General features: G+C 62.9%; 53 protein-coding genes and 1 tRNA gene (2 of these 54 cut by a window edge). 29 read left to right on the top strand and 25 right to left on the bottom strand.

What is annotated here, in order from left to right:
- The 13 genes from dacB to CACC_RS10075 all read left to right on the top strand — a co-directional run.
- A protein-coding gene (gene dacB, locus CACC_RS10135) for a D-alanyl-D-alanine carboxypeptidase/D-alanyl-D-alanine endopeptidase (protein ID WP_035108533.1) crosses the window boundary here: on the top strand, window positions 1-960 show its 3' portion. It extends 327 nt beyond the left edge of the window; 960 of the gene's 1,287 nt are visible here — the last part of the coding sequence; its start codon lies off the left edge, out of view; it ends in the stop codon at window positions 958-960.
- Entirely contained in the window at window positions 961-1,941 is a 981-nt protein-coding gene (gene tilS, locus CACC_RS10130; protein WP_035108535.1) for a tRNA lysidine(34) synthetase TilS, read from the top strand. It begins immediately after the preceding gene.
- Between the two features lie 12 nt (window positions 1,942-1,953).
- Entirely contained in the window at window positions 1,954-2,541 is a 588-nt protein-coding gene (gene hpt / locus CACC_RS10125) for a hypoxanthine phosphoribosyltransferase (protein WP_005279498.1), read from the top strand.
- Window positions 2,542-2,553: 12 nt separating this feature from the next.
- Window positions 2,554-4,980 (top strand): ATP-dependent zinc metalloprotease FtsH, encoded by a 2,427-nt coding sequence (ftsH, locus tag CACC_RS10120; RefSeq protein ID WP_005279500.1) that lies wholly within the window; start codon window positions 2,554-2,556, stop codon window positions 4,978-4,980.
- An 11-nt stretch (window positions 4,981-4,991) separates the two neighbouring features.
- Window positions 4,992-5,600, top strand: coding sequence for a GTP cyclohydrolase I FolE (gene folE / locus CACC_RS10115; protein ID WP_005279502.1), 609 nt, complete (start codon window positions 4,992-4,994; stop codon window positions 5,598-5,600).
- A 95-nt stretch (window positions 5,601-5,695) separates the two neighbouring features.
- The gene (folP, locus tag CACC_RS10110; RefSeq protein WP_050755830.1) at window positions 5,696-6,601 is read left to right on the top strand and encodes a dihydropteroate synthase; all 906 of its coding nucleotides are present in this window, start codon (window positions 5,696-5,698) and stop codon (window positions 6,599-6,601) included.
- 2 nt (window positions 6,602-6,603) lie between these two features.
- On the top strand, window positions 6,604-7,002 hold the full coding sequence (folB, locus tag CACC_RS10105) for a dihydroneopterin aldolase (protein WP_005279504.1): 399 nt from the start codon (window positions 6,604-6,606) through the stop codon (window positions 7,000-7,002).
- Window positions 7,002-7,487 (top strand): 2-amino-4-hydroxy-6-hydroxymethyldihydropteridine diphosphokinase, encoded by a 486-nt coding sequence (gene folK, locus CACC_RS10100; protein ID WP_005279505.1) that lies wholly within the window; start codon window positions 7,002-7,004, stop codon window positions 7,485-7,487. The genes folB and folK overlap by 1 nt, the downstream gene beginning before the upstream one ends.
- Window positions 7,484-7,957, top strand: a complete 474-nt coding sequence (locus CACC_RS10095; RefSeq protein ID WP_005279507.1) for a DUF3180 domain-containing protein — start codon at window positions 7,484-7,486, stop codon at window positions 7,955-7,957. Before folK ends, CACC_RS10095 begins: the two co-directional genes overlap by 4 nt.
- A gap of 5 nt (window positions 7,958-7,962) precedes the next feature.
- Window positions 7,963-9,039: a DUF6779 domain-containing protein gene (locus tag CACC_RS10090; protein ID WP_005279509.1), complete on the top strand. Its 1,077-nt coding sequence runs from the start codon at window positions 7,963-7,965 to the stop codon at window positions 9,037-9,039.
- Window positions 9,040-9,714, top strand: coding sequence for a Rossmann-fold NAD(P)-binding domain-containing protein (locus CACC_RS10085; protein WP_023017987.1), 675 nt, complete (start codon window positions 9,040-9,042; stop codon window positions 9,712-9,714).
- The gene (locus CACC_RS10080) at window positions 9,711-10,652 is read left to right on the top strand and encodes a pantoate--beta-alanine ligase (RefSeq protein WP_005279513.1); all 942 of its coding nucleotides are present in this window, start codon (window positions 9,711-9,713) and stop codon (window positions 10,650-10,652) included. Before CACC_RS10085 ends, CACC_RS10080 begins: the two co-directional genes overlap by 4 nt.
- A complete protein-coding gene (locus CACC_RS10075) occupies window positions 10,652-11,263 on the top strand; it encodes a GNAT family N-acetyltransferase (protein WP_005279515.1) in 612 nt (203 codons plus the stop codon). The genes CACC_RS10080 and CACC_RS10075 overlap by 1 nt, the downstream gene beginning before the upstream one ends.
- A 77-nt stretch (window positions 11,264-11,340) precedes the next feature.
- Here CACC_RS10075 and CACC_RS10070 read toward each other — a convergent pair whose 3' ends face one another.
- The 6 genes from CACC_RS10070 to CACC_RS10045 all read right to left on the bottom strand — a co-directional run bounded on the left by CACC_RS10070 (window position 11,341) and on the right by CACC_RS10045 (window position 18,082).
- Window positions 11,341-12,642 (bottom strand): C1 family peptidase, encoded by a 1,302-nt coding sequence (locus CACC_RS10070; RefSeq protein WP_005279516.1) that lies wholly within the window; start codon window positions 12,640-12,642, stop codon window positions 11,341-11,343.
- Window positions 12,643-12,655: 13 nt separating this feature from the next.
- Window positions 12,656-13,975 (bottom strand): C1 family peptidase, encoded by a 1,320-nt coding sequence (locus CACC_RS10065; protein ID WP_005279517.1) that lies wholly within the window; start codon window positions 13,973-13,975, stop codon window positions 12,656-12,658.
- A 77-nt stretch (window positions 13,976-14,052) separates the two neighbouring features.
- Window positions 14,053-14,994, bottom strand: a complete 942-nt coding sequence (locus CACC_RS10060) for an ArsA family ATPase (RefSeq protein WP_005279518.1) — start codon at window positions 14,992-14,994, stop codon at window positions 14,053-14,055.
- The gene (locus tag CACC_RS10055; RefSeq protein ID WP_005279519.1) at window positions 14,985-15,242 is read right to left on the bottom strand and encodes a cory-CC-star protein; all 258 of its coding nucleotides are present in this window, start codon (window positions 15,240-15,242) and stop codon (window positions 14,985-14,987) included. The genes CACC_RS10060 and CACC_RS10055 overlap by 10 nt, the downstream gene beginning before the upstream one ends.
- Entirely contained in the window at window positions 15,226-16,938 is a 1,713-nt protein-coding gene (locus CACC_RS10050; RefSeq protein WP_005279520.1) for a carbon starvation CstA family protein, read from the bottom strand. The genes CACC_RS10055 and CACC_RS10050 overlap by 17 nt, the downstream gene beginning before the upstream one ends.
- Window positions 16,939-17,371: 433 nt before the next feature.
- Complete coding sequence (locus CACC_RS10045; protein WP_005279521.1) at window positions 17,372-18,082, bottom strand: ASCH domain-containing protein; 711 nt, start codon at window positions 18,080-18,082, stop codon at window positions 17,372-17,374.
- Between the two features lie 325 nt (window positions 18,083-18,407).
- Between CACC_RS10045 and lysS the strand changes: the two genes are divergently transcribed.
- Window positions 18,408-19,985, top strand: a complete 1,578-nt coding sequence (gene lysS, locus CACC_RS10040) for a lysine--tRNA ligase (protein WP_005279522.1) — start codon at window positions 18,408-18,410, stop codon at window positions 19,983-19,985.
- 383 nt (window positions 19,986-20,368) lie between these two features.
- Here the strand turns inward: lysS and crtI are convergent, their stop codons facing one another.
- From crtI to CACC_RS10025, 3 genes are all read right to left on the bottom strand, one after another.
- Entirely contained in the window at window positions 20,369-21,970 is a 1,602-nt protein-coding gene (gene crtI / locus CACC_RS10035; protein WP_005279523.1) for a phytoene desaturase family protein, read from the bottom strand.
- Window positions 21,971-22,034: 64 nt separating this feature from the next.
- Window positions 22,035-22,889, bottom strand: coding sequence for a phytoene/squalene synthase family protein (locus CACC_RS10030; RefSeq protein WP_005279524.1), 855 nt, complete (start codon window positions 22,887-22,889; stop codon window positions 22,035-22,037).
- 31 nt (window positions 22,890-22,920) lie between these two features.
- Window positions 22,921-24,357: a GuaB1 family IMP dehydrogenase-related protein gene (locus CACC_RS10025; protein ID WP_005279526.1), complete on the bottom strand. Its 1,437-nt coding sequence runs from the start codon at window positions 24,355-24,357 to the stop codon at window positions 22,921-22,923.
- A 97-nt stretch (window positions 24,358-24,454) separates the two neighbouring features.
- Between CACC_RS10025 and CACC_RS10020 the strand changes: the two genes are divergently transcribed.
- Window positions 24,455-25,876, top strand: a complete 1,422-nt coding sequence (locus tag CACC_RS10020; RefSeq protein ID WP_035108561.1) for an MDR family MFS transporter — start codon at window positions 24,455-24,457, stop codon at window positions 25,874-25,876.
- 82 nt (window positions 25,877-25,958) lie between these two features.
- Here the strand turns inward: CACC_RS10020 and CACC_RS10015 are convergent, their stop codons facing one another.
- Window positions 25,959-27,296, bottom strand: coding sequence for a hypothetical protein (locus tag CACC_RS10015; RefSeq protein WP_005279529.1), 1,338 nt, complete (start codon window positions 27,294-27,296; stop codon window positions 25,959-25,961).
- Between the two features lie 216 nt (window positions 27,297-27,512).
- Between CACC_RS10015 and CACC_RS10010 the strand changes: the two genes are divergently transcribed.
- Both CACC_RS10010 and CACC_RS10005 read left to right on the top strand, forming a co-directional pair.
- Entirely contained in the window at window positions 27,513-30,398 is a 2,886-nt protein-coding gene (locus CACC_RS10010; RefSeq protein ID WP_249852940.1) for an ATP-dependent Clp protease ATP-binding subunit, read from the top strand.
- Window positions 30,399-30,680: 282 nt separating this feature from the next.
- A complete protein-coding gene (locus tag CACC_RS10005; RefSeq protein ID WP_081443674.1) occupies window positions 30,681-30,851 on the top strand; it encodes a DUF4236 domain-containing protein in 171 nt (56 codons plus the stop codon).
- Between the two features lie 56 nt (window positions 30,852-30,907).
- On the opposite strand, the gene CACC_RS10000 is transcribed toward CACC_RS10005, so the two are convergent.
- The gene (locus CACC_RS10000; protein ID WP_005279533.1) at window positions 30,908-31,762 is read right to left on the bottom strand and encodes an HhH-GPD family protein; all 855 of its coding nucleotides are present in this window, start codon (window positions 31,760-31,762) and stop codon (window positions 30,908-30,910) included.
- Between the two features lie 35 nt (window positions 31,763-31,797).
- Here CACC_RS10000 and CACC_RS09995 point away from each other — a divergent pair, with 35 nt between their 5' ends.
- Both CACC_RS09995 and CACC_RS09990 read left to right on the top strand, forming a co-directional pair.
- Window positions 31,798-32,457: a carbonic anhydrase gene (locus tag CACC_RS09995; protein WP_005279535.1), complete on the top strand. Its 660-nt coding sequence runs from the start codon at window positions 31,798-31,800 to the stop codon at window positions 32,455-32,457.
- A gap of 10 nt (window positions 32,458-32,467) precedes the next feature.
- Window positions 32,468-33,184: a hypothetical protein gene (locus tag CACC_RS09990; RefSeq protein WP_005279538.1), complete on the top strand. Its 717-nt coding sequence runs from the start codon at window positions 32,468-32,470 to the stop codon at window positions 33,182-33,184.
- A gap of 132 nt (window positions 33,185-33,316) precedes the next feature.
- Here the strand turns inward: CACC_RS09990 and radA are convergent, their stop codons facing one another.
- Window positions 33,317-34,681: a DNA repair protein RadA gene (gene radA / locus CACC_RS09985; protein WP_035108538.1), complete on the bottom strand. Its 1,365-nt coding sequence runs from the start codon at window positions 34,679-34,681 to the stop codon at window positions 33,317-33,319.
- A gap of 84 nt (window positions 34,682-34,765) precedes the next feature.
- A complete protein-coding gene (locus tag CACC_RS09980; RefSeq protein ID WP_005279542.1) occupies window positions 34,766-35,365 on the bottom strand; it encodes a hypothetical protein in 600 nt (199 codons plus the stop codon).
- 192 nt (window positions 35,366-35,557) lie between these two features.
- On the opposite strand from CACC_RS09980, the gene CACC_RS09975 reads away from it, so the two are divergent.
- Genes CACC_RS09975 through rlmB form a run of 5 tightly spaced genes read left to right on the top strand, consistent with a single transcriptional unit; the run spans window position 35,558 to window position 39,769 of the window.
- On the top strand, window positions 35,558-36,142 hold the full coding sequence (locus CACC_RS09975; RefSeq protein ID WP_005279544.1) for a CarD family transcriptional regulator: 585 nt from the start codon (window positions 35,558-35,560) through the stop codon (window positions 36,140-36,142).
- A complete protein-coding gene (ispD, locus tag CACC_RS09970; protein ID WP_005279546.1) occupies window positions 36,114-36,839 on the top strand; it encodes a 2-C-methyl-D-erythritol 4-phosphate cytidylyltransferase in 726 nt (241 codons plus the stop codon). Before CACC_RS09975 ends, ispD begins: the two co-directional genes overlap by 29 nt.
- Window positions 36,832-37,320, top strand: a complete 489-nt coding sequence (gene ispF / locus CACC_RS09965) for a 2-C-methyl-D-erythritol 2,4-cyclodiphosphate synthase (protein WP_005279548.1) — start codon at window positions 36,832-36,834, stop codon at window positions 37,318-37,320. Before ispD ends, ispF begins: the two co-directional genes overlap by 8 nt.
- Before the next feature lie 31 nt (window positions 37,321-37,351).
- A complete protein-coding gene (cysS, locus tag CACC_RS09960; RefSeq protein WP_005279550.1) occupies window positions 37,352-38,758 on the top strand; it encodes a cysteine--tRNA ligase in 1,407 nt (468 codons plus the stop codon).
- Window positions 38,759-38,818: 60 nt separating this feature from the next.
- Window positions 38,819-39,769, top strand: a complete 951-nt coding sequence (rlmB, locus tag CACC_RS09955; RefSeq protein ID WP_005279551.1) for a 23S rRNA (guanosine(2251)-2'-O)-methyltransferase RlmB — start codon at window positions 38,819-38,821, stop codon at window positions 39,767-39,769.
- Between the two features lie 186 nt (window positions 39,770-39,955).
- Here the strand turns inward: rlmB and CACC_RS09950 are convergent, their stop codons facing one another.
- The 5 genes from CACC_RS09950 to CACC_RS09930 form a co-directional block, all read right to left on the bottom strand.
- Window positions 39,956-41,152: an HNH endonuclease signature motif containing protein gene (locus CACC_RS09950; RefSeq protein WP_005279552.1), complete on the bottom strand. Its 1,197-nt coding sequence runs from the start codon at window positions 41,150-41,152 to the stop codon at window positions 39,956-39,958.
- Window positions 41,153-41,221: 69 nt separating this feature from the next.
- A complete protein-coding gene (locus CACC_RS09945; protein WP_005279553.1) occupies window positions 41,222-42,052 on the bottom strand; it encodes a CE1 family esterase in 831 nt (276 codons plus the stop codon).
- 11 nt (window positions 42,053-42,063) lie between these two features.
- Window positions 42,064-42,963 carry a metal ABC transporter permease gene (locus tag CACC_RS09940; RefSeq protein ID WP_005279554.1) on the bottom strand — a complete coding sequence of 300 codons (900 nt, stop codon included), beginning with the start codon at window positions 42,961-42,963 and terminating at the stop codon, window positions 42,064-42,066.
- Entirely contained in the window at window positions 42,956-43,657 is a 702-nt protein-coding gene (locus tag CACC_RS09935) for a metal ABC transporter ATP-binding protein (protein WP_005279555.1), read from the bottom strand. Before CACC_RS09935 ends, CACC_RS09940 begins: the two co-directional genes overlap by 8 nt.
- A complete protein-coding gene (locus tag CACC_RS09930; RefSeq protein WP_005279556.1) occupies window positions 43,657-44,667 on the bottom strand; it encodes a metal ABC transporter solute-binding protein, Zn/Mn family in 1,011 nt (336 codons plus the stop codon). Before CACC_RS09930 ends, CACC_RS09935 begins: the two co-directional genes overlap by 1 nt.
- 39 nt (window positions 44,668-44,706) lie before the next feature.
- On the opposite strand from CACC_RS09930, the gene CACC_RS09925 reads away from it, so the two are divergent.
- On the top strand, window positions 44,707-45,852 hold the full coding sequence (locus CACC_RS09925) for a LacI family DNA-binding transcriptional regulator (protein WP_005279557.1): 1,146 nt from the start codon (window positions 44,707-44,709) through the stop codon (window positions 45,850-45,852).
- Here CACC_RS09925 and otsB read toward each other — a convergent pair.
- From otsB to thrE, 5 genes are all read right to left on the bottom strand, one after another.
- The gene (otsB, locus tag CACC_RS09920) at window positions 45,824-46,582 is read right to left on the bottom strand and encodes a trehalose-phosphatase (protein ID WP_005279558.1); all 759 of its coding nucleotides are present in this window, start codon (window positions 46,580-46,582) and stop codon (window positions 45,824-45,826) included. The two genes, CACC_RS09925 and otsB, sit on opposite strands and share 29 nt — an antisense overlap.
- 11 nt (window positions 46,583-46,593) lie before the next feature.
- Window positions 46,594-47,112: an META domain-containing protein gene (locus CACC_RS09915; RefSeq protein WP_005279559.1), complete on the bottom strand. Its 519-nt coding sequence runs from the start codon at window positions 47,110-47,112 to the stop codon at window positions 46,594-46,596.
- Window positions 47,112-48,581 (bottom strand): alpha,alpha-trehalose-phosphate synthase (UDP-forming), encoded by a 1,470-nt coding sequence (locus CACC_RS09910; protein WP_005279560.1) that lies wholly within the window; start codon window positions 48,579-48,581, stop codon window positions 47,112-47,114. Before CACC_RS09910 ends, CACC_RS09915 begins: the two co-directional genes overlap by 1 nt.
- A gap of 14 nt (window positions 48,582-48,595) precedes the next feature.
- On the bottom strand, window positions 48,596-48,952 hold the full coding sequence (locus CACC_RS09905) for a hypothetical protein (RefSeq protein ID WP_005279562.1): 357 nt from the start codon (window positions 48,950-48,952) through the stop codon (window positions 48,596-48,598).
- 62 nt (window positions 48,953-49,014) lie between these two features.
- Entirely contained in the window at window positions 49,015-50,745 is a 1,731-nt protein-coding gene (thrE, locus tag CACC_RS09900) for a threonine/serine exporter ThrE (RefSeq protein WP_005279564.1), read from the bottom strand.
- A gap of 152 nt (window positions 50,746-50,897) precedes the next feature.
- Here thrE and CACC_RS09895 point away from each other — a divergent pair.
- Window positions 50,898-50,970: transfer RNA gene (locus CACC_RS09895), tRNA-Thr, on the top strand.
- Between the two features lie 68 nt (window positions 50,971-51,038).
- On the opposite strand, the gene CACC_RS09890 is transcribed toward CACC_RS09895, so the two are convergent.
- Window positions 51,039-52,562, bottom strand: a complete 1,524-nt coding sequence (locus CACC_RS09890) for an MFS transporter (RefSeq protein WP_005279566.1) — start codon at window positions 52,560-52,562, stop codon at window positions 51,039-51,041.
- Between the two features lie 160 nt (window positions 52,563-52,722).
- On the opposite strand from CACC_RS09890, the gene CACC_RS09885 reads away from it, so the two are divergent.
- From CACC_RS09885 to CACC_RS09875, 3 genes are all read left to right on the top strand, one after another.
- Window positions 52,723-54,468, top strand: coding sequence for a pyruvate dehydrogenase (locus CACC_RS09885; protein WP_005279567.1), 1,746 nt, complete (start codon window positions 52,723-52,725; stop codon window positions 54,466-54,468).
- Between the two features lie 211 nt (window positions 54,469-54,679).
- Window positions 54,680-55,384: a response regulator transcription factor gene (locus CACC_RS09880; RefSeq protein ID WP_005279568.1), complete on the top strand. Its 705-nt coding sequence runs from the start codon at window positions 54,680-54,682 to the stop codon at window positions 55,382-55,384.
- A 14-nt stretch (window positions 55,385-55,398) separates the two neighbouring features.
- Window positions 55,399-56,925, top strand: a complete 1,527-nt coding sequence (locus tag CACC_RS09875) for a sensor histidine kinase (RefSeq protein WP_005279569.1) — start codon at window positions 55,399-55,401, stop codon at window positions 56,923-56,925.
- On the opposite strand, the gene CACC_RS09870 is transcribed toward CACC_RS09875, so the two are convergent.
- Window positions 56,922-57,003 carry the 3' portion of an HIT family protein gene (locus CACC_RS09870; RefSeq protein ID WP_005279571.1) on the bottom strand. Its footprint extends 347 nt past the window's final position, so the window shows 82 of its 429 coding nt (coding positions 348-429); its start codon lies off the right edge, out of view; its stop codon occupies window positions 56,922-56,924. The genes CACC_RS09875 and CACC_RS09870 overlap by 4 nt on opposite strands.

The raw sequence follows: 57,003 nt of genomic DNA, 5'->3' as shown, positions 1-57,003 counted from the left end.
GTGCTGACCACCGCCGCGGCAACGCTGGCCCTGGATGAGTCCAAGCGGATTACCACCAAGGTCTACCGCGGCAAGGACCCGAACAACGTGGTGATCAAGGCGGCTGGCGATGTCTGGATGACCAACGAGCAGCTCGATGACCTGGCGAATCAGATTAAAAAGACCGGCACCCAGGTGGCGGGCGTGTACATCGATACCTCCGCGTGGGCGGGCGAGCCCCAGGCGCCGGGCTGGGATCCGGAGAACGTGGATGAGGGCTTCGTCGCGCCCATGGAGCCGGCCATGCTCTACGGCGGGCGGATCGGCGCTACGGAGGGCGATGTCCCGCGCAGCCACACCCCGGCCCTCGACGTCGCGGGCGAGCTGGCCAAGCGCCTGGGCACGGATAAATTCGCCCCCGGCACGGTGACGGAAGGCGCGGAGGAGCTGGCCAGCGTCGAGTCGGCGCCCCTCAGCGAGCGCGCGCTGGAGATGGTGCGGCATTCCGATAACGTCATGGCGGAGGCCATTGCCCGCGAGCTTGCCGATGCCCGCGGCAAACAGCCCAGCTTCCAGGCCGACACCCAAGCCACGCTGGACGTGCTCCGTGAGCACGGGTTCGATGTCAGCGGCGTGGATATCAAGGACAACTCGGGTCTTTCTGTAGATAATCGGTTGAGCGCGAGCGTGCTGGCGGAGATTGTCAACGGCGCGGTCGAAGAACCGCAGCTGCGCCCCTTGGCGGCGTATTTGCCGGTGGCCGGTGGTGACGGCACGCTGCACGAGCGCTACGGGGAGTCCGCGGCGCGCGGGTTTGTCCGGGCGAAGACCGGCACGTTGACCGGCGTCTCCGCACTGGCGGGCACCGCGCAGGGCCAGTCCGGGCGCGTGTATTCCTTTGCGTTCTTGGTCAATGATGGCGAGATTATGGCAGCGCGCGCGGCCCAAGATGACCTCGCCGCGGCGCTGCACGAGTTCTAAATGAGTCCACAGCCTGGAGTAACGCCGTTTTGGCCGCGGGTTTCGCCGCATTTTTTGGCCTGCCGGCGCGCGGTCCGCGCGGCACGGATGGATCGCACCGTGGGAGTGGGGCTATCCGGCGGTGCGGATTCCTTGGCGCTGTGCGCGGCGATGATCGCGGAGGGCCACGACGTGATCGCGCTATGCGTCGACCACGGATTGCAGGATGGTTCGCGTGAGCAGGCTGAGAAGGCCGCTTGGCAAGCAGAGAGCTTGGGCGCGCGGGCACGGGTGCTCGTGGTACGGGTGCCGGAGGAAGCGGGGAATTCGCTGGAAGCGGTGGCTAGGCAAGCGCGCTACCAAGCGATGTCCGCAGCCGCGCGCGAAGACGGAGCTTCGCGCAGAGGAGGAGGGCCGCTGGAGATTGCCGTGGCGCACACGGCCGATGACCAGGCGGAAACGCTCCTTCTTGGCGCCCTGCGCGGCCGGGTGGCCGGCATGCCGGAGCGAGCAGTGGTCGAAGGCGCGCGGGTGGTGCGGCCATTTCTGCAGGTACGCCGTGCCGATACGGAAGGTGCGTGCGCGGAGCTGGGGCTGGACGTGTGGCAGGACCCGCAGAACGCGGATACGGATTTTCGGCGGGTAGCGCTGCGCCGGGAGATCATCCCAGAGTTGTCGCGGGTCATCGGCGGCGATGCGGTGCCGGCGCTGGCGCAGGCGGCGATGGATACCGCGCGCGATGAAGAATACCTCGCCACGGCGGCCACCGCGGACTGTGCGGAATTGGCCGCGCTGCCGGAGCCGCGACGCCGGCGCGCTATTGCGGCCTGGCTCATCGAGCGGGGAGTGAAGGTGACGAGGGAGGGGATCGGGGGCATCGGCAAGCTGTGTACCAACTGGCACGGACAAGGGCCGGTGGCTGTGAGTTCGGCGCGGCAGGCGGGGCAGAGGTTGGAAGTAGCACGTATAGGTGGCAAACTGGCACTATTGTCTGGTCATTAAAGGAGCGCACACGTGCACGACAAGAAAGACTTCGCCGTCCCCGCAAACCGCTACGGAGACGATGTAGAAGCAATCCTCATCACGGAAGAGGAAATTAAAGACCGCGTCCAGCAGCTGGCGGATGCGGTATCTGAGAAATATGCCGACGCCGAGCAGGACCTGCTTTTGGTCTGCGTATTAAAGGGTGCGGCCTTTTTCCTGACGGACTTCGCGCGCAAGCTATCCATCCCCTCGGAGCTGGAGTTTATGGCCGTCTCCTCGTACGGCGCCTCCACGTCTTCTTCTGGGGTGGTGCGCATCTTGAAGGACTTGGACCGGGATATCGCCGGGCGCGATGTGGTCATTGTGGAAGACATCATCGACTCGGGCCTGACGCTATCCTGGCTCATTCGCAACCTGCGGGGGCGCAACCCGAAGTCGCTCAACGTGGTGACCTTGTTGCGCAAGCCGGAAGTGGTCAAGGCGCAGATCGATCTGCTCGATGTGGGCTTTGATATCCCCAATGAATTCGTCATTGGCTATGGCCTTGACTACGCGGAACGCTACCGCGACCTGCCCTTTGTGGGCACCCTTCACCCTGATGTCTATACCACCAACTAAAATCGCGCAGTAATGAAAAACAATAAACTCCTTCGCTACGGCGGCATTGCGGCGCTGATCCTCGTAGCGCTGTACGCCTTTACGTTCTTTAGCAACGAGACCCGCGGATACGTGGACGCGGATACCTCCGTGGCCTTAAAACAGCTGCAGGATAAAAACGTTGACGAGGTAGAAATTGATGACCGCGAGCAGCGCCTGCGCATCAAGCTCAAGGACGAAATCACGGTAGAAGAGCGCGAGGGCGTACAAGAGATCGTGTCTCAGTACCCCGCGCGCGCCTCCGAGCAGGTCTTTGATGCGGTCAAGGATTCGGGTGCGGAGAAGTACGAGACCAACGTCACCCAGGAATCCTTCTTGGGCTCCATGCTCAGCTTCCTGCTGCCGATGATCATCCTCTTCGGCCTGCTGTTCTGGCTCATGTCCCGCATGCAGCAGGGTGCCGGCGGCATGTTCGGCATCGGCGGCTCCAAGGCCAAGGAGCTGACCAAGGATATGCCGACCAATACCTTCGAGGATGTTGCCGGCGCCGATGAGGCCGTGGATGAGCTGCAGGAAATCAAGGACTTCCTGGAGGATCCGACGCGCTACCACGACCTGGGCGCGAAGATTCCGCGCGGTGTGCTGCTCTATGGCCCTCCGGGTACCGGTAAGACCCTGTTGGCTCGCGCCGTTGCGGGCGAGGCCGGCGTGCCGTTTTATTCCATCTCCGGTTCGGACTTCGTGGAGATGTTCGTCGGTGTGGGTGCCTCCCGCGTGCGCGACCTGTTCAAGCAGGCCAAGGAGCACAGCCCGTGCATCATCTTCGTGGACGAGATCGACGCCGTGGGCCGCCAGCGCGGTTCCGGTACCGGCGGCGGGCACGATGAGCGCGAGCAGACCCTGAACCAGTTGCTGGTGGAGATGGACGGCTTCGGCGACCGTGAGGGCGTTATCCTCATCGCGGCCACCAACCGCCCCGATATCTTGGACCCAGCGCTGCTGCGCCCAGGTCGTTTCGACCGCCAGATTCCGGTCACCAACCCGGACCTGGCCGGCCGCGAGCAGATCCTGCGCGTGCACGCCAAGGACAAGCCTTTGGCAGAAGAGGTCGATGTGGCGCAGCTGGCCAAGCGCACCGCCGGCATGTCCGGTGCAGACCTTGCCAATGTGCTTAACGAGGCCGCCCTGCTCACCGCCCGCATCGGCGGCAACGTCATTACCTACGACGCGCTGGAAGAAGCCACCGACCGCGTGGTGGGCGGGCCACGGCGCCAGGGCAAGATCATCTCCGAGCACGAGAAGAAGGTCACCGCTTACCACGAGGGCGGCCACACCCTGTCCGCGTGGGCGCTCAAGGATATCGAGCGCGTGTACAAGGTCACCATCCTGGCCCGCGGCCGCACCGGTGGCCACGCCATGACCTCGCAGGAAGACGACAAGGGCATGTACACCCGCGATGAGCTGTTTTCCCGCTTGGTCTTTGCCATGGGCGGCCGCGCCGCCGAGGAATTGGTCTTCGGTGCGCCCACCACGGGCGCGTCCTCCGATATCGAGAACGCCACCAAGATCGCCCGCGCGATGCTGACGGAATACGGCTTTTCGCCCGACCTGGGCACCGTCAAGTACGGCCAGGAGCAGGGCGATCCATTCAGCCAGATGGGCGGGGGCGGCGGCTCCATCGATTACTCGGATGACGTTGCCGCCAAGATCGACGAGCAGATGCGCTACCTCCTCGAGCGCGCGCACGAACAGGCCTACGACATCTTGCGCACCAACCGCGAGTTCCTGGACAAGCTGGCCGAGGCCCTCCTTGAGAAGGAGACCCTGCGCCGGCCGGACCTGGAGAGCATCTTTGACGGCATCGTGCCGCGCGATGCTTATGATGTCTTCCCCGGCGAAGACGATCGTTTCCCGCGCCAGATTGGTTATGCGCCGGTCAAGACGCCGGTCGAGCTGGCCAAGGAGCGCGGCGAGGAGCTTCCTAAACGCATGACGCTTCTCGATGCCTCCCGGGCCGCCCGCGAGCGCCGCCTCGCCGGCGAAGAGCTCAAGGGCGAAGTTGGCTTTAACTTTGGCCAGCACGCCGGCGATTACGTGAACCCCGAAACCGTGCGCGAGCTGCACGGCGGCGGCAGCGATTCCGAGAACCGCAGCGGCCACGGCACCGGTAGCGATGGCCGCGGCGCGGACCGCGAGAATCGGAGCGACCACGCCGACCGGAACGACCGCGAGAACCACGGCGACCACGACCGCGCGGACCACAGCAACCACGGCAACAACGACCGCGGGGACCGCGACGGTGGGGAAGGGCGAGCGGATTCGGCATCGGAAAGCAGGGGCAAGCACCACAAGCCAGAGGGAGAAACCAGCCAATGGTTCACCCCAGGCTGGAATGAGTCTTCCCGCCGCGATAACCCCTACGCGCGCGATGCGGAAAAGCCGCGGGATGATAAAGAGTAAGAAGTACGTGCATGTCTGAAAATCACATTGATTCCCAGCAGGTGCCCGCCCGAGCGCCGTATGACCATGAGCGGGCGGAGGCGGCCGTTCGCGAGCTGCTCCTTGCCGTGGGCGAGGACCCTGACCGCGAAGGCCTGCGCGAAACCCCGGCACGTGTGGCCCGCGCCTACCGCGAGGTATTCGCCGGCCTGCACGAGGATCCGACGGAGGTGCTGCACAAGACCTTCGCGGAGGACCACCAGGAACTGGTCTTGGTGCGCGATATTCCTATCTATTCCACCTGCGAGCACCACCTCGTGCCGTTTTATGGGGTGGCGCATATTGGCTATATCCCCGGCAAGGACGGGCACGTGACCGGGCTGAGCAAGCTGGCGCGCCTGGCGGATATGTACGCCAAGCGCCCGCAGGTTCAAGAGCGCCTGACCCAGCAGATTGCCGATGCCCTCGTTAATGTCCTCGAGGCCCAATCCGTCATCGTGGTCATCGAGTGCGAGCACCTGTGCATGGCCATGCGGGGCATCCGCAAGCCGGGCGCGACCACAACGACCTCCGCGGTGCGCGGCGGGTTCAAAAATAACGCTGCCTCGCGCGCGGAAGTGCTCAGCTTCATTCGTACGTAGCGCGTACGCAGTCGAGTTTGTCGAGCGAAAAGGAGAACGCAGTGCACCCGGCTTCCTCAGTTGGAGAATTGACCATCGCGAAGCGCACGCTCGTCATGGGCATCGTGAATGTTACGAAGGATTCCTTTTCCGATGGCGGGCGGTGGCTCGACTTCGACGCTGCCACCACTCATGCCCGTGAACTGGTGGAACAGGGCGCGGATATGATCGATGTGGGCGGCGAATCCACCCGCCCGGGTGCGGTGCGCGTGGAGGCGCAGGAAGAGGCCGACCGCGTGGTCCCGGTCATCCAGGCGCTGCACGAGCAGGGCATTCGTACCTCGGTGGATACGATGCGCGCCTCGGTCGCCACCGCGGCTGCCGAGGCCGGGGTGGACATGATTAATGATGTCTCCGGCGGCCTTGCCGATCCTGAAATGTATGCCGCTATGGCCGATGCCGGCGTGCCCGTCTGCCTCATGCACTGGCGTACGCTGCAGGAAGGCGCGTTTGGCTCCGCGGCGGGCACGGCGGATCACGGCGGCGATGTGGTCCGCGACGTGCACGAGACCCTCACCCGCCTGAGCAATAATGCCCTGGATGCGGGCGTGAAAAAGGACAATATTGTGCTGGACCCGGGCCTCGGCTTTGCCAAGAGCCCGCAGGATAACTGGGCGCTGCTTAAGGCCCTGCCCGAGTTCCTGGACGGCGAGTTCCCCATCCTGGTGGGGGCCTCGCGCAAGCGCTTCCTCGCCGCCATCCGGGAAGACCGCGGGGTAGAGACAAGCCCGCTGCTTGCTGATCCCGCCACCGCCGCCGTGACCGCCATCTCCGCCCAGATGGGCGCGTGGGGCGTGCGCGTGCACGAGGTGGGCGTATCCCGCGATGCCGTCGACGTGGCCGCCGCGTGGAACGCCGGCAAGTCCTATGTAGGCGGCGCCAATGCCACCGGTAGCTACCGCAATGCCGCCACCGGCGCTGGCACAGTGACCTCCACCGCGATGGGTACGGAAAGGAATTAACCATGGCAGATCGCATCGAATTAACCGGCCTGGAATGCTTTGGCTACCACGGCGTCTTTGAGGAGGAAAAGCGCACCGGCCAGCCCTTTATCGTCGATATCACCTGCTGGTCCGAGTTTGCCGAGGCCGCAGCTCACGATGATCTGACCAAGACCATCAATTACGCCGAGCTTGCCGATGTCGCCGCCAATATCGTCGAAGGCCCCTCCCGCGACCTCATCGAGACCGTCGCCAGCGAGGTGGCCGATACCATCATGGCTTCCTTCGCAGACCTGCACGCGGTGGAAGTGACCGTGCACAAACCCAAGGCGCCCATCCCGCGCACTTTTGCCGATGTCGCCGTCGTCGCCCGCCGCTCCCGCAAACACGCGCGCCTTGGCACGAACCCCGGGAGTAAGTAATGCGCGCGGTACTATCCATCGGCTCCAATATGGATGACCGCGTGGAGCTTTTGCGGACGGTATTTACGGAGTTCCGCGAGGACATCGTGGCGGCCTCGCCCGTTTATTCAACCCCGCCATGGGGAGTAACGGACCAGGATGAATTCTTGAATGCGGTGCTTATCGTGGATGTCCAGGAAAGCCCGTTGGAGCTCTTGCGCCGCGGTCAGAAGCTGGAAGAAGCGGCAGAGCGCGTGCGCGTGCGCCACTGGGGTCCGCGCACCCTGGACGTGGACATCGTCGATATTGAAGGATATAGCTCCGCCGATGCGGAACTTACCGTCCCACACCCCTATGCCCACGAGCGCGCATTCGTGCTTATCCCCTGGTTAGCCGCCGATGCGGCTGCTAAATTGAAGGGACAGGATGTCTCCGCGCTGGTTGCCGCGTTGGACCCGCAGGAAACCGCCGATATCCACCGCTTGGGTCTGATGGAGGAGCTATGAAACGAACCTCGCTCGGTGCGCTTATCGGCGTTGGGGTATTCATGGCCGCCGCGGCCGCCATCCTCACCACGCGCTTTTATGGCTCGATGATGGCCATCCCGGTTACGGTCTCTGCCACGCTATGGCTCATGGTGGTGGTGTGCCTGGGGCTTACCTGGAAGGTGGATAAGGCCACCGATGAGGATCATGGCATCGGGTTGGATAATTCGCAGCTTAATCCCATGACCATCGCGCAGTTCATGCTGGTGGGCAAGGCCTCGGCGTGGACGGGTGCGATTGTCGGCGGGCTCTATGCCGGCGTGGCTGTGTATGTCATCCCGAATGCGGGCACCCTTGTCGCGGCTTCCGATGATCTGGCGGGCGTGCTGGCTTCTGCTATCGGCGGCGTCGCCATGTCCGCGGCTGGCCTGCGATTGGAGCGACACTGCGAGACCCCGCCGCCACCAGACGGGCTTCAAGCGGTACATTAGGGAGCATGACTCAGCCGCGCTCTTCTTCCAAAAACTCGTTGTCCTCGCCGGATTTGGGACAAATTGGGATTATCGCCCTCGTCATCTTGGCCGTCATCGCCAGCATCGTCATGCTCATTTCCGGCTCGGCAGCGGCGCTCAAGATTGCGCTGATTGCCGCCCTGTGGGCCGCGGTGGTGGGCTTTTTCTTGGTGATGCGCTACCGCCGCCAGGCCGAGGAATCCGTGACCAAGCTGGAGCTGCAGGAGCGCGCCCACCGCGCGGAGCTCAAGCAGGCCCGCGCGGCCGAAGGCAAGGAGCTGCCGGATCAGCAGATCCTCGATGAGATTCGCACCGAGCTGGCCTCTATCCGCAAGCAAATCGAGGATTTGTCCGGCCACGAGTTCACCTACGAGCCCGCCGCCCTGCACGCTGAGGCGCGCCGCATCATGGAGCTGGAGGCACAGACCGCCGCGGCGTCCCACCACCGGGAAGAAGAGATCGATTTCGAGCAGGCCTCTACCGGTGCGCCGTCGGCCGATGCCATCGCCGGCCGCCTGGGCAATCAGCCAACTGGTGCGCACGCGGACTCCAACCCGCTCAATGACATCATCAGTGAAAACACCCGCGCCCAGCGCAGCACCGGCCGGACCGCCGAGCCGCTTGCCGATACCCCCAAGCCCGTCGCGTCCAGCGAGGCCGCGGGTGCGAAGGAACCGAAGGACGTTTCCTTCGATACTGGCAGCTTCCAGGCCGTGCGCTGGGATTCAGGCGGAGACTCCGATATCAAGCGCCACGGCTCCCAGCACGCGGGTACCGATAGCGCGGCACACTCTGGTTCCCGCGGCAGCCACCGCAAGCCGGAAGATGACACCGCAGCTGAGCCCGCTTCCGATGCGGTGACCCAGAATATCCCGCAGCAGGCAACCGGCAAGGACGCGCGCGAGGAATACAAGGGCTCGGGCCACCACGTGGCGGCCGAGCAGAAGCAAACGGCATCGCGCCGCCAGCAGCAGACCCGTGGCCGCCGCCGCAGCGACGAGCAGCGCGATGGTTCCGTGTCCGTTTCGGAGCTTTTGGCACAGATGAAGAAGGATAAATAAATGCGTCCACCGCGCATGCGTGTTGCCCTTTTCGGACGCAGCCTCGCCGGGATCTCCCTGGCCAATGCCATGGAGCGTGCCGGCCACACCGTGGAGATGCTCAATGATCCGGCCGAACTTGGCTCCTTCCAGGCGCTGATTCTGGCCGTGGGTGAGGCACGGCTGGACGCTGCCGTCGAGCTAGTCCAGGACCACGTGCACAAGGGGCTCATCGCTTTCCACACCTGCCTATCGCGGGGCGTGCAAGGCCTCGATCCGCTGGAGACACACGGTTGCATCGTGGCGGCCATAGCACCCATGGCGGGCGGGCGCTGGGCCGTATCCACGCTGGATGAGCTGGGCGAAAACATCGCTGACTTCGTAGTGACCGAATTCCGGGGGCAGGCAGTGCCGCTTTCCGATGCCGAACGTCCCGCCTTTGCCGCCCGCTCCTACTACATAGAAATGCTCAGCCGCTTGCACCTAGCAGCGGCCGTAGAAGCCAATTTCTTTGCCGAGTTTGATGAGATCCCACCGTCTGAATTCGACATCGATACAGAGGACATCATCGCGGCCTATCGCGGCGCCACGGATCCCGGAATGCGCCGCCACTATTTAGAAACCGCTCGGCGATTGGGTGAAGTAGAAGATCGCACCGAATTAGAAATGTGGGCCCTGCAGGAGGAATCGCGATGAGCTTGAAGATGGGACAAGCCACCATCATCAGCGAGGTCGACCGCATCCGCATGGTGGGAAGCGCCCTGCGCAAGACCGGTCGTCCCGTAGCCTTCGTGCCGCTGACCACCGGCGTGCATGCCGGGCACATCGCCCTGGTGCGCGCGGCCCGCCGCATCCGCGGCGCGGTGACCGTCGTGGCCCTCCAAGAACCCCGCGCCGAAGATGTAGAACTCCTGCGCGCCGAGGGCGTGGACGTCATCTGGGATTACACTCCCGAAAAACTTTGGCCCCATGGCCGCCGGATTAATATCGCGGCTCGCAGCGTCGCGGTTGAACGCGACGTCCCAGGGTTCCCAGCAGATCAAGACGCTCCCGCGACTACACCTGAGCCCACAAGCTTAGAACCAGACTTATCCGGCGAGCTCACCCTCTACCTCACGCTGATGATGGCGCTGTCGCCCACCGATGTCCTCATCGGGGAGAAGGACTACGAGCTGCTCTTGGCCATTCACCACGCGGTGCAGGACTTGCACCTTGGGGTTCGCGTGCAGGGCGTTCCCGCCGTGCGCATGCCCGATGGCGTGGTGATGAGCCTGCGCAATACGCGCGTGCCCGAGGACAAGCGCGAGGATGTAGCCGCCCTCTCCGCCGCGCTTACCGCTGGTGCACACGCCGCAGAGGCAGGCGCGGATAAGGTCCGCGAGGTTGCCGCAGGTGTCCTAGAAGCCGCCGGTGTTGAACCGGAATACCTAGAAGTGCGCGGCCGCGACCTGGGCGAGCCGCCTGCCGAGGGCGATGCCCGCTTGCTAGTCGCTGCCACCATTGGCGGAGTTCGATTAATTGACAACGTTGGCCTGCCGTTAGGGATTGGGTTCACTAATATTGAAGAGCACGAGGCTAAGGCCGAGCTCGAGCGCGAAAAGCAGCGCGAACAAAACCCATCCCCGGAGGACTAATGACCGAAATTCACATCCGCGACCTTGACCCGCGCGATGAAACCAAGGCGATTGAGTTTGCCATCGAAGGCATGCACCTGCACTGGTTTGTGAAGAATCCGCGTTTTGAGCGTGCCTATGGCCGCTACTTTTGGGATTTAGAGCGCGCCCAGGCCACCGACATCTTGGCCGCCTACGGCGACGACGGGCGTTTCCTCGGCGTGATTCTGGCATCGATTAAAGGCGATCCAGCGCTGCCGTACCCGTGGTGGCGCAAGGCCTATGTCAAGGCCGTGGATCTCTTCAATAGCCTGCGCCCTGGCGGCCACCGCGAGGACTACGATGCCGCGAACGAGGATATGTTGGTCAGCTACCTGGCCGAGAACACCGTGGACGGTGAAATCGGCTTCCTCGTCGCCGACCCAAACTCGGGTGTGAAGGGCGTGGGCACCGCGCTCCTCGAGGCCTTTGAGGAGCGCCACCCCGGCAAGGATATTTACCTCTACACCGACGATGGCTGCACCTATCAGTTCTACGATTCCCGCGGTTTTGAGCGGGTGGGGGAGAAGGAAATCTCCATCGATAAGGACCGCGACCTTACCTGCATGCTGTACGTCCGCCACGTAGCGTGAGGCTACCGCGTCACGCCACGCAAACGAACACACTTCGGCGCGATTTTTCGTGGCGCGGGTCTCCCCGCGCCACCGCGTTAGTTCGCTAGCGCGCCCATCGGATCCCACGCCGGCAGGGTGGTGATCTCGGTGGACTTCAGCGCCTCTTGGTACTGCTCAGGCAGGCGGGACGGGTGGACGGCGATTTCGAAGACGTACTCGTCAAACCAGTCATCGGCCATGGTCCAAAAGCCCTTATTGCCCTTCTCGGTGCCCCAGGAATTTTCCACGCGCCAGCGGGTGACCTCGCCGGACTCGGCAATATCTGCGCCGGTAAAGACCATCGCGTGCGTCATCAGGGACTCGTGGAGGCGGAGGCGATCTGGCTTCTCAATGCCCATTTCCACCCCATACAGCCCCTCATAATCGTGCAGGCGCTTGGCCCAGACGCCGCTATCGGCATCGGATTGCTGGCTGGTATCGCACCCGAACCAGACGGGCCGGCCATCCTCGATGGCAGAGCGGGTGGCATCGCGCAATACCTCGACCGGGGCGTTGAGGTAGGTGACCTTTTCACCGGCGACGTTGCCTAGGTAGTCCACGGTGTAGAGCTCGCCGTAATTATTGCGCGGGTCATTGACCACGCAGACGTACTCGCCCAGGTCCTTCGGGAGGTATTCGCGGGCGAAGTCCTGCGGGGTAAAAGTGCCCTCGCGGTGGAAGTTATCGTCCTTATCGCGGTACTGCCACTGGAAATCTGTGGGCGGGAGGCCGAGGTTGGCGGTGAGGATGCGGTAGACATCGGCAAGCGCGTGCTCCTGTGCCCCAGACTTACCCGCGCGAATCTGGTGGGCGGCGCGGCGCAGGACGGTCTGCAGGTTGCGGTTGAGCATGGCGCTGGCCTCGGAGGACGCGGTCTCCGGCATGGCGTACTTGGGCACCACACCGTACTTTTCCACCAGCGAGACGAACATGGACCACTGGCCGCCATCGCCAATGGGGTCATCCATGAGCTTGGTCAAGGTGCGGTCCGTCATATCGCGGTCCTTGAGCTCATCTACCGCGGTGAGGAACCAATTGGCCTTTTCCAGCTTGTCGTAGAAGTACAGGTAGGTCTGCGAAAGCTCGAAATCCTTGATGTTGGTGCGATCCATGATGCCACCGCGCAGGGAATTCAGGCCCGCAAAAATCCAGCAGCGGCCAGAAGCCTTCTGGTTGGCCGCGCCCCACTTATCGAGCTTGTGGCTGGTCGCCGTGGTGAGTTCGCGCACGAGATCGCGGTCGACGCTCAGCTTATCGATGCCCTCCTGCGCCACCGCATTCCGCGCCGCCCTGATGGCCGGCTCGCTGGTAAGCGTGGCGTTGGTGGTGTGAACTTCCTGTGGATTGATCTCATTCATTTCTCGATGCTCCTTAGTTCATCCGGTCCCAGAAGGGAAGCTCAATGGGCTCGGTCTCTAGCGCTTGCTGCTGCTCAGTGGTGAGGAATTCCTTGCGCACGGCGATGTGGAAGACGTTTTCGCCGAACCATTCGTCCGACATCGTGGCAAAGCCCTTGCCTGGTACTTCGTCGGCGTCGTCCTTGCGCGGCGGCTTGGTGCCCCAGGAGTTCTCCACGCGCCATGCACGGGGTGCACCATCGATGCCGGTCAGCACCATCGCGTGGGTGGGCGCAGATTCGCCGGAGGTAAACCGTTCCTCCTTGCTCATGGTGGAATCGATGCCGTAGAGGCCATCGGTATCAACGAGGCCCTCGTCCCACACGGCGTTCTGGAAGGAGAACTGGCGGTCGACATCGCAGCTAAACCACACAGGTTCGCCGGCCTCGATGCTGGCGCGCGCGGCGGAGCGCAGCTCGTCCACATCGACGTTGAGGTAGCCGGCAGCCTGTCCACCAGCGACGTTGTTCACGCCGGCGCTGGTGTAGAGGCGGTGCTTATCGTTGGTGGTACGGGGGTCATCGGCAAGCACGACGTACTCGTCCAACTTTGGCAGGTACTTATCCGCAAACTCGCGCGGGGTGGAGTGCACGCGGAAGAATTGATCGTCCTTGGTGCGGTAGCTCCACGTAAACTCCTCGGGCGGGGTGCCCAGGTGAATGGCGAGCACGCGTTGGATATCGGTGCGGGCTTGCTTGATAATGCCCCCGCGATCCCCCTCACCTTCCACCGCACGGTGCGCGGCGCGGCGGATGATGGTGGCGATATCGCGATTCATCTGGTCGGTGTGGCCAGACGAGTGCACCTCCGGCATGACCTCGGCCGGGACTGCGCCGTACTTGTCCACGAGGTTGGTGAAAAATGACCACCAACCGCCGTCGTCGCCTGTGAGCTCGAGGGAAGTAGCCACCTCGCGGTCATCCCAGTCGGTGCCGTCTTCGGTGAGATCCAGCAGCTGGTTGAGCGCGAAGTTGGCGCGCTCTAGTTTGTCGAAGTACTGCAGGTAGGTAAAGGAAAACTCAAAGTCATCGATATTGAGCTCCTTGGCCGCGCGGTGGCGGAACACGTTGAGCGCGGCAAACATCCAGCAGCGCCCGGAGCGCATCTGGTCGGTGACCCCGAGGCTATCGAGTTTTACCTCGGTGGTGGGGTAGAGGGCGGTAATGCGGTCGCGGTCGAGCGCCGCCTTGGCCACCCCTACGCTGGTAATGGCATTGCGCGCGACGCGCAGCTGGGAGTCCGCTGCGGCCTCCTCGCGCAATTGGGACAGGAAGTCATTGGTGAGCAAAGTCATATTCTCTGTTTTAGCAGATTGCGATCTCACTCGGGGCCGCTGGGTACTGGATGGTCGTTAGAGATCGCTACAAACCGCTATAGATGCTCCGCCAGCCGCGCCACGGCTTCGGGGCTTCCCACCTCTTCTGGGAGCCAGGGGATCTCGTGGACTGGGGTATCAGGAAGCTTGTCGTGCAAGAGCGCTAGGGCCTCGTCCTCGACGGCGCGCCGGGAGGCCAAGAACTCGCCTTGGTCCGCCGGGGTGCGGCGGTTGACCAGCATGGAACCCACCCGCACGCCATTGCCGGTGAGATCCGCGTGGAACTCGGAGGACTCTAAGACGGGCAGGCGCTCGGCGGTGAGCACGATGTGGAATACGGTGCGCTTAGAAGTCAGCGCAGCGCGCAGCTGCTCGAAGCGTTCGCGGCGCTGGAAGAGCGTGGCGCGGATTTCCTGATTGCGCCGGTCCACCGGGTCATTATCGGCGCCGGATTCCGCGGACATTCCGCGCACCAGCGAGCCGAATTTATCGGACTTCTCGCGCCGAGCAAGCAGCCCATCGGTATAGGCCGCCATGATTTCCGGCAGGGCCATCAGCCGGGAGGTGTGACCGGACGGGGCAGTATCGAAGATGAGGTAGTCATACTCGTTAGCATTTGCGACCAAGGTGGCCATGCGCTCTAAGAGCGCTGCCTCCTGCGTGCCGGGGGATTGCCGGGCCAAATCTAGGTGCTTTTTTACCTCGCCGTGCAGGTGCTCCGGCATGAAGCGGCGCATCGAGGCACCCACGGTCGCGAGGTGTTCCTCGGTGGCCCGTGCCGGATCGAGCTCGATGGCGGAGAGGGAGGGGGTGAGGTGAGAGGGGGCATCGGAAAGCGTGGCATCAAAGATATGCCCCAGATTGTGCGCCGGATCCGTGGAGACCAACAACACGTTGTGGTCCTGGGAAAGCGACAGGGCTGTGGCGGTGGCGAGGGTGGTCTTGCCCACGCCGCCCTTGCCGCCAAAGAACATGACGGGCGCGGTTTCTAGCAGCATTGAATATTCTCCAGGGGTGATTTATCCATGCCCATGCGCGTGTGCCAGGCGTGGAAATCTTCGTAGACCAGCGGCAATAGCTCCAGCGTGTAGTAGCTGGCGGGGTTGGGGATGCCGAGCGCCTCCGAGGCCACCAGCATCATAAATAGGTCATCTTCTTGCTGCTTGGCCTTGGCAAACACGGCGCGGTACGGGGCTTGGTAGAACTCGTTGAGCCCCGCGCCGAAGGCCTTAAGCTTGTCGAGCATGCTGGGGAAGGGGAGCGTCGGTATCATCATCGGTCCACTCCAGCGGTGGTTGCTTGCGCGCGTTGGAGATAGCGCCGATCGACTCCACGATGACCCAGATGGAGGCGATGACGATGATGACGTCCATGCCGAAGAGCAGCCAGTTCTGATCTGCAAACAGGGATTTCAGCTGTAGCAGCGCTGCCCACAGCGACATGATGGTGACGAAGATGAGCGGGATGATAACCGGCAGGGTGGGCCGGCGCAGGTGGGTGAGGATGACCACGACGATGGCCAAGGACAGGCTGGCCATGAGCTGGTTGGTGGTGCCGAAGAGCGGCCAGATGGTCATGCCGCCGGAGCCGTCCGCACCGGCCGAGAAGGTCAGGCCGAAGGCCAGGCCTACCGCGATGATGGTGGAAACCAGCGCCGTGATGCGGATGCCCATGATCTGGCCGATTTCTTGGACCACGATGCGCTGCAGGCGCACGCCGGAGTCCATGGTGGTGGCGGCGAAGAGTACGGCCATGGTCGCCAGGATGGTGGCAGACAGCGAGGTGGGAATGCCCAGGCCCTCGTTCATCAGCGCGCCGCCGCCCTGCACGAAGGCGTTGACACCGCCGGCGTTCCACTCGGCGTAGATTTCCTCCCAATTCGCCAGGGTCTTAAAGCCAGCGGTCGTGGCGATGATGGTGCCGAGCGCCAGCAGACCCTCGCCCACCGCGCCGAAGTAACCCACGAAGCGAACGTCGGTTTCCTCATCAATCTGCTTCGACGAGGTACCCGAGGCCACGATGCCGTGGAAACCAGAGATGGCACCGCAGGCGATGGTGACAAAAAGCAGCGGGAAAATGCCTGGGGTCCCGTCAGGAACGTTCTCGCGCACGGCAGGGGCGGCGAGCTCCGGACGGGTGATAAGGAAGGAGCCGTACAAGATGATAAGACCGACGAAAAGCTGCAGGCCATTGATGTAATCGCGCGGCTGGAGCAGCACCCACACCGGCAGCAGCGAAGCGATGAAGGCGTAGATAAATAGCAAGATGATCCACACGCCGTTGGCCGGGATACCCAAGACCGTCTCTGGCAGCACGACCGGGAAGCGGTCACCCAGGACCATTAGCGAATACAGTGCCACCACGCCCACGAGGGAGACCAGCGGCAGGTTCCAGTTCAGGCGGTAGATGGCCTGGCCAATCAGCAGCGCGACGGCGATGGCACCCCACGTAGGAATGACCGCCGAAGGCGTGGAGATAAGCAGGTTCGAAATCACCACGGCGAACGCGGCATTGACCATGAGCAGCAGCAAGAAGATCACAATGAGGAAGAGGTTGCGCCCGCGCTTGCCGATGTAGCGCCCCGACAACGTACCAATCGACTGGCCCTTGTGCCTTTGCGAGGCCCACAGCGCACCCAGGTCATGCATGCCGGCGATGAAGACGGTGCCGAACGTGACCCACAGGAATGCCGGGAGCCATCCCCAAATGACGGCTACTGCCGGGCCGATAATCGGTGCCGCACCCGCCACTGAGGTGAAGTGGTGGCCCCACAGCACGTATTTATTGGTGGGAACATAATCCACGCCGTCTTTGAGGCGGTGCGCCGGGGTGGTGTAGTTCTCTGATAGTCGGGAGATGCTCTTGCCCAGGAATTTGGAATAGAGCAGGTAGCCGGCCAGCATCATCGCCACGCCGATGATGACAAGGATGAGAGAGTTCATGGCTGTGTCTCCTTGCGCGTCGAAGGTGGGGTGTTGTGTATCACAGGTCTGAACAGTATGTCACGGTTCACACAAAATCTTGCGGTGCGGGTGAATTAAGGGGGTGGTGTTCCACTATGTGGACGCGGTGGGGTGGATCGCAGGGGCTTATGCGCGATCGGCGCGGCCTGGCGGACATGGCTAGGCCAAATCGCAGGTAGCGGCGGGGATTAAAAGACCCTGCTGACGCGGCATGGAGCCAGTCGTGCCGAAGTACCGTGGTAAACGGCGAAGGCTCAATCGACTGGACTTATGGAGGAGTGGTTATCTCGCTTCCTCCAGTTGGGAGCCCTTTGGTGGCGGCACTTGTAAATCTTGACGAAGTATCTCAAAAATTTCCGAACAGCGGCTTTTTGGCGAGGTAGCGAATGATTCGATCTTCGGTCTGGCTAGTCTACTGGAGCTCGAATTCTACAACGTCAACTTCGTCTGTATCCGCTAATCCGGGGTAGTGAGTATCTAGAGCTTCGTGAAGCTCGGATAGAGAATTGAACCCGTCATTTTTAGCTTGCTTTTCCGACAGCAGCCCGCGCTGGGTGGATACAACGGCTGTGACCTGTGCGGGTAGCGTGACGACTTCTCCGGTTTCCTTCTCAAAGACTATTTGGGCTTTTCCTTCATTGAAGGGATCATCTACTCGGATTGTTTGTTGCTTTTCTCCGCTCCGAATGGAATCCTCGTAGCCTTCCCACATGTAGATGCGCTGCTCTTTTTCCAAGTCTTGCAAGTTAAACGCGAATGGAAGAAGTTCTTCCACAGTGGGCGCAACGAGGCCGTTGCTTCCGCGCACAATACACTGGATAGATGGATCGACATCAAAGAGTACCTGGCGGCATTTACCACAAGGTGAAATAACTTGACCGGTAGGTCCATATATGGCGACTACTGCTTGGATGGGATCCCCTGGATAACTAGCGGCATGGTTTGCTAAAGCAGAGACTTCACCGCAGGGGCCGCCAAGGAAATGGTGTGCGTTTAAACCGAGAACGTGTTTTCCTGATTTGGTCAGGAGGGCTGCGGCTACGGTGTGGTCACCTCCGTCTTGGAAACGCTGCGCATGGGCGGTTGCTTTGGCTGTTAATTCCCGAAGTTCGTTAGTAATCACGCTCTAATGGTAGTAACTACTAGCAGCTTCGATCTGAAGTGTCCCAGATCTTCCCATCTACTCAAACGGAACAAAACCTGGGACACTTCACCCGCAGCTACAGAATACCGGCGTTGAGTAAGTATCTCAGGGCCGGATTCTTTTTATAGGTGGGGAAGCGCAGGCTTAAACGAGGGTTAAACGATATTTTGTAGGAATCGTTAATGTTCTCAGTCGATACAACGTCATGGTGTGTGCTTGCGGTCTGTGCGCCCTTTCGTTGCTTTGGTAGACATAGCTGGGCCAAATCGCGGGTAGCGGCTGGGATCGACTACCCTAGGCTAACGTGAGCGAGCAGAAGAATACTGAAGTAAACGATGTCCCTGAGCAGCTGCGCATCCGCCGCGAAAAGCGCGACCGCCTGCTCGAATCCGGCGTGGAGGCCTACCCGGTATCCGTCGAGCGCACCATCGCGCTAAAGGATCTGCGCCATGATTTCCGCGTAGTGGCCGAGGGCGAAGAGCCGGGCAATGAAGAGGGCGTGACCTACCTGGCCGCTGGTGAGGAAACCGAGGTCACCCACGCTATTGCCGGCCGCCTTATCTTCATGCGCAATACCGGCAAGCTGTGCTTTGCCACCTTGCAGGACGGCGATGGCACCCAGATGCAGGCCATGCTGTCGCAGGCCAAGGTGGGCAAGGAGCGCCTCGATGCCTGGAAGTCCGACGTGGACTTGGGCGACTTCATCTCCGTTAGCGGCCACGTGGTTGCTTCCCGCCGCGGCGAGCTGTCCATCATGGCTGAGGAATGGACCATGGCGGCCAAGTCCCTGCGCCCGCTGCCGGTGTCCTTCGCGGATATGGCTGAAGATACCCGCGTGCGCCAGCGCTATAACGACCTCATTATCCGCGAAGAGGCCCGCAAGAACGCCATGGTGCGCGTGAAGGTCATGCGCGCGCTGCGCAATTACCTGGAAAGCCAGGACTTTGTAGAGATCGAAACCCCGATGCTGCAGGCCCTGCACGGTGGTGCGGCCGCTCGCCCGTTTATCACCCACTCCAATGCTCTCGATATTGACCTCTACCTGCGCATTGCCCCGGAGCTGTACTTGAAGCGCGCCGTCGTTGGTGGCATCGACCGCGTCTTTGAAATCAACCGCAACTTCCGCAATGAGGGCGTGGACCGCTCCCACTCGCCGGAGTTCGCCATGCTGGAGACCTACGCCGCCTGGGGCGATTACAATGATTGCGCCCGCATGACCCGCGAGTCCATCCAGTCCGTGGCTCGCGAGGTCTTTGGTTCCACCACCGTCACGCTTGCCGACGGCACCGATTTCGACTTCGGCGGCGATCAATGGCCCGAAATCGAGATGTATCCTTCCCTGAATGAGGCCTTGCAGCGCAAGTTCCCCGGCCAGCCGGAGGTCACCATCGATACCGACGTGGAGACCCTGAAGGGAATTGCCAAGGTCATCGGCCTCGACGTGCCGAAGGGGGAAGGCTGGGGCCACGGCAAGCTGGTGGAGGAAATCTGGGAGGTCCTGTGCGAGGACCAACTGGAAGGCCCGATCTTTGTGAAGAACTTCCCGGTGGAGACCTCCCCGCTGACCCGCCAGCACCGTTCCGAGCCCGGCGTGACCGAAAAGTGGGACCTCTACGTGCGCGGCTTCGAGCTGGCCACCGGCTACTCGGAGCTTGTCGATCCCGTCGTCCAGCGCGCGCGCTTCGAGGATCAGGCCCGCCTTGCCGCCGGCGGCGATGAGGAAGCCATGGTCTTGGACGAGGACTTCCTCGCCGCGATGGAACAGGGCATGCCGCCGACGGCCGGTACCGGCATGGGCATGGACCGCCTGCTCATGGCCCTGACCGGCTTGGGCATCCGCGAGACCGTGCTCTTCCCGCTGGTAAAGCCAGAACAGAAGTAGCCATACCCGGCGCCCACTCGGTGCCCGCCCACGCGGGCACACGTTAGCGCCCCGACACCGGCTGCAGCCTCCCTTTGGCTGCAGCCTTTTTCTTTGTCTACCTCTACCTACTCCTGCCTATTTTGCGTATTTCTACGTACTTCTATCGACTTCACAAAAGTGCAACCTCCTCGGTGATATCTGAGCGAAAAATGCTACATTTCAGGGCCGAGTTTGCTCAGTTATCACCGAGGACCTATTGCATAGGAGGATGCGCATCCGAGGTTGCACAAAAGAGGTTGCGCATCGAAAGCTGCACAATCGAGGCCGAACGGGAGACGTTGCGCATCGGAGGCCGCGCTGCGAGAGGTGAGCGGCAAGCAGAGAACGATCCGGCGAGCGGCTCAGGCACCATCTGTAGGAAGCGGGCCCGCGGAGCGGTCATCGCGCAGGCGTTTGATGATGTTTTCTGCAGAAATCAGGCACATCGGCACGCCGACTCCTGGCACGGTGGTCGCACCAGCGTAGTAAAGGCCGGTCACCTTGCGCGAGGCATTGCGCCCGCGGAAGAATGCGGATTGAAAAAGCGTATGCGCTGGCCCCAAAGCCCCGCCTGACCAGGAGTGATAGCGCTCGGCAAAATCGGCGGGGCCAAGGGTGCGGGTGATGGTAATTCGCTCGTGCAGGTCTGGAATCCCGGCGGTGGCCGATAGCTGGTCGATGGCTGCTTGAGCGATCGCCTTAACGCGTGGGGACGCCTCGGGATGGTAGGCATCGCCGTGGCCAAGGTCTTCTGCAGCCGGCACGGGAATGAGGAAGAAGAGGTTTTCGTGGTCCTCGGGTGCCACATCGGCGTCGGTGGCTGAGGTTTTGGATATATAGATAGACCGCGAGGCCCCGAGCGGGCGCATAGGTTCTGGTCCAGAAAACACGGCCCGGAAATCCGGGTCCCAGTCCTGGCTGAACAAAAAGGTGTGGTGAGCTAGCTGCGGGAGTTTTCCCTGCACACCGGCGAGCACCACCACGGTGCCGAGCCCTGGATTGCGGCGGGCCCAGTAGCGCTGCGGATAGGTGCGCAGCTTCGGCGGTAAGAGGTGGGTTTCGGTATGGTGCAGGTCCGCAGCCGAGACCACAATATCGGCATCGATGTGCCCGTTTGTTGTGCGGACACCGGTGGCGCGGACGTCGGTGGCGCGGGCGGAGGAACCGCCGGCGGTGGTTATGGCGGTGACCTCTTCGCCCAAGCGGAACGTGGTGCCAAAATTTTGGGCTTGGCGGTAGATGGCCTCGACTACGGCAGCGAATCCACCGCGCGGGTAGCGCACGCCTTCCACCAAATCGGTATGGCTGAGCAGTGAATATAGCGCGGGGGTTGCGGCAGGTTCAGAGGAGAGAAAAACCGCTGGGTAGCTCAGAATCTGGCGCAGGCGCGTATCCGAAAATTTCTCATTGACATAGCGCTGCAGGCTGCTGGTTAAAAGCGCCGCGATTCGCGCTAGCCGATGCCGAATATCACTATGCACCAGGTTCAACGGCGCCGAAAAAGTGGTGTACAAAAAGTGATCGAGCGCTACCTGGTAGGCGTCGCTGGCATCTGCCAAATAGGTGCGCACCTGCTTGCCGGCGCCTGGTTCTATCGACTCGAAGAGTTGGGCCACGTTATCGGTTCCGGAGTGAATATCCACGGGGGTAGGTCGCGAGGCGCTGCCAGGAGTGGATGCGGTGGGGCTGCCGGTATAGACGCGGTAATCCGGCGAGAGTCCCACCAGATCCAGTTCCTTTTCTGTCGAGGTACCGCAGAGGGAAAAGAAGTGGTCGAAGGCATCCGGCATGAGGTACCAGGACGGTCCGGTATCCCAGCGGAACCCGGCCTCCGTATAGCTGCCCGCGCGCCCGCCGACCTCGTCTAGGGAATCTACGACGGTGACCTCGTAGCCCTCTTTGCCCAGTAGGGCAGCGGTAGCCAGGCCGGCGATGCCGGCCCCGATGACAACGGCGCGCATCATATTCTCCTTAGTCTGCAGTCTTCTTCGGGGTCCTTTACCTGCTCGCTCATCTCCGCGCGGTGCACTACCGCCCCGCGCGCCCCGCGCATCGTACGGCGCGGGCGGCCAGCCACGCCTTGGTGCGATTCGGCACGGATATGCGGGTGGTTTTTAACTCCGCGGCGGGGGTAGCAGCGAGCCGGTTGGTGAGCTCGGCAAAGATATCGGCGGCCGCGCGCACGCCAACGCGGGCGGAAAGCGGCAAGAGGTTAATGGCTTCTTCGGCGGCGGCGAGCTCGCGGCGGATTTCGGCGATGAGGGCGGATTTGGCGGCCTCGGAAAGCACGCCACCAGCAGCCTGCGGGAAATAGGCCCGGCCGAGGACCGAGGAGTCCTCGCCCAGGTCCCGCAGGAAGTTAATCTTTTGAAACGCGGAGCCCAAGTGGCGCGCACCGCGGTCCATCGCGGCGCGGTCGGCGGCAGAGACGGTCTCTTCCGCTAGGAAGACTTGCACGCACAATAGGCCGATGACCTCGGCGGAGCCGTAGATATACTCGGCGAGTTCCGCGGCGGAATACTCCCGCTGGTTAAGGTCGGCGCGCATGGAATCGAAAAAGGCCACGAGGTGCTCGCGCTGGAAGCCGCAGCGCCTAGCGGTAATGGCATAGGAGTGCACGACGGGATCGGTGTGCAGCCTTTTCTCCGGCGCCGCCAAGATAGCGGCCTCGTAGGCATCGAGCGTGGCGGCGGCATCGATGCTGGCCTGGTCAGCGGTGCCATCGACAAGCTCGTCCGCGATGCGCACCACGGCATAAAGGTGGCGGATGTCTTCGCGCACCCGCCCGCGCAAAAGGCGCGTGGCCAGGGAAAAACTGGTGGAATACTGCCCCATAACCTGCGCGGCCGCGCGCGAGGCCGCCTGGTCATAGCGAGTCAACATACTTGCAAAAGTAGCACGCGCCTGAATCACCCTAGCGGTTGGTGGCCCGCGGCTGGCCCTCGGCAAAGCCGGCGGCCGATTGCACGCCCACGGTGGCGCGCTCGTGGAAGCTAGCCAGCGAATCGGCCCCGGCGTAGGTGCAGGACGAGCGCACGCCGGAGATGATGCGGTCCACCAAATACTCCACGCCGCCGTGTTCCGGATCGAGGTAGATGCGCGAGGTGGAAATGCCTTCCTCAAACATCTCCCGGCGGGCGCGCTCGAAGGCCTCGGTGGCGGAATTGCGCCCGCGCACCGCCCGGCGCGAGGCCATGCCGAACGATTCCTTGTAAAACGATCCATCGGCGTCCTTGTGCAGGTCACCGGGCGATTCAAAGGTGCCGGCGAACCAGGAGCCAATCATCACATTGGACGCGCCCGCGGCCAGCGCCAGGGCCACGTCCCGGGGATCGCGCACGCCGCCATCGGCCCACACGTGCGCGCCGACTTCGCGGGCCGCGGCGGCGCACTCCAGCACGGCGGAAAATTGCGGCCGTCCCACGCCGGTTTGCATGCGGGTGGTGCACATCGCGCCGGGGCCCACTCCGACCTTAATAATATCCGCGCCCGCCGCGGCCAGCTCGCGCACGCCGGCGGCCGTGACCACATTGCCAGCGGCAATCGGCAGGCCCAAATCCAGGGCCTTAACCTTGCGCAGCGCCTCCAGCATGCTGTCTTGATGGCCGTGGGCGGTATCGATGACGAGGACGTCAGCGCCGGCATCGGCAAGCGCCCGCGCCCTGCCCTCAACGTCGCCATTAATGCCCACCGCGGCACCGATGTGCAGGCGCCCCTGCTTGTCGATGCCCGGCTTATACATCGTCGCCCGCAGCGCACCCTTGCGCGTCAAAATGCCCGCCAGCGTGCCATCCGGATTGACCACTGGGGCGAGCTTGCGCGAGGTTGTGCGCAGGCGGGTAAAGGCCTCCTGTGGGTCGATGCCTACCGGCAGGGTCACCAAATCCGTGGTCATGAGCTCGCCCACGGCGGTGAAATTATCCTGCCCGCGCAGATCCTTTGGCGTAATGATGCCCACGGGCAGCGCACCGTCGACCACGATGGCCGCGCCGTGGGCGCGCTTGTGCAAAAGGTTGCTGGCATAGCCCACCGTGTGGTGCGGCTTGATGGTGATAGGGGTGTCATAGACCAGGTCGGCGGCCTTCACCGAGGCGATCGTTTCCGCCGCGGCCTCCAGGCTGAGGTCTTGGGGCAGGATGGCCATGCCGCCGCGCCGGGCGATGGTCTCTGCCATGCGGCGGCCAGCCACCGCGGTCATATTCGCCACGATGAGCGGGATGGTATTGCCCGTGCCATCGGCTGCGGTGAGGTCGACCGCCTGCCGCGAGCCAACATCCGAGTGATTCGGCACCATAAATACATCCGAGTAGGTCAGCTCGTAGGGTAGGCGGGAATCATTGAGGAAATGCACTGTGGGATTGCCTAACGTGAATCGAGGGTGCAGGAAAAGACATCTAAATCATACGCCCCAAGTTTTGCAGGTTAAGCCAACTCAGTATCCTGATTTGGTGTCTCAGAATCCCGCCCCGAAAATCTCCGCAGAGGTCATAGCGAACCTCACCATCTTGGTGCTCTCCGCGATGGTGATGATCCTGAATGAAACCGCGCTTTCGGTGGCGCTGCCCACCATCATGGCGGATTTCTCCATCCCGGCGACCTCCGCGCAGTGGCTGCTGACCGGCTTCTTGCTCACCATGGGTGTGGTCATTCCCACCACCGGGTTCCTGATGGATAAATTCACCACCCGGCAGATTTTTGGCGCCTCCACCGGCGTCTTCCTGACGGGCACGGTTCTGGCGGCCCTCGCCCCGGCCTTTGGGCTGCTGCTGGTCGGCCGCGTGCTGCAAGCCGCCGGCACCGCGCTGATGATTCCTACGCTTATGACCGTGGCCATGACGCTCGTTCCACCGCAGCGCCGCGGCACCGTCATGGGTATTATCACCGTGGTCATCTCCGTGGCGCCGGCCTTGGGCCCCACCGTCGGCGGGTTCATCTTGAGTATGGCGACTTGGCACGTCATCTTCTGGACCATGGTCCCGCTCATCGCCGCCATCAGCATCGCCGGCTACTTCCGCCTGGTCAACGTGGGTGAGCGCAGGGATACCCCGCTCGATATTCCGTCGGTATTCTTATCCGCCCTGGCCTTCGGCGGGCTCATTTATGGCTTATCGTCCATCGAAAAGATGGTGGAGGGCGGCTCGCTTGCCGATGCCCTCGTGCTCCTCCTCGGCGTCCTCACCCTCATTACCTTTACCGTGCGCCAACTCCGGCTGGCTAAGGTAAACCGCGCGCTTTTGGACCTGCGCCCGTTTAAGGTCCGTAATTTCACCCTCGCGGTCATCGCCATGCTGCTCATGTTCGCCCTGCTGCTGGGTACGGTGAATATCTTGCCCATTTATCTGCAGACCTCGCTGGCGGTATCCTCGCTGGTCACCGGCCTCGTGGTGATGCCCGGCGGCCTCCTGCAGGGCGGTATTTCCCCGATTGTGGGGCGGATTTATGACGCCCTTGGCCCCCGGCCCCTGTTGATTCCCGGCGCCATCATGTTTTCTACCGGCATCTGGTTGATGACCCTGCTGACAGAAAACAGCGAGGTGTGGATGGTCATCGGCATGCATATCCTGTTCGCCGTGGGTATTGCGCTCATGATGACCCCGCTGATGACGGTCTCGTTGTCCTCGCTTCCCGATGACCTCTATTCGCACGGCTCCGCCATCTTGAATACGCTGCAGCAGCTGGCCGGCGCGGCGGGTACCGCCTTCCTCGTGGCCTTTTTGACCAGCGGTACCAAGTCCGGTCAAGCCGAGGGCATGAGCGAGGCCGCCGCCACCGCCCAAGGTGCGCACTGGGCTTTCCTTTTCGCCGGCGTGCTCTCGCTTTTCGTGCTCGTGCTCGCGCCGCTGCTCAAGCGCGTGCCCGCCGCGGACTAGCGCCGCGCGGACTAGCGCCGCGCGGAGTAACCCCTGCCGGGAGAGCGCGGACCGGTCAGCCTCACCAGCTCTCCTCCGGCGCCTACTGTGCACACAGAGGTAGCTTGAGCCGCGCGGATTCGGCATCGTCGCCCCACACCATGAAGATGGACTGAGTGCCTTCCACGGCCATGACGTAGGTCATCGGATCCTTTGAGGCCTCGTAGCTTTGGATGGTGCACCTATCGTTAGATAGCTCTACTGGGTCAGTGTCTGGGAGAACGGCATCGCGTTCTTCCACGCTGGGATAGTAGGCGGCGGTGTAGCTGAAGCCATCTCCCGAGCAGGTGATCTTCGCTTCTTGCCCGTCCTCTGGGGTGCGGGAGGAACACTCCGCGCCGAGCGTGCCGTCTTGGCCGCTGCGCGAGCCAATCAGGCTCGGATAAGCCTCCACTAGGTTCTTTTCCTTGGCATCCCAGCTGGGGTAGGACAGGAAGAACCACAACGCTCCCGCGGCGGCCACCGCGATGACGGCCAGAACGGAAATGAGCGCGATGAGCCCGCCCTTGCCCTTCTTCTTTGGCGGGGCCGCATTTATCGGTGGCATCGGCTGCTGTTGGTATTGCTGCTGGTATTGCTGTTGATACTGCGGTCCCGCCTGGTTCTGCGGCGGGAACTGCTGCTGCGGTTGCGGCGGGAAGTGTTGCTGCGGCTGGGACTCGGGTTCTTCGGCCTGTACCGATGGGAATTGCGAGGTATCGAGATCGCGCTCGGGGCGCAGCGCCGCCACGACCTCTTTAGCGCTCGAATAATCCTCCTCCGGCGTGAAGGAAGGGCACGTGGCGGCAACGAGTTCTTGGAAGGCGCGGACCGCATCGGCACCCGTCGCGCTCTCGGCCTTTTCTGAAGTTTTCTCGGCGGTTTCCTCCGCCGATTTCTCCCCATCATTCTCGGCGGATTCCTCCGCCGTGCTTGCACCGCCTGGGCCAGCGGCGGCGAGGACGGCGACCTTTTTATCCTCATCCACAAACACGCGATCGGTCTTGAGCCCGTGGACGGCGAAATCCGCGCGGTTGCGGCTAATCAGGAAATCCACCGCGCCTGCCACGGGGGTGAGGATTTCTTGGGTGTGGGAGTTGGTGGGGGCATCGGCAAGCGTGGGCAGTGCAGTACTCGAGCAGGCCTTGCGGACTAAGAACTCCTGGCCATCCGCGGTGGTGCCAGACCCCACCAGGGCGGCGAGCGCGGGGTGGTGCAGGCCGTGCAGGGCGGTAGAGGCCTTGACGATGCCCTTTGCCTTCGCCGCGAAGATCTCCACCGTAAATTCCTCGTGCGTGGAGCCATCCTCCACGGCAAAAAGGGTGGAATTAGGGCCCTCATCCAGCACTGCCTTTTCATGCAGGTTGTGCTGGGAAGCAAAGAATTCGGGAAGGTGCGGCACGGTGAGCTTATTCCTTTGTATTTACGAGGAGACAGGGAGAATGAAGAAGATTCTAGGCTAAATAGGCCCTGTTCGCTACCGGCGTACACCCATGTGAGCTGCGAGTATGGGCGGTTTGGGGCGTTTATAGGCCAATGGGGGCCAAAAAGAGGAAATCCTTTGGGGCGTGCGGCGTTACAGTGGGTACCACATTAGAAGCGAAAGTTTAGGGGAGTCATGTTCGAGAGGTTTACAGACCGTGCTCGTCGCGTCATTGTCTTGGCGCAAGAAGAAGCACGCATGCTTAACCACAACTACATCGGAACCGAGCACATCCTGCTCGGCCTTATCCACGAGGGAGAAGGTGTAGCTGCCAAGGCTCTAGAATCCATGGGCATTTCCTTGGAGGACGTGCGCCGTGAGGTAGAAGAGATCATCGGCCAGGGCAGCCAGCCGCACACCGGCCACATTCCTTTTACCCCGCGCGCCAAGAAGGTCCTCGAGCTGTCCTTGCGCGAGGGCCTGCAGATGGGGCACAAGTACATCGGCACGGAGTTCCTCTTGCTCGGACTTATCCGTGAGGGCGACGGCGTTGCCGCACAGGTGCTGACGAAGCTCGGCGCGGATCTGCCGCGCGTGCGTCAGCAGGTTATCCAGCTGCTCTCCGGCTACGAGGGTGGCCAGCAAGAAGGCGGTGGCGACTCGAATCAGGCCCCAGGCCCCATCGGTGCGGGCGCAGGCTCCGGCGCCGGCGCTGGCGGACGCGGTGGTTCCGGCGGCTCGGGCGAGCGCTCCAACTCGCTCGTGCTGGACCAATTCGGCCGCAACCTCACCCAGGCGGCAAAGGATGGCAAGCTAGACCCCGTTGTTGGCCGCGAGTCTGAGGTTGAGCGCATCATGCAGGTGCTCTCGCGCCGCACCAAGAACAACCCGGTGCTCATTGGTGAGCCCGGCGTTGGTAAGACCGCCGTGGTTGAGGGCTTGGCGCTGGACATTGTCAACGGCAAGGTCCCAGAAACGCTTAAGGACAAGCAGCTGTACTCGCTTGACCTGGGTTCTTTGGTTGCCGGTTCCCGCTACCGCGGTGACTTTGAGGAACGCCTGAAGAAGGTTCTTAAAGAAATTAACCAGCGCGGCGACATCATCTTGTTCATCGATGAGATCCACACCCTCGTCGGTGCCGGTGCTGCCGAGGGCGCCATTGACGCCGCTTCGCTGCTAAAACCCAAGCTGGCCCGCGGCGAGCTGCAGACCATCGGTGCTACCACCCTGGATGAGTACCGCAAGCACATCGAAAAGGATGCCGCGCTGGAGCGTCGTTTCCAGCCGGTGCAGGTCGATGAACCTTCGCTGGATGATACCTTCCTCATCCTGAAGGGCCTGCGCGATAAGTACGAGGCGCACCACCGCGTGTCCTACACCGATGAGGCGCTGCACGCTGCCGCGCAGCTGGCGGACCGCTACATCAATGACCGCTTCTTGCCGGATAAGGCCGTCGACCTCCTCGATGAGGCCGGTGCCCGCATGCGCATCAAGCGCATGACCGCCCCGAAGGGCCTGCGCGAGGTCGATGACCGCATCGCGGAAGTCCGCCGGGAAAAGGAAGCGGCTATCGATGCCCAAGACTTTGAAAAGGCCGCCGGCCTGCGCGATGACGAGCGTAAGCTGGGCGAGGAGCGTTCCGAGAAGGAAAAGCAGTGGCGCTCCGGCGACCTGGAGGAAATCGCCGAGGTGGGCGAGGACCAAATTGCTGAGGTTCTGGCGCACTGGACCGGCATCCCCGTGCTGAAGCTGACGGAGAAGGAATCTTCCCGCCTGCTCAACATGGAAGAAGAGCTGCACAAGCGCATCATTGGTCAAGACGAGGCGGTCAAGTCCGTCTCCCGCGCCATCCGCCGCACCCGTGCAGGCCTCAAGGATCCACGCCGTCCTTCCGGTTCCTTCATCTTCGCCGGCCCGTCCGGTGTGGGTAAGACCGAGCTGTCGAAGTCGCTGGCTAACTTCCTCTTCGGTTCGGATGATGACCTCATCCAGATCGATATGGGTGAGTTCCACGACCGCTTTACCGCCTCCCGCCTCTTCGGTGCTCCTCCGGGATACGTTGGCTACGAAGAGGGCGGCCAGCTGACCGAAAAGGTTCGCCGCAAGCCGTTCTCCGTGGTGCTTTTCGATGAGATCGAAAAGGCCCACAAGGAGATCTACAACACCTTGCTGCAGGTGCTGGAAGACGGCCGGCTTACCGATGGCCAGGGTCGCGTCGTCGACTTCAAGAACACCGTCCTCATCTTCACCTCGAACCTGGGTACCCAGGACATCTCGAAGCCGGTGGGCTTGGGCTTTACCGGCGCCAGCGAGAACGATTCGGATGCCCAGTACGAGCGCATGAAGGCCAAGGTCAACGACGAGCTGAAGAAGCACTTCCGCCCCGAGTTCCTGAACCGTATCGATGACGTCGTGGTCTTCCACCAGCTCACCCGCGAGCAGATCGTGCAGATGGTTAACCTGCTCATTGACCGCGTGGGTACCCAGCTGGAAGAGCGCGATATGGGCATCGAGCTCACCGATAAGGCCCAGAACCTCCTGGCCCAGCGCGGCTTCGACCCGGTTCTTGGTGCTCGCCCGTTGCGCCGTACCATTCAGCGCGATATCGAGGACCAGCTCTCGGAGAAGATCCTCTTCGGCGAGATTGGCGCCGGCGAGATCATCTCGGTCGACGTCGAAGGCTGGGACGGCGAGTCCAAGGACGACTCCGGCGCCACCTTCACCTTCACCCCGCGCCCGAAGCCGTTGCCGGATGACATCGATGAGCCCTCGCTTGCCGATGCCTCCGTGCGCGACAACAACCCCTCCGAAGACGCCGCCGACGGTTCCGATTCGGACAACTCCGATTCCGACGGCGACAACGGCGACGGTGACGGCAACGGCAACGGCGGCCCAGAGGGTGACGATCCGAAGGATGGTGGCCCAAAGGACGGCGGTTCCGGTTCCGACAACGACGGCATCGACACCAACGGCGAGCCAGACGTCATTTCCCCGGACGTGCCTTCGGAAAAGCCGGGCCTCGGCAACTCCGACGACGATGGCAAGAACCCGCCACCAGCAGGTGCTGGCCAGCCGATGTAACTAATCGGCCAAGCCCCGACCCGGCTCGGGCTTGGCTCGTCCCGCCGCACCCCAGCCCGGCCCGCGCGTGCCGGCTCCGCGCCTACCGGCCGCGCGCGGCGCCACATAACCACCCACGGTTCCACCGCGAACCCTGGGTGGTTTTCGTATGCGCCCACCCATGGTCAATTTGCTAACCAGCCGGGGTGGGTGAATGCCTTTGTCCGGCGGTATGGCGGTACAGCGGCCCGATGGTTCTGCGGCGCAGCGTCGTACACGGGGGTATTGCTAGAATGACCCGTTATGGGACTTCAATATCGTTCGCGCAAGAAGACCGGCAAGAATAGCTGGATAAACATTTCCGGATCCGGTGCCTCCATGTCCACGAAGATTGGGCCGGTGACCTTTAATTCCCGCGGCGGCATGTGGGTCAACCTCCCGGGCGGGCTGAACTTCCGCGGACGCTGGCGGTAGCGAGTCGCTGCGCTTTAACGCTGACAGGCCCGCCGGGCGGTTAAACCGGCAGGTGGTTAGTCCGGCAGGTGGAAGAGACCGGCGGGGTTTTGCTCGGCGAGGCCATCGTCAAGCAGCGAAGCCAGCGCGCGGGAACGCTGCGCGGCATCGGGCCAGACCACGTCGATAGCGGACTTCGGCACCGGGTGATCGGCGGCGCGCAGCACGTCTAGAATCTTGCCGCGCACCTGCCTGTCGGTCCCGGCAAATTTCTGCACGCGCTTTTTGGCGCGCGTTTGTTCCGCAGCGGAAGGCTCGGGACACCCAGCGAGCTGCCAGGCACACGTCGCGCGCAAGGGGCAGCGCTTACAATCGGGATTTTTCGCAGTACACACCAGCGCGCCGAGCTCCATGAGCGCGGCAGAAAAACGCGGCCCGTTGCGCTCGGGCAACAGCGCGGCCACAGCGGCGAGCTCGCGCTTGGAAGGTGACGGGGCGAGAAAGTTGCCGTCCTCGGCGCGGGCATAGACGCGGCGCACGTTGGTATCGACCACCGGCACGTTCTGGCCAAAGTGAAAGCACGCCACGGCGCGGGCGGTGTAGTCGCCGATTCCAGGCAGCGCGAGCAGCTCATCCACGTCCGATGGAACCTCGTCCATTACCCCCGCGCACTCCCAGAGCCGCAGCGCGCGCCGCGGGTAGCCGAGCTTGCCCCAAGCGCGCAACACCTCGGCGCGGGAGGCCTGGGCGAAGTCCGCGGGGGTGGGCCAGCGCCGCATCCACTCTTCCCAGACGGGGGCGACGCGCGCGACGGGGGTCTGCTGGCTCATGACCTCGGAAAGCAACACTCCCCAGGCGGAGGTGCCGGGGCGCCGCCAGGGCAAATCGCGTTCATTGGCGTCAAACCAGGAAAGAAGTGCGTGCGTATCCATCTCGCAGGACAGTCTAGGGCATTAAAATATACTTCATGCCATTAAGTAACGTTGCCCACGAGCCGCAGGCCGTCTGGGAGGCCCTCCAGGCCGGAAACCAGCGCGTCATCGACGGCACCATCATGGATCTCAACAAGATTTATGAGCGCGACGGGCTCACCAAGGGCCAGGATCCCCGCGTGGTGGTCCTGGCTTGCTCGGATTCCCGCGCGCCCATCGAGCACATCTTCAATATCGGCTTTGGCGATGCCTTCGTCATCCGCACCGCCGGCCACATTCTGGATGCCTCCGTGCTGGCTTCCTTGGATTATGCGCTCGACCACCTGCACCCCAACCTGTTGGTGGTCCTGGGCCACCAGTCCTGCGGTGCGGTGGCGGCCGCGGTGGATTTTGTCCGCGGCGGCGAGCTGCCCATCGGCCTGCAGCGACCCATCATCGAGAAGGTCGCGACGTCCGCGTGGACTGCGGGGCCTGATGCCACGCTTGCCGATGTCGAGCGCAAGCACACCCTCCAAACCGTCACCCAGGTCGTGGCCAGCATCCCCAACGTGCGCAAGCAGCTTGACGATGGCTCCCTCGGCATCGTCGGTGCCCGCTACCTCCTCGAGGATTCGCGCGTGGAGCCGTTGCACTCCTACGGCGTCGAGTTGACACGCGGTCCCGGCTTAGCGGATCCAGGCGCGTCTACCACTTAAAATTGGGTGCGTGAACCAGAATAAGCCCCTTCCAGAAGAGATCTATAAGCGCCGCCGGGTTGCCGCGCTTATCATCGTGATCGTCCTGGCCGTGGTGCTGATCTGGGCGGCGGTGGCCGCCTTTGGCGGCGATAGCGACGATTCTGTTGCCGCGTCCTCAGAGTCTTCGGCGGCAACCACGTCCGCAGAAACCACCAGCGAATCCTCCACCACGTCCGCGGATTCGACGAGCGAATCCGAGTCCGAGTCCGAATCCGATTCTGCCTCGGAGCCGGAAGCTAAGGATGGGGCATCGGAAAGCAAGGAGCCCGAGGAATCCGTGCACGCCGCGAAGGATACCTGCTCGCTAGAGGACTTGGAGGTGCGCACCTCCATGCTCAACTACTCCGTGCCGGACGGCGAACTGCCGAAGTTCTTCATGACCGTCACCAACCCCACCGCCGCGGATTGCAAGATCGACTTGGACGAGAACTCGCTGCGCTTCGAGGTCTACAAGATGGCCGATAACCAGCGCGTATGGTCCGATACCGATTGCTACGCCTCCGTGCAGACCGGCGAGCAGACCTTCCCCGCGGGCAAGGACCTGAAATTCGAGGCCGAATGGTCCCGCCAGGCATCCGAGCCAGGTAAGTGCACCGACCGACCGACCGCCGAGCCAGGCGCTTACTTCGCCCACACGGTCATTGGCGATAATTCCTCTCCGCCGCAGGACTTCACCCTCCGCTAAGCGCGCGGCCTCCTTGCAGTCGGCCGCGCGGAACCAGCTCGGGCGGAAGCATCCCGCGCGGGAGTCCGCGCCGCCGGAGCGCCCTCCCCTCGGCAACAGCTTGGCAAGAACCAATCACCGGTTACGGTTGAACTACGGCTGGACTGCGGCGAGGGCCTCGCCAAGCGTTGCGACTTGCCGCACCTGCATGCCGTCCACGGGGTTGATTTCCCCGCGCGGGATAATCGCCCGCTTGTATCCCAGCCGCGCCGCTTCCTGCAGGCGCCGCTCAATATTCGGCACGGGCCGCAGCTCGCCGGCCAAGCCCACCTCGCCAATGACCACCGTCTTCGCCGGCAGCGGCTGCTCGTGCAGCGAGGACCAGGTAGCCAGCGCCACCGCGAGGTCGGTTGCGGTTTCGGTAATCCGCATGCCGCCCACCGTGGCCACATAAGCATCCTTATCGTTAGTGCGCTGGCCGGCGCGCGCCTGCAATACGGCGAGCACCATGGGCACGCGGTTGGCATCGAGTCCCGTGACCACGCGCCGCGGGTTCTTCGCCACGGGGTCCACGGTCAGCGCCTGGACCTCGGCGAGGATGGGCCGCACGCCGTCCATGGCAACGGTTACCGCGGAGCCATCCGGAGTCGTGCCGCGGTGGGAGAGGAAGAGCCCCGACGGGTCCGCGACCTCCCGAATACCCCCGGCGGTTTGCTCGAAACAACCCACCTCATCGGTCGCGCCGAAGCGGTTTTTCATCCCGCGCAGCATGCGGAGGCTGGACTGGCGGTCGCCTTCGAAGTTTAAGACGACATCGACAAGATGCTCCAAAACCCGCGGTCCCGCCACGTTTCCGTCCTTGGTCACGTGCCCCACCAGCAGCACGGGGATGCCGGTGGATTTCGCCAGGGAGGTCAGCGCCGCGGTCACGGCGCGCGATTGCGCGACGCCGCCGGGCACGCCTTCTACCCCCACTGCATGCATGGTCTGCACGGAGTCCACGATAATGAGGCCGGGTTTGACGGCATCGACATGCCCAAAGACGGCGTCCAGGTTGGATTCGGCCGCGAGGTACAGCGATTCTTGCAGCGCCCCGGTGCGCTCGGCGCGGGCGCGGACCTGGCCGGCGGATTCCTCGGCGGTGGCGTAGAGGACGGTGCGGCCGAGCTGGGCCCAGCGGGAGGCGACCTCGAGTAGCAGCGTGGATTTGCCCACGCCGGGCTCGCCGGCCATGAGTACCACCGAGCCTGGCACGATGCCGGAGCCCAGCACGCGGTCAAGCTCGCCGATGCCCGTGCGTACCGTCTTCGTCGCCTGCGCGCCCACCTGCGTGATGGGCTGCACTGGGCTCGCAGGCGCCACGCTCGCATGCCCGCCGCTTGCCGATGCCCCCGCCACCACTGGCGCCTTTTCCTCCATCGTCCCCCACGAACCGCAATCCGGGCAGCGCCCGAGCCACTTGGGGGAGACATAACCGCATTCGGAGCAGGTGTGGATGGGGCGAGATTTTTTGGCCATGGTGTAGAGCCTAGAACGTGGCGGCCAAAACGACGAACGCGCCCGTACTCCGCGGAAAGAGTAGGGCGCGCGTGCGGTGGGCTATTAGTGGTGCGAGTGACCGGTGTTCGCGTCGGTGGTATAGCCCTCTGGGGATTCCACGTCGCGGTCGTACTTACCGGACTCCATCTGGGAGGCGGCGACGGTGGCGTCGATCTCGATGGTGCCGTTGGAGAACTCGAAGGTCACCGGGCGGTGGCCGGCGTAGCCAAAGTCATCGTTATCCAGGTGGGTGGCCACGTACTGCACGGTCTCGGAATCGTGATCCGGGGTTGCGTCCAGGTTCTTCTGGGAGTCCGCCACGATGGAGTGATCGCGCTTGAGCGGCTGGGTCTGCTTCATCTCGACGGTCTGGCCGTCCACCTTCACGGACTTCAAGGTGATGACATCGGTTTCATAGCCCTGGTTGACGGCGTTGAACTTCAAAGCGGCGCCACCGTCTGGCTCGGCCAGGATGGTGACATCGCGGACGGCAATCTTATCGTCATCGGTGCTGGCAGAAGCGCCATCAACCGCAGCTACCTTCTCTGCCGTCTGGGCGACGTGGCCTGCCGAGCACGAAGCCAGCGCCAAAGCGGAGACGGCGGTAACGGAAATAATGGCACCGCGGCGGGCGGCGGACTTCAGGGACTGCACGTTGAGCATCCTCCATCAATTGCGATCTCAGGGCTTATCAAATCTTTAGCCTAGTCCCTTTCGATATAAAGTACACAGTTTCTCGCTAAGCTAGCGGGTAGTCCGTGGGGGTAATCGGGGGTATCCGGTGGTAGGCATGCCGCGCGTGATAAAATGGCGGCCTTAGTTATCGGCATATTCACGGGATTATAAGGAGTGGCAATGGAATATAAGGTCGGCGAGGTCGTCGTCTACCCGCACCACGGCGCGGCGGTCATCGAGGATATCGAAACCCGCGAAATGGGCGGCGAAGAGTTGGAATACCTCGTGCTGCACATTAACCAATCCGATCTCGTCGTCCGCGTGCCCAAGAAGAATGCGGATAACGTCGGCGTGCGCGATGTCGTGGGCAAGGAGGGCCTAGAAAAGGTCTTTTCCGTGCTGCGCGATGAGGACGTGGAAGAAGCCGGCAACTGGTCCCGCCGCTACAAAGCCAACCAGGAGCGCCTGGCCTCCGGCGATATCAACAAGGTCGCAGAAGTAGTGCGCGATCTGTGGCGCCGCGATCAGGACCGCGGCTTGTCCGCCGGAGAGAAGCGCATGCTGGGCAAGGCCCGCACCATCTTGGTGGGCGAGCTGGCGCTGGCGCAGCCGGTCGATGACAAAAAGGCCGATACCATGATGGAAGAAATCGACGCCACCATCGAGCGCCACCGCGCCGCAGGTCTAGTCGATGATCAGTCCATCACCACCGATATCGACAACGACATCGATCTCGATGACCTCTCCTTCGACGACGAAGACTAAACCCCGCGTTATCGCCTTAATCGCCGCGGCCGGGCAAGGCACCCGCCTCGGCGCGGAGGTGCCCAAGGCCTACGTCGAACTTCGCGGCCGCACCCTCCTGGAGCGATCCGTGCGCATCATGGCCAACTCCGGACTCGTGGACGAGGTCATCGCGGTGGTGAGCCCGGCTATGGAGGGGGAAGCTGGGGGCATCGTCAAGCGCGTGGGCGCAGATATCCCGGTGCGCCTGGTGCATGGGCGCGGCGAGCGCGCCGATTCCATTTGGGCCGGCCTGCAGGCAATTCCGGACGAGGATGCCGTGGTGCTCATCCATGATGCCGCCCGTGCGCTTACGCCCACCGCGATGGTCGAGCGGGTGGCGCGGCGCGTTCTTGCCGGTGCGCCCGCCGTCATTCCGGTGGTTCCCGTGACCGATACCATCAAGGAAGTTACCGGTAACGCCGTGGTTGGCACCCCCGATCGCGCCCGCCTGCGCGCCGTGCAGACCCCGCAGGGTTTCCGCCTCGCCGCGCTGCGCCAGGCCAACCTGGATTATTGGCGTGACCAGCCGGATTTCACCGCCACGGACGATGCCAGCCTGATGGAATGGCACGGCCAGCGCGTGGAGACCGTGCCGGGCGATATCCTCGCCTTCAAAATCACCACCCCCACGGACCTGACCCTGGCCCACGCCCTTGCAGAGGAGCAGCATGACTGAGCCCATCATCCCCCGCGTCGGCATCGCGACCGACGCCCACCAGATCGAAGCCGGCAAGCCTTGTTGGATTGCCGGGCTGCTTTTCGATGACGCCCCCGGCTGCGAAGGCCACTCCGACGGCGACGTCGTAGCCCACGCGCTTGTCGATGCCCTCCTTTCCGCCTCCCACCTCGGCGATCTCGGCTCCTTCGTGGGGGTGGGCCGGCCCGAATACGATGGGGTCTCCGGCGCCCAGCTCCTGCGCGAGTGCCGCGAGCTGCTGGAAGCGGAAGGTTTTATCATCGGCAATGCCGCCGCCCAGCTCATTGGCCAGACGCCGAAGATGGGCCCGCGCCGCGAGGAAGCCGAGGCCGTGCTTTCGGAAATCCTCGGCGCTGATGTGTCCATTTCTGCCACCACGACCGACCATTTGGGCTTTACCGGCCGCAAAGAGGGCCGCGCGGCGGTAGCAACGGCCGTTGTCTGGCGGCGCCAACACTAACCCCGCGCACGGGTGATTTAGACTGGGTGGCGTGAGTACTTTGCGCATTTTTGACACAGCCACCCGCAGCCAACGCGACTTCGAGCCGATTCGCCCCGGCCACGCCTCCATCTACTTGTGTGGCGCCACCCCGCAGGCGCAGCCGCACATCGGTCACCTGCGCTCCGGCGTGGCTTTCGATATCCTGCGCCGCTGGCTGCTCGCGCAAGGCTATGACGTCGCGCTCGTGCGCAATGTCACCGATATCGATGACAAGATCCTCACCAAGGCCGCCGAGAATAATCGCCCCTGGTGGGAGTGGGTGTCCACTTATGAGCGCGAGTTCACCAAGGCTTATAACCTGCTCGGCGTGCTCCCGCCGTCCGTGGAGCCGCGCGCGACGGGCTTTGTCACCCAGATGGTCGAGTACATGCAGCGGCTTATCGATGCCGGTTTTGCCTACCCCGTTCCCGCCCCCGATGGCGCGGCCGGATCCGTGTATTTTGACGTCGAGGCCTGGACCAAGGCGGAGGGATCCGACTACGGCGCGCTATCTGGCAACCGCGTCGAGGAGATGGAACAGGGCGAGTCAGACAACGCGGGCAAGCGCAGCCCTCTCGACTTCGCCCTGTGGAAGGCCGCGAAGCCGGGCGAGCCGAGCTGGCCCACCCCGTGGGGTCGCGGCCGCCCGGGCTGGCACCTGGAGTGCTCCGCCATGTCTACCTACTACCTGGGCTCTAATTTCGATATCCACTGCGGCGGCTTGGACCTGCAATTCCCGCACCACGAAAACGAGATCGCGCAATCGCACGCGGCCGGCGATAAGTTTGCCAATTACTGGATGCACAACCACTGGGTGACCATGGCTGGCGAGAAGATGTCGAAATCGCTCGGCAACGTGCTTTCCATCTCGAACATGCTGGAGCTCGTGCGCCCGGTGGAGCTGCGCTACTACCTGGGTTCTGCGCATTACCGCTCCGTGCTGGAATACTCCGAATCCGCCCTGACGGAGGCGGCGGCGGGCTACCGGCGTATTGAGGGCTTCGTCAAGCGCTTTGCAGGCGTCGAACGCGGCGACTGGACGCCGGACTTCGAGGACGCCATGAATGACGATATCGCCGTGCCCAAGGCGCTGGCCGCCATCCACACCACCGTGCGCGCGGGCAATAAGGACTTGGCGGCCGGGGACGAGGACGCCGCTCGCGCGAAGGCCGCCCAGGTGCGCGGGATGGCGCACGTACTTGGATTTGACCCGCTGGAGTGGGAAGATGGAGGCGAAGCTAGCGGGGCAGATGCGGCGCTCGATGCGCTGGTCCAGGCAGAACTGGAACGGCGCACGCAGGCCCGCGCGGAAAAAGACTTCGCTACTGCCGATGCCGTGCGTGACCGCCTCACTGCCGCCGGCATCACCATTACCGATACCCCAGACGGCCCCACGTGGTCGTTGACCCAGCGCTAGGCAGCTTTCTGCTGTTATTTCCGCTGGTTATTGAACGGTTTCCTCGAAAGGACTGAAACGATGGCACGAACCCATGGCCGCGGTGGCGCGGGCATCCGCAAGACGAATAAGAAGGGCGCTACCAAAGGCTCCGGCGGTCAACGACGCAAGGGCCTAGAAGGCAAGGGCCCCACCCCAAAGGCCGAGGACCGCGTCTACCACGCCAAGCACAAGGCGAAGCTGGAGCGCGAGCGCCGCAACTCTGGGCGTCACCAGAAAGAAACCGCAGAGATGGTGGTGGGCCGCAACCCGGTCATCGAGTGTCTGCACGCCAAGGTGCCGGCCACCACGCTTTACATCGCTGCCGGAACGCGCAATGATAAGCGGCTTTCTGAGGCCGTGTCCATGTGCAATACCCGCAATATCCCCATCATCGAGGTTCAGCGCCACGAGATGGACCGCATGACGGGAAATGGCATGCACCAGGGCATCGGCTTGCAGATCCCGCCGTACAAGTACGCCGCGGTGGAGGATTTGATTGCCAACGCCGCCGAGAACCCGCGCCCCGGCATGTTCGTCATCCTGGATAACATCACCGATCCGCGCAACCTGGGCGCCGTCATCCGTTCCGTGGCCGCTTTCGGCGGCGATGGCGTGATCATCCCGGAACGCCGTTCGGCTTCTGTCACCGCGGTGGCGTGGCGCACCTCGGCTGGCACCGCGGCCCGCTTGCCGGTCGCCCGCGCAACGAATATCACCCGCACCGTGAAGGAATTCCAGAAAAACGGCTACCAGGTCGTCGGCCTCGACGCCGGCGGCGATCACACGCTGGATACCTATGAAGGCGGCACGGACCCCGTGGTCATCGTCATCGGCTCCGAGGGCAAGGGAATTTCGCGCTTGGTCAGCGAGACCTGCGATGTCCTCATGTCCATTCCCATGACCGGGTGGGTCGAATCCCTCAACGCCTCCGTTGCCGCGGGCTCGGTGCTATCCGAGTTTGCACGCCAGCGCCGCGTCGCCGACAAATAACCCATTCCCGCCGCGCCAGCTCGCCGCGACGGATAAGCGTCACCCACGTTCGGTGCTGGCAAAGTCGAGCGCGCAGAATCGCCTCCACAGCCGCCGGTGCGGTTGTCGGCGCAACTAGCGTTAAGGCGCACTGGGTCCTTTGCGGGGCACAACGTTCTCAGTGCGAATCGTTGTGGCCTGCAACAATTAACCATTATCTGCCCAGGGTGGCAGCCATCGGATGGTTCCGTTGACCCGGGCTAAGTGCCCGCGCAGGGGCGGGGCGTTGGGATCATCGTCGTTCACGCCATTGTGGTACGGACAAGCGATGGTCAAGTTTCCCGGGTTAGTCTCGCCGCCATTTTTCCAGGCATTGAGGTGGTGAACCTGGCATTCATCGGCGGGATAACGGCACTCCGGCCATGGGCAGACCGGGTTTTCGGCCGCTGCCATCAGGCGTTGCTTTGCAGAAGCAAAGCGCGAGGTGCGGTAGAGGTTGACCGGACCTTCCACTGGATGGATGAGCGTGACGTATCCGTGCTCGGTAAACGCCCGTCGCACCAGCTCAGCGCCGGTCATCGTGGCGCCATTGGTCAGCTGGACCACGACATCGCCGTTAGAGTCAGAACCATGGGGAGAGTCAGCGCCAGCGGCGGCGTTGGAGGCGGAACCGGCGCTGGGCTTCGAGTTTGTGCCGGCTGATGAGCCGGCGCGGGCGTTGGAACTCGAGCCGGGCTGAGGGCTAGTGCTAGAGCCAGGCTTGTGGTCAGTGGCAGACTTGGAGCCAGCGGCGGGCTTGGGGCCGGAGCCGAAATCGACGATGCGGTCGAGCTCATCGAGGCGAAGCACGACATTGGTTGTCACGCTGGGGCGGGCGGCGGCCTCGCCGTGGAAGATATTCTGCACGGAGGCAAGCGGGGCATCTTTATCAATCGCGGCGTGCATATCGGCGATATCGGCGGACGGGCCGGTAATGGACATGGTCCACGGGCCGTCGGCGCGGCGATAAATCTTTACGCCGGGCTGGCGCTTGACGGGGCCTTTGAGTTCCTTGACGCGGGCGCGGCCCCGCTTATCAATATCCGAGACCTTCCCCTTCATCCCACACAATTCGCGCCGCAGCGCCCAGGCATCGCGCTTCTTCTTCAGCTTGGCGGCGTGGCGCTCGATGGTGAGCAGGGCCGTCAGGCTGTGCCCGTTGGTGCGGCTGGCGGCGATGGATTCGCGTTGTTGGCGGCGGAAGGCGGTGGTGCCGAAGTAGGTCTCGGCAAGCGTGAGCAGGCGGGTGGCGGTGGTATTGGGGCACCCGGCCGCAAGCAGCGCGCGCAGCGAGAGGCCGTGGCAGTCGGCGATGATATCCATGCCGGGTGCCAGGCCCTTGAGAAAAGTCTGCAGCGCGTTCATGCCCCAGAGATTAAAGAGCCCCGCAAGCCCGCGCTAGCCGATGCCCCACCTCCCTGTGGACAACTACTCTTAAGCGTCACCTAAGCCGAAAAATTCGCGGACTTTATCCACAGCATTGAAGGAATCCGTATTTGGCCCTATGCTCGCCGGCATTTCTTTGCTAGAGGGAATCACGTGCCCGAGGCCCTCCATGGTCCACAGCTCCACGGGAAAGTCGCCGTCGTAGTAGGTGGACGTTATCCTGGGGATGGGCTGGCTTTCGCGGGGCGGGCGGCAGCCATTGGCAAGTGCGAAGTGCTCCGCGGTGGCGGGAGCAGAAAGCACGCACCCGCGAGTTTGCTGCCCATCGATGGCGGCAAGCCCGCCATAATAGGGCGCAATCGGATCCTCGGTGCCGTGGATAAACAGCAGCGGGGTAGGCCGGTAGCCATCGGGGTGGGTGGGGGCGTGATTGGAGCCCTCGCCCAGCGTGGAGGCGAAGACGCAGGCGCCGGTGAGGGTAAAGGGGGCATCGTAAAGCAGGCGCAGCACCATTTGCCCGCCATTAGAATAGCCGGCGGCGAAGGTGCGCGCGGTGGAGTACTCACGCTGCATGGTCTCGATGAGGAAGGTGCTAAAGGCAACATCGTCCACCCCGAGCTCGCGGGCGCGGACCGGCAGGTTGGCGCGGGTGTCGTTGAAGTGGTGGTCGATGCCATCGGGGTAGACGATGAGGGTATTGGTGGCATCGGCAAGCGCGTCCACCGTGCCGTTGGTAAAGCGGCGAATAACGTTGGCGGACTGGTGGGAGCCGTGGAAAAACAGCAGCAGATCCGGCTGGGGCCCGAGGTTCTCGGGCTCGATGACGATGAAGCGGCGGGTGTGGCCAGCCACATCCGCGGTGCGGCGATGAATATGCATGCCCGCCGAGTTTAGTCGGCGTGGTGGGCCTCTGCGGCGCTGCGGTTATCGGCGTGGAAATGCTTGGCCGCTACCTCATCGCGGATGGCGCGCTTGCCCTGCCGCCAGCCGATGAACCGGCACACCAGGTAGATCACAAAAGAAATGGTGGTCACGAAGACGGAGACCGGTAGGCCTGGCGCCAGCGAAAGGATGAAACCGCCAACGGCGGAGACCTCGGCGAAGATGGTGGACCACAGCACCGCGCGCAGGGGCGAGGAGGTGATTTGCACGGCCGCTGCGCCGGGGGTAATAAGCAGCGCCATGACGAGCAGCGAGCCGACGATTTGCACCGACTGCGCTGCGGCGAGGCCGACGAGGACGGCGAAGGCGACGGAGATGGCGCGGGTGGGCACGCCGGCGGCGCGGGCCATCTCAGGATCGGCGGAGGCAAAGAGCATGGGCCGCCAGAGGAAGCCGACGGCGGCGACGATGATGACCGTGGTGGCGGCCAAAAGCCACACCGAGGCGGAGGAAACGCCGACGATTTGGCCGGTTAAAAGCGTCATCGCCGTATTGGAATTGCCGGGGTAGAGGTGCAAGAACAGCACCGAGAGGCCCAGGCCAAAGCTCATGACCACGCCGATGGCGCTGTCTTGCTGGCCTTTAAAGCCCAGCATAGCCAGGATGATGGCGGCGACGATGGCGCCGGCGACAGCACCGAAGCCCAGGTTGAGGCCGAAAAGCAGCGCCGCGGAGGCACCCATGAGCGCCAGCTCAGAGGTGGCGTGGACGGAAAAGGACATCTGGCGCAGCACGATGAGCGAGGTCATCACGCCAGACAGGATGCCCAGCAGCGCAGAGGCGATGAGCGAGGACTGCACGAAGTCCACGCTGAGCAAGTATTGGGTATCTTCCCAGAAATTAGACAACGATGAGCCTCCCGTCGACGTTTAAGACATTGACCTTGGAACCGTACAGTTCCGAAAGGACCTCGGAGCGCATGACCTCATCGACCGCGCCGAAGGTGTGGCCATTGGGCGCGATGTAGAGGACCTTATCCGTCACCCCGAGCACAGGGTTGATGCCGTGGGTAACAAAGATAATGGAGGTCCCGCGCTCGCGGCGCAGCGAGTCCAGCTTGTTAACCGTGGCATTTTGCCGGGCGGGGTCGAGGGAGAGGAGGGGCTCATCGGCAAGAATAAGGTCCGGGTCATTGGCCAGGGCTTGCGCCTGGCGGATGAGCTGTTGCTGGCCGCCGGATAGCTGGCCGACGCGCCGGTCCCGCAGCCCCGTGGCACCTACCTCTTCCAACAGCTCGTCCACCCGTCCACGGGGTGGGTGCCGGTGGCGGAATACCCCGTGCGCCACGGAGAGCGAAACCAAGTCGCGGGCGCGCAGGGGAAGGTCAGCGGGGAACATGCGCTGCTGGGGGATGAACCCGACCCGGCAGTTGACGTCGACGCGGCCGCTGGTGAGCGTGCGGGTGCCGAGGATGGTGCCCAGCAGGGTGGACTTGCCCACGCCATTGGGGCCTAAAACGGCGATAAACTCGCCGCGGTCCACGGCGAGGTTAAGCTGTGACCACAGCGGGTCTACTGCGGCCTCATGGAATTCAACGAGCACTAGTGCTTCCCCAGCTTGCTCGTGACTTCGTCGTAGTATTCCCAGAACTTCTTGCCGTCTGGCGGGGTCTCGCCGATTTCTACGATATCGACGTCGTTGTCCTCTGCGGCGGACTTGATGCGGCTTGCAGTATCGGTTTCGGTCTGGGGGTTGAAGATGAGGAGATCGACCTCGCCATCGTCAATGGCCTTGATGAAGGCGGCGACATCGGCAGTAGCGGGCTCGCCTTCGGAGATGGTGGCCTTGCGGAAGCCCTCGGGAGTGACGTCCTTGGTGTCGGTGTACTTCATGAGGTAATCGGCGATGGGCTCGGTTTGGGCGTAATTCAGGCCATCAGGAAGCTGCTTGAGCTTATCGCGTAGCTGGTCCACGTGGGAGTCGATCTTCTCGGTGGTGGCGCCGGCGTCGGAGTATTCCTCGTTGATTTGGTCCGCGATGGATCCGGCGACCTCTTCCAGAGCGGCGGGGTCGTACCAGATGTGCTCGTTGCCTTCGATATTGGTGACCTTGTCCGGATCATCCTTGGCGGTGGCCTTCGCGGCATCGATGGTCATGACATCGGGGTCCTCGTCCAGCTTGCCGTGGTCCGTCAGCGGCAGAGCGGAGATGATGTTGTCTTGATCAGAAACGGCCTGGTAAATCCAGGCATCGTAGCCGCCGCCGTTGACCACGAGCATGTCGGCGTCGTTGGCCTTGGCTATATCGGCCGCGGTGGGTTCGAAGTGGTGGGGGTCGGTGTCGTTGCCTTTCACGATGGGCTTTACCTCGATGTCGACGCCGGAGGCGGTATCGGCCACGGCCTGGGCAACATCGGCCCAGATGGAGGTGGAGGCGACGATGGAAAGCTTCTTTTCGCCGGAGTCGGATCCGGAGCCAGATCCAGAATCTGCGGAGCACGCGGCGGTGAAAAGGAGGCCACTTGCTGCGAGTAGGGCTGTTGTTGCGCGTAGTGACGTGTGCATACCCTCCAGTGTGCGTTTGCTGGCAATCGTTGTCAATTGAACATGCATTGAAAATCCGGCGTTACGGCGCAGGGTAAGGTAACAGGCATGGTTAAACGCAGCCCCACCCGGAAGACACTGGCCTCCCTCGCCGCGGAGTTGGGGGTTTCGCGCACAACCGTATCCAACGCCTATAGCCGCCCTGACCAGCTCTCCCCGGCAACGCGGGAGCGCATTTTGGCGGCCGCCAAGGCGCGCGGGTACCCGGGGCCCGATCCCACGGCGCGCAGCCTGCGCACCCGCCGCGCTGGGTCGGTGGGCGTGCTGCTGACCGAGCACCTGTCCTACGCCTTCGAGGACATGGCGTCGGTGGATTTCTTGGCGGGAATGGCGGAGGCATCGGCAGGCGCGCAGACCACGCTGACGCTGATTCCCGCCGGCCCGGAAGGCGAGGCGGAGGCGACCAGCCTAGTGGGTTCGGCCGCGGTCGATGGCTTCGTGGTCTATTCGGTCGCCGCGGGCGATGCCTACCTCGCGGCCGCGCGGGGCCGGGGTCTGCCGCTGGTGGTCTGCGATCAGCCCACCGATGCGGGGCTGCCGTTCGTGGGCATTGATGATCGCGCGGCGATTGCCCCGGCGGCGCGTGCGCTTATCGATGCCGGGCACCGCCACATTGGCATCCTCGCCATCCGCCTGCGCCTGCAGCGCCACGACGGCCCGATTTCCTGGCAGGAAGTCCAGGACGCGGAGATGCATGTGCAACGCTCGCGGGTGATGGGCGCGCTCGATGTCTTCGCCGAGGCGGGCATCGCGCCCGAGTCCGTGCCCGTGGTCACGCAGCACATTAACGATGCCCATACAACCCGCGCCGCCGCCGAGCTCCTGCTCGACGCGCACCCGGAGCTTACGGCCGTGTTGTGCACGACCGACTCCATGGCGCTCGGCGTGCTGGCCTATGCCCGCGAGCGCGGGCTGAGCGTGCCAGAAGATCTATCCGTGACCGGCTTTGACGGCATCGATGCGGCGCAGCGCCTCGACCTGGCCACCGTCATCCAGCCCAATAAGGCCAAGGGGGCTGCGGCCGGGCACATGCTGGAAAAGCTCATCGCCGGCGCGACAGATACGGCGGGATCGGCTAGCGCGAAAGCGGCGTCACGCGGTGCTGACGAGGCGCAGGCGGTGCCGCGGCGGGTGCTGCAGACGCGGTTCGCGCCGGGGAAATCGGTTACTGCACCGCGGCCGCGCGGGCGGTAGCGAGTTCGGTGAGGAAGTGGGCGACGGCGTCGACATCGGCAAGCTGTACGGCGGCGATGGAATCGCCCTCGCCCACCTTGACGCCCACGTCTGGCGGCTGGTGGAGGGCGCGGAAGCCGTGCTCATCGGTGATGTCATCGCCCAAGAAGACCATGGCGGTGGCGCCGGTGCGCTCGCGGAGGGCCTCAAGCCACGTGCCCTTGGTGGCGGTGGTGGCAGAAAACTCGATGACGGACTTGCCAGCGGTGCGCGGGAAACCGGCCGTATCGAGCGCCAGGCCCGCCTCGTAGGCGGCCGCGGCCTGCTCTGGGTTCTCCAGCTCGAGCGAGCGCAGGTGCAGCACGCGCTGGAAGGGCTTGACCTCCAGCTCCGCGCCGGGGAAGCGGTCTATGATGCCGCGGATTTCTTCCTCCTTACGCGCAAGGTGCTCGTGCATGGCGGGGGTGAGCTCGGTCTGCTGCCAGGAGGACTCGGCGCCGTGGGAGCCGCCGAAGAGGACGGGTTCGCGCAGGGGGCACACGCGCTGGAGGCCCTCGAGGTGGCGGCCGGATAGCACCGCGGCGGTGGTGCGCGGCAGGTGGGCCAATTGGTCGAGGGCGCGGGCGGCATCGGCGTTGATTTCCACGTCATAAATGGCGGTGGCAAACGGAGAAAGCGTGCCGTCAAAATCAGAAACCACGGCGAGCTCTTCTGCCGCGGCCAAGGCCTTAATGGTGGTAGAAAGCGTCATGGCATCACATGCTACCCGCGGGAGACCAGCTTGATGGAGGGCGAATCTACCTCATCGGTATCCAGCTCCAGAATGAGCTGGTTATTGCTGTTAACGGTGTAGATAAAATCATTATCCGAACTAATGAGGTTGCGCAGCAGATTATCGGCCCACACGGAACCGCCCTCGCAGTCCTCATCGGTGTCGTCGTACTTGACCTCATCGAAGTGCAGCTTGTTGCCATCGCGGATGTTTTCGCGCTCGTCATCGGCGGTGTAGCTCAGCCGGGCCGCAAGGCGGGTGCAGCCGGTGGTGCCCACCATGGTGGATTCACCGAAGCTAAATTCCGGCGCGTGGGGAATCGACTCTGGGATGGTGGATGCCGCATCCGGCGCGATATTGATGGAGACTACCTGCCACTGCTTGTCCACAATCCGGTCATCGCCCGCAGGCTGCGGGGTGTCGTCCTCGGATCCGCAGGCGGTAAGCAGCGTAACGGCGCCCAGCGCTGCCGCTGCAGCGGCGCGTGAGCGGGGGTGGGAAAGAAGCATTAGGAGTCCTTTCCGTGCGGGTCGGAAGCTTGCGAAGCGGTTTCGGTCCGGGTAGTACGCAGGCAGCCCAGGAAGGACTGCGACCACAGCCGCACATCGTGGCTCATGACCTGTTCGTGCATGGTGAGCATGCGCTGGGTCATGGTGAAGGGGGCATCGGAAAGCGCGCGCACGGCGTTGAGCAAGGCGCGTTTGACGGACTCGATGTCGAAGGGATTGCACAGGTAGGCCTCATCGAGCTCCGCGGCCGCGCCGGCGAATTCCGAGAGCACCAGGGCACCGGAACCGTCATCGTGGCAGGCCACGAACTCCTTGGCCACGAGGTTCATGCCGTCCTTAAAGGGCGTGACCAACATGATATCGGCCATGCGGTAGTAGCAGCGCAGCACGTCCTTGGGCACGCCGCGGTGCTGGTAGTGCACCACGGGGTGGCCCATGCGGGAAAAGCGGCCGTTGATGCGGCCGACGGCCTCCTCGACCTGGGAGCGGGTGGCCTTGTAGTGGTCGAGACGCTCGCGCGAGGGCGTGGCCAGCTGCACCAAGGTGACTTCTTCCGGGTCCAGGGCGCCGGTTTCCAAAAGCTCCTCGAAGGCGGTGAGGCGCTGCAGGATGCCCTTGGTGTAATCGAGGCGATCCACGCCCAAAATGATGCGCTTGGGGCTGCCCAAATCCTTGCGCAATTGGGCTACGCGGCGTTTATCCTCGTCGCTAAACTGGCCGAAATCCTGCGCGGCGATGGAAATGGGGAATGCGCCGACGCCTACGGTGCGGCCGCCGGGGAGGCGGATATGGGCGGTGACATCGCGGGTGGTGGCCTCCCCACGCACCTCGAGGCCCTGGCGGCGGGCCAATTCCAAGAAATTGCGGGCATTGGCCTCCAAGTGGAAGCCGATGAGATCGGCGCCCAGGATGCCGCGCACCGTTTCCTCGCGCCAGGGCAGCTGCCGGAAGAGATCGGGGGAGGGGAACGGGATGTGCAGGAAGAACCCGATGGTGAGATCGGGGCGCATTTGCCGCAGGATGCCCGGCAATAATTGCAGCTGATAGTCCTGCACCCAGACCGTCGCGCCTTCTGCAGCCACGTGGGCTACCTCGTCCGCGAAGCGGAGGTTGACCTCGCGGTAGGCATCCCACCAGTCGCGGTCATAGGTTGGGGTGACGATGAGATCGTGGTAGAGCGGCCACAGCGTGGCATTGGAAAAGCCCTCGTAAAAGGCCTCAAAATCGGATTCGCTAAGCCTGACCGGGTGCAATAACACCCCGGCCTCGGTGCGGAAGGGCTCGGGCGCGGCATCGGCGACGCCGGGCCACCCCACCCAGCAGCCCTGGTGCGCTTCCAGCACCGGCGAGAGCGCGGTGACCAGACCGCCCGGAGAGGGCGTCCACGTCTGGCTGCCATCGGCCGCGGTAGTTAAATCTACCGGCAGGCGGTTTGCCACTACTACGAAGTCATTGCCGCGCTCACTCATAGCCCAAGACTAGCTTAAGACTTCTTGGTCGACTTCTTCGTTGCTTTCTTCGTCGACTTCTTGGTGGACTTTTTGGCCGCCTTAGTGGTCTTCTTGGTCGACTTCTTAGTGGACTTCTTCGAAGCCTTGGAGGTCGATTTCTTGGTGGCCTTCTTTGTCGACTTCTTCGGCGCGGAATCGGCCTGTTCCGCCAATACCTTCTTATGCACCAGGCCCTTGGGCTCGACACCCAGCATGGACATCAAGGTCACGCCGTCCAAGAAGTCTTGGGAGTAGGTCGCCACCACGCGGCGGGCGGCGCGGGCGGTTTCCTCTGCCAGGGCAATGTCTTGTTCTGCCTGTGGGTGCGTGTCTTGGACCTTGGGTGGCACGGCGAGTCCTCCTGAATGTTGGGAAAGCTATCAGGCTAAATATTGTACGCTACCGGCGGCGTTTAGGGCTCTTCGGGTTCCTCCCCGCCGGGCTTGGCGGATCCGGATTCCTCCGGCGCGGGCGATTTCTGCCCGGGCACCGTATAGGTGGTGCGCTCGGTATCCTGCGGCTGGGCCGGCCACTGGGAGCCCGCCGGCCACAACTCCTCCGCGGGAGTGGTGCCTGGGGCGTGCTGCTGGGGCTGTGCCTGTTGCGGTGGCTTTGGTCCTAGCGTGGGCGGCAATTCGGGGCGGTTGACACGTGGGGCAAAGGGGGACATCGGCACGCGCGGGATGCGCGGGGCCTTGCGCGCCAGGTTCGTTGCCTTGTGGAAGGAGAACCGGCCGATGCGCTTGAACGCGGAGTACGGGCGGAAGTACTTCGGGCGGCGCAGACGGCGGGCGACGCGTTCGCCAAAGACGACGCCGGCTGCCAGCGCGCCGGAGATGGCCAGAGCGGTGGCCAGGTTGGTAAAGCCGGTAATCATCTGCTCGTTGATGGCGGCATACATGCCGCGGTAGAGCATGAGGCCCGGCAGCATGGGCGTATAGCCCACGATCATCGTAATGAGCGGCGGGATGCCCCACCGGCGCGACATCAAACCGCCGGCCAGGCCCACCACGATGGCGGATATACCGGAGGCAATCACCGGGCCGACGCCGAAGGGCACGACCACGAAGTAGTAGAAGACCATACCGGCGGCTGCGGTGAGGCCTGAAAGGGTAATTTCTATCCAATTAGCCCCGCAGGCCAGCGCGAATGCGGCCGAACCCGTGCCGCCGAGGAGCACCAGAAGGGGAATCTTGTGATAAACCGGCGGCGCCAAGGTGCCCATTGGTGGCAGGTCAAAGCCCATGGCGGAGGCCAGCTGAATGCCCACACCCACGCCGGCGATGATCGCGCCCGTTGATAACAGCGCGGAGAAAAAACGCGCGGAAGAGGTCACGGGGGAGCGGGTGATGCCATCGACAAGCGATTGCACCAGCGTCAGCCCCGCCACCAGCACGATGATTCCGGACGCAATGATCTGCGCCGGTGACATGTTAATGCCGAAGGCGGCGGCAACGTTATACAAAATCGCGGCCGGGAAGACGGCCAAGAAGCCACCGACGACGTTTTGATAAAAGGGCGGGAGGCGGTAATTGGCCAACCAGTCATTAAGCCCCATAATCAGCGCTGAGACCACGAAGGCAATGAGGCCGACGAGGAGATCGCCGCCGAGCATCATGGAAATCAGGCCACCCATGCCGCCCCAGCCGAGCATCACCGTGGACGGCTTATACGGCGCTGGCATGCGATCGATGTCATCCAGGCGCTTTTCCGCCATCGCGGGCGGCACCCTACCGGAGTGGATATCGCGGATGAGCCGGTCTACTTCCGAAAGCTTGGAAAAGTTCACGCCCACATCCGGCACCACGCGAAAGACGTGGAGGTTCTGGCGCTTATCGCCCGTGCCGATCGCGGTGTGGATGGTGATGGTATTCATCAAGATATCCACGTGGCAGTAGTGCAAACCGTACGACGACGCCGCCAGGTGCACCTGCGCGCGTGCATCCGAGTTGGCGGATCCTGCGCTAATGAGCAGCTCGCCGATGCGCGCGGCAATCTCCATCACGCCCGTGACCTGGGCGGCATCGGTCAGATCGACCGGGGCGAGTGGCGATGGTGGGGGTGCGGCTTTGGCCGCGTCAATGATGGCGACTTGGCCTGCGGATACGCGCAGGCGCTCCCGCATAGCGGACAGTAGTGACACGAAAATAACCCTCGAAAAAGCGGTGGGACACTAGTAATAATTTCAGCCTGAACTTTAACCCTTGTGGGGCGCAAATGCATACAAGGGGGACCGGCTTTCCACTTGGGCGAGGTCCTCGGGTACCATGCAACGAGCGGAAGAATTTCCGCGGTGCTGGAGTGGCGCAATTGGTAGCGCAACGCACTTGTAATGCGTAGGTTGCGAGTTCAAGTCTCGTCTCCAGCTCAAAAAACTACCCCCTAGCTGCACAAACAGTTAGGGGGTAAAAGTTTACAAGTTAGCTAGGTGGCTATTTACCGGCTGCTTTGCGCAGACAGCGCCCCGGACTTCGGGTTACCGCGGAAGCACCAGGCGGTAAGCACCGCGAAGATGAAGGTGCTGAAGGCAAGCCCGCCGACGGTGAGGAAATACGCGGAATCATACGCCGCCGCGGCAGCGTCATGCGTGGCCGGCGATGAGAGCGCGTCGGTGCCTTGCGGGGCGAGGGCATCGGGAAGCTTGTGCGTCATCAGCAACGGCACGAGGGAGCCGGTAATGGCGATGGAAAGCAGCGTGCCGAATTCGTAGGAGACGGCTTCCACGCCAGAGGCCATGCCCGCGCGGTGGGACGGGGCGGCATTGATGATGGCGGTGGAAGAAACGGACATCGAGGAGCCAGCGCCTAAGCCGGTGAGGATGAGGCCGGTAATAAATACCGCGAGGTTATCGGCGCGGTCGGCCCAGATGATGCCCAGCATGCCGATGGACATGCTCAGGAAACCGCCGCTGATGATGGGCAAAAAGCCCACGCGGTGCAAGACGCTGCCGCCCACAATGGCGGTGGGGATGGCCGCAACCGCCATGGCGGAGATGAAAAGGCCGGCGTCGAGGGGCGAGAGGGCATCGACAAGCTGCAGCTTTTGGGTAGTAAGCAGTTCAAGGCCCGTAAGTCCAAACATGGCGCCACCGGCGGTGAGCACGCCGCCGGTAAAGGTGGGCGAGTAGAAGATGTCAAAGGTCAAAAGCGGATCATTCAGCCGGGTTTGCCGGTAGGCAAAGGCTGCGGCGCCGAGCAAGAAAGCGGCAATGGAACAGGCCAGCAGCGCGACATTGATCTGGGCGGCCGCCGCAGTCTTAATGGCCAGGACCAGGCTGGACAAGGTGATAAGCGCATAAAACGAGGAGGGGAAATCCCAGTGCTTGTGCGGGTTCGGCAGGTTGGGCGGGCTAAGGAGGAAGGTGAGGATGATGGCGAGGGCCACGATGGGCACGTTGATTAAAAACACCGAGCCCCACCAGAAATGCTCTAGGAGGAATCCGCCCACGGTGGGCCCGGCGGCAGCGCCCACGACGGCGACGGAGCTCCAGATGCCGATGGCTTTATTGCGCTCTACTTCGTTGGGGAAGGTCAGGCGGATAAGCGCCAGGGTGGAAGGCAGCATGATGGCAGCGCCTAGGCCCAATAGGGCGCGGCCGGCGATGAGCAGCCAGGCATTGGGTGAATAAGCCGCAAGGAGGGAGGCTGTGCCGAAGGTGGCTAGGCCAATAAGGAACATCAGGCGGTGGCCAATGCGATCCCCCAACGTGCCGGTGCCTAGGAGCAAACCCGATAAGACCAGCGTATAGGCATTGATGATCCACAATTGCTGCATGTCTGTGGCATACAGCTGCTGCGTTAGCTGCGGCAGTGCCGTATAAAGGATGGAATTATCCAGGCCCACCATGAGCAGCCCCAAGGACACCACGGCAAAGAAAGACCACCGCTGCGCCGGGGTGGAGGACGCCGCGGCCGCGCGGTGTGGCGGCTTCGTGGCGGTATCAGGTGACTCGATGCTCATCGCTAGAAACCGTAGCGAATCAGTGTGTGATATTTCAGGTTAGTATTGCCTTCCTCACAAGTGGGCGGGCGGTGTGAGTATGTAGGAATTGCTGGACTTTCCTGCATGTTTAGTAGCACAGTGGTACTAGAACAGTTAAAGAGTTAAGGATGATGTTTAAATGGCACGCAATTACGCAGAACAACTTGTTGAGACGCTAGAAAAGCAGGGCGTCGAGCACATTTATGGCCTCGTGGGAGACTCCCTCAACCCGATCGTGGACGCGGTGCGCCGCTCCTCCATCGAGTGGATCCACGTGCGCAATGAGGAAGCAGCGGCCTTTGCCGCGGAGGCGGACTCGCTGACCACCGGCAAGCTCGCCGTATGTGCGGCCTCTTGTGGTCCGGGCAATACCCACCTCATCCAGGGCCTTTATGATGCCAACCGCAATGGTGCCAAGGTGCTGGCCTTGGCATCGCACATTCCTTCCCGCCAGATTGGTTCCCATTTCTTCCAGGAAACCCACCCGGAGCAGATCTTCCAGGAGTGCTCCGGCTACTGCGAAATGGTCATGTCCGGTGACCAGGGCGGAGTAGTGCTGCACCACGCCATCCAGTCCACCATGGCGGGCAATGGCGTATCCGTGCTGGTTATCCCTGGCGACGTTTCTACCGAAGAGGTTGACGATGACACCTTCGTAGAATCCAAGATCTCCACCGGCCGCCCGGTGGTTTACCCGGACCCGGCAGAGGCCGCAGCGCTGACCCAGGCCATCAATGAGGCCGAATCCGTCGCCTTCTTCGTGGGTGCCGGTGTGAAGGATGCCCGCGAGCAGGTGCTGAAGCTGGCAGAAAAGGTCAAGGCCCCCATCGGCCACGCGCTCGGCGGCAAGATGTACATCCAGTACGATAACCCGTTTGACGTGGGCATGTCTGGATTGCTCGGCTACGGCGCCGCGCACGAGGCCACCCACGAGGCGGACCTGCTGATCCTCTTGGGCACGGACTTCCCGTATAACGACTTCCTGCCTAAGGGCAATGTGGCCCAGGTCGATATCAACGGCTCCCACATTGGCCGCCGCACCAAGATCTCCTACCCCGTAACCGGTGATGTTGCCGCCACCATCGAGAATATCCTGCCGCACGTGGAGGAGAAGAAGGACCGCTCCTTCTTGGATAAGATGCTTAAGAAGCACCACGACAAGCTGGAGCACGTCGTGGAGGCTTATACCTCCAACGTGGAAAAGCACACCCCGATCCACCCTGAGTACATCGCGGATCTCATTGACCAAGAGGCCGACGATGACGCCATCTTCACCGTCGATACCGGCATGTGCAATGTCTGGGGCGCGCGCTACATCACCCCGAATGGCAAGCGCGAGCAGATCGGCTCCTTCCGTCACGGCACGATGGCAAACGCCCTGCCGCAGGCCATCGGCGCGCAGCAGGCTAACCCGGGCCGCCAGGTCATTACCTTCTCTGGCGACGGCGGATTGTCCATGCTCATGGGCGAGCTGCTGACGGTCAAGCTGCACCAGCTGCCGGTCAAGATGTTCGTGTTCAATAACTCCTCGCTGGGCATGGTCAAGCTGGAGATGCTGGTGGGCGGCATTCCGGAGCACGAGACCGACCACGAGTCCGTGGACTTTTCCAAGATCGCAGAAGCCGCAGGCATCAAGACCTTCCGCATCGAGGATCCAAAGCAGGCTCCAAAGCAGATCAAGAAGGCCTTGGCTTATAACGGCCCTGCGCTTATCGATGTCGTCACTGACCCCAACGCCCTGTCCCTGCCACCGACGCTGACCTTCGATCAGCTCCTGGGCTTCTCCAAGGCCGCTACCCGCACCGTCTTCGGCGGCGGCGTGGGCTCCATGCTGTCCATGGCCAAGTCCAACCTGCGCAATATCCCGCGCCCGCAGGACTTCTAAGCCGTAACTGCCAAAGAGCGCGCTAGCCACGCTTTCTTTTCCTACCGCGGATTTCGGTCCGGGTGGAGAGGGAAGCGTGGCTTTTTGCTTTCACAGGTTTCAGCCAGAAACTTATCAGTAGGCTAGAAACTGGGTTTGCCATGATGGCTTAGTGAAGCTTGCACGCACGCAGGTGTGCAGATAACAGGAAGTAATAGGAGCTACAGGACGCATGGAAGACAATAAACTTGCCAAAGTCCTCGTCGTTGATGACGAGCCGAATATCGTGGAACTACTGACGGTATCGTTGAAGTTCCAAAATTTTGAGGTCTACAGCGCTAACTCGGGCAATGAGGCCTTGCGCGTGGCGCGCGAGGTAAACCCGGATGCCTATATTTTGGACGTCATGATGCCGGGCATGGACGGCTTTGAGCTCTTGGGCAAGCTGCGCCAGGAGGGCCTGGACGGCCCGGTGCTGTACCTAACTGCCAAGGACGGCGTGGATCAGCGCATCCACGGCCTGACCATCGGCGCGGACGATTACGTCACCAAGCCCTTTAGCCTTGAGGAGGTCATTACCCGCCTGCGCGTGATCATGCGCCGCGGCGGTGCCGCCGAGGAGTCTTCTAATGACGCCACCATGAGCTATGCCGATCTGACCTTGAATGACGATACCCACGAGGTCACCAAGGGTGGCGAGCTCATTGAGCTTTCGCCCACGGAGTTCAACCTCCTGCGCTACCTCATGCAAAACAAGGAAGTGGTGCTGTCTAAGTCCAAGATCCTGGACAACGTCTGGCACTACGATTTCGGCGGCGATGGCAACGTCGTGGAATCTTATATTTCTTACCTGCGCCGCAAGATCGATACCGGCGATACGCAGCTTATCCACACCGTGCGCGGCGTTGGCTATGTGCTGCGCACCCCGCGGTCCTAAACTGACGTTTTATAATGGCAGATTCACAGGAGAACCCCGCTGCGGGCAGGCCCGTGCAGGCTAAGCCCCAGCAAACCCAGCAGCCGCCCAAGAAATGGCATGAGCAGCTGGACCAGCTGCCGCAGCAGGGGCAGGGAAAAAAGAAGCGCTCCAAGCGCGACTACATCAAGCAGATTCCGCAGGCGATGCCATTGCGTACCTGGCTTGTGGTTCTCCTCGTGGTCATCTCCGGCCTCGGGTTAACGGGCTCGTCCTTTGCCGTGAACTCGATCATGCGCAACGTGCTCTATAACAACGTCGATAGCGAATTGCGCTCGGCGTCGTCTTCCTGGGCCCGCGATGTGGGCAATGACTTCTTCCTAGGTGATCACACCAAGCGCCCGCCCACGGAATACGTGGTGCTCAATTACCTTCCAGATGGCACCATTCGCTATTCCGGGCCCACGTCCACCACCCCGGACGTAGAGGGCGTTCCCTTGGGTGGCTACCCCACGACGGTGGGCTCGATTGAAAATAACACCAAGTGGCGCGCGCTGGCCTTTGCGGATTCCAATGGCGTTATCACCGTCATTGCCAAGGACATGACCCATGAAAAGGAAATCCTGCACGGCCTAGCCATGGTGCAGGTATCCATTGCGGCGATTGCCTTGGCTGCCATGGCCGGCGTGGGCTTCTGGTTTATCCGCAGGGCGTTGCGGCCGCTGCGGGTGGTGGAATCGACGGCATCGGAAATCGCGGCAGGCGACCTAGACAAGCGCGTGCCCGAATGGCCGCTGCATACGGAGGTCGGCCAATTGGCCGCCGCGCTCAATATCATGCTGGGCCACCTGCAGCGCTCGGTCGTTACGGCGCAGGAAAAAGAGGAACAGATGCGCCGCTTTGTCGGCGATGCCTCCCACGAGCTGCGCACCCCGCTGACCAGCCTGCGCGGTTACACGGAGCTTTACCGCTCTGGGGCGACAAACGATGTCGATCTGGTCTTTTCCAAGATCGATAAGGAATCCAAGCGCATGTCGCTGCTGGTAGAGGACCTGCTGGCGCTGACCCGCGCGGAAGGCACGCGCCTAGACCTGCGGCCGGTGGACCTTTTGGAGCTTTCCCTTTCGGTGGGCTCGTCCGCGCGCGCTGCCTTCCCGGAGCGCGAGGTCAAGGTGGTTAATAATGCGCAGTCCATCCCAGTGGTCAATGGCGATGCGGATCGCCTCCACCAGGTGCTGCTGAACCTGATTTCCAATGGCCTGCGCCACGGCGGCGAGGATGCCACGGTAACCCTTCAACTGCGCCGCGACAACAAGGACATCCTGGTAGACGTCATCGATGACGGCAAGGGAATGTCGTCCGAGGACGCCGCCCACATCTTCGAGCGCTTCTACCGCGCGGATTCCTCGCGCACGCGCGATACCGGCGGATCCGGTTTGGGCCTTGCCATCGTGCATTCCCTAGTGGAACAGCACGGCGGCAGCATCAGTGTGGACTCCAAGCTGGGCCAGGGCACCACCTTTACGGTGCGCCTGCCCGCGCTGGAGGAACCGGAGGATTAGTCCTCGCGGTAGCCGTCCTCGTTGGTGCCCAGGTGCTGGCGGATGCGCGCGGCCGCCTCATCCATGGCGGCATCGTCG

It is taken from the genome of Corynebacterium accolens, assembly GCF_023520795.1.
Classification (GTDB): Bacteria; Actinomycetota; Actinomycetes; order Mycobacteriales; family Mycobacteriaceae; genus Corynebacterium; species Corynebacterium accolens.
This window is presented reverse-complemented; position numbering and strand designations above follow the sequence as displayed.

What these genes read in the sequence shown, in the direction of transcription:
- CACC_RS10080 (WP_005279513.1), top strand. Translation starts at nt 9,711, where the DNA reads ATGAGCTTGAAGATGGGACAAGCCACCATCATCAGCGAGGTCGACCGC.
- tilS (WP_035108535.1), top strand. Translation starts at nt 961, where the DNA reads ATGAGTCCACAGCCTGGAGTAACGCCGTTTTGGCCGCGGGTTTCGCCG.
- CACC_RS10075 (WP_005279515.1), top strand. Translation starts at nt 10,652, where the DNA reads ATGACCGAAATTCACATCCGCGACCTTGACCCGCGCGATGAAACCAAG.
- ispF (WP_005279548.1), top strand. Translation starts at nt 36,832, where the DNA reads ATGACTGAGCCCATCATCCCCCGCGTCGGCATCGCGACCGACGCCCAC.
- rlmB (WP_005279551.1), top strand. Translation starts at nt 38,819, where the DNA reads ATGGCACGAACCCATGGCCGCGGTGGCGCGGGCATCCGCAAGACGAAT.
- CACC_RS09925 (WP_005279557.1), top strand. Translation starts at nt 44,707, where the DNA reads ATGGTTAAACGCAGCCCCACCCGGAAGACACTGGCCTCCCTCGCCGCG.
- crtI (WP_005279523.1), bottom strand. Translation starts at nt 21,970, where the DNA reads ATGATGCGCGCCGTTGTCATCGGGGCCGGCATCGCCGGCCTGGCTACC.
- CACC_RS10050 (WP_005279520.1), bottom strand. Translation starts at nt 16,938, where the DNA reads ATGAACTCTCTCATCCTTGTCATCATCGGCGTGGCGATGATGCTGGCC.
- folB (WP_005279504.1), top strand. Translation starts at nt 6,604, where the DNA reads ATGGCAGATCGCATCGAATTAACCGGCCTGGAATGCTTTGGCTACCAC.
- CACC_RS09880 (WP_005279568.1), top strand. Translation starts at nt 54,680, where the DNA reads ATGGAAGACAATAAACTTGCCAAAGTCCTCGTCGTTGATGACGAGCCG.
- CACC_RS10005 (WP_081443674.1), top strand. Translation starts at nt 30,681, where the DNA reads ATGGGACTTCAATATCGTTCGCGCAAGAAGACCGGCAAGAATAGCTGG.
- radA (WP_035108538.1), bottom strand. Translation starts at nt 34,681, where the DNA reads ATGGCCAAAAAATCTCGCCCCATCCACACCTGCTCCGAATGCGGTTAT.
- CACC_RS09975 (WP_005279544.1), top strand. Translation starts at nt 35,558, where the DNA reads ATGGAATATAAGGTCGGCGAGGTCGTCGTCTACCCGCACCACGGCGCG.
- folE (WP_005279502.1), top strand. Translation starts at nt 4,992, where the DNA reads ATGTCTGAAAATCACATTGATTCCCAGCAGGTGCCCGCCCGAGCGCCG.
- otsB (WP_005279558.1), bottom strand. Translation starts at nt 46,582, where the DNA reads ATGACGCTTTCTACCACCATTAAGGCCTTGGCCGCGGCAGAAGAGCTC.
- CACC_RS09945 (WP_005279553.1), bottom strand. Translation starts at nt 42,052, where the DNA reads ATGCATATTCATCGCCGCACCGCGGATGTGGCTGGCCACACCCGCCGC.
- CACC_RS10090 (WP_005279509.1), top strand. Translation starts at nt 7,963, where the DNA reads ATGACTCAGCCGCGCTCTTCTTCCAAAAACTCGTTGTCCTCGCCGGAT.
- CACC_RS09875 (WP_005279569.1), top strand. Translation starts at nt 55,399, where the DNA reads ATGGCAGATTCACAGGAGAACCCCGCTGCGGGCAGGCCCGTGCAGGCT.
- CACC_RS10060 (WP_005279518.1), bottom strand. Translation starts at nt 14,994, where the DNA reads ATGCTGCTAGAAACCGCGCCCGTCATGTTCTTTGGCGGCAAGGGCGGC.
- CACC_RS09890 (WP_005279566.1), bottom strand. Translation starts at nt 52,562, where the DNA reads ATGAGCATCGAGTCACCTGATACCGCCACGAAGCCGCCACACCGCGCG.
- CACC_RS10055 (WP_005279519.1), bottom strand. Translation starts at nt 15,242, where the DNA reads ATGCTCGACAAGCTTAAGGCCTTCGGCGCGGGGCTCAACGAGTTCTAC.
- CACC_RS09950 (WP_005279552.1), bottom strand. Translation starts at nt 41,152, where the DNA reads ATGAACGCGCTGCAGACTTTTCTCAAGGGCCTGGCACCCGGCATGGAT.
- CACC_RS09915 (WP_005279559.1), bottom strand. Translation starts at nt 47,112, where the DNA reads ATGCTTCTTTCCCACCCCCGCTCACGCGCCGCTGCAGCGGCAGCGCTG.
- CACC_RS10095 (WP_005279507.1), top strand. Translation starts at nt 7,484, where the DNA reads ATGAAACGAACCTCGCTCGGTGCGCTTATCGGCGTTGGGGTATTCATG.
- CACC_RS09885 (WP_005279567.1), top strand. Translation starts at nt 52,723, where the DNA reads ATGGCACGCAATTACGCAGAACAACTTGTTGAGACGCTAGAAAAGCAG.
- CACC_RS09930 (WP_005279556.1), bottom strand. Translation starts at nt 44,667, where the DNA reads ATGCATGTTCAATTGACAACGATTGCCAGCAAACGCACACTGGAGGGT.
- folP (WP_050755830.1), top strand. Translation starts at nt 5,696, where the DNA reads ATGGGCATCGTGAATGTTACGAAGGATTCCTTTTCCGATGGCGGGCGG.
- CACC_RS09995 (WP_005279535.1), top strand. Translation starts at nt 31,798, where the DNA reads ATGCCATTAAGTAACGTTGCCCACGAGCCGCAGGCCGTCTGGGAGGCC.
- CACC_RS10030 (WP_005279524.1), bottom strand. Translation starts at nt 22,889, where the DNA reads ATGTTGACTCGCTATGACCAGGCGGCCTCGCGCGCGGCCGCGCAGGTT.
- CACC_RS10070 (WP_005279516.1), bottom strand. Translation starts at nt 12,642, where the DNA reads ATGAATGAGATCAATCCACAGGAAGTTCACACCACCAACGCCACGCTT.
- ispD (WP_005279546.1), top strand. Translation starts at nt 36,114, where the DNA reads ATGACCTCTCCTTCGACGACGAAGACTAAACCCCGCGTTATCGCCTTA.
- CACC_RS10065 (WP_005279517.1), bottom strand. Translation starts at nt 13,975, where the DNA reads ATGACTTTGCTCACCAATGACTTCCTGTCCCAATTGCGCGAGGAGGCC.
- CACC_RS10000 (WP_005279533.1), bottom strand. Translation starts at nt 31,762, where the DNA reads ATGGATACGCACGCACTTCTTTCCTGGTTTGACGCCAATGAACGCGAT.
- CACC_RS09980 (WP_005279542.1), bottom strand. Translation starts at nt 35,365, where the DNA reads ATGCTCAACGTGCAGTCCCTGAAGTCCGCCGCCCGCCGCGGTGCCATT.
- CACC_RS10085 (WP_023017987.1), top strand. Translation starts at nt 9,040, where the DNA reads ATGCGTCCACCGCGCATGCGTGTTGCCCTTTTCGGACGCAGCCTCGCC.
- ftsH (WP_005279500.1), top strand. Translation starts at nt 2,554, where the DNA reads ATGAAAAACAATAAACTCCTTCGCTACGGCGGCATTGCGGCGCTGATC.
- folK (WP_005279505.1), top strand. Translation starts at nt 7,002, where the DNA reads ATGCGCGCGGTACTATCCATCGGCTCCAATATGGATGACCGCGTGGAG.
- CACC_RS10010 (WP_249852940.1), top strand. Translation starts at nt 27,513, where the DNA reads ATGTTCGAGAGGTTTACAGACCGTGCTCGTCGCGTCATTGTCTTGGCG.
- CACC_RS09910 (WP_005279560.1), bottom strand. Translation starts at nt 48,581, where the DNA reads ATGAGTGAGCGCGGCAATGACTTCGTAGTAGTGGCAAACCGCCTGCCG.